58 protein-coding genes and 1 pseudogene (1 of these 59 running past the window's edge) are annotated in these 57,671 nt (G+C 31.6%); 4 read left to right on the forward strand and 55 right to left on the reverse strand.

The annotated features are described in order from the left end of the window. The 30 genes from pgsA to dprA form a co-directional block, all read right to left on the reverse strand. Positions 1 to 544 (reverse strand): CDP-diacylglycerol--glycerol-3-phosphate 3-phosphatidyltransferase (gene pgsA, locus N3C_RS02400; protein ID WP_074364480.1); only part of this gene is annotated, 544 nt, incomplete at its 3' end. Next, positions 528 to 1,862, reverse strand: coding sequence for a 30S ribosomal protein S12 methylthiotransferase RimO (gene rimO / locus N3C_RS02405; protein ID WP_074364481.1), 1,335 nt, complete (start codon positions 1,860 to 1,862; stop codon positions 528 to 530). The genes pgsA and rimO, both read right to left, overlap by 17 nt. A gap of 87 nt (positions 1,863 to 1,949) precedes the next feature. Further along, on the reverse strand, positions 1,950 to 4,196 hold the full coding sequence (locus tag N3C_RS02410) for a DNA translocase FtsK (protein WP_373432793.1): 2,247 nt from the start codon (positions 4,194 to 4,196) through the stop codon (positions 1,950 to 1,952). 80 nt (positions 4,197 to 4,276) lie between these two features. Further along, the gene (locus tag N3C_RS02415; RefSeq protein ID WP_074364482.1) at positions 4,277 to 4,969 is read right to left on the reverse strand and encodes a ClpP family protease; all 693 of its coding nucleotides are present in this window, start codon (positions 4,967 to 4,969) and stop codon (positions 4,277 to 4,279) included. 71 nt (positions 4,970 to 5,040) lie between these two features. Next, positions 5,041 to 6,240: an aspartate kinase gene (gene dapG, locus N3C_RS02420; RefSeq protein ID WP_074364483.1), complete on the reverse strand. Its 1,200-nt coding sequence runs from the start codon at positions 6,238 to 6,240 to the stop codon at positions 5,041 to 5,043. A gap of 15 nt (positions 6,241 to 6,255) precedes the next feature. Further along, positions 6,256 to 6,531, reverse strand: coding sequence for a YlmC/YmxH family sporulation protein (locus tag N3C_RS02425; protein WP_074364484.1), 276 nt, complete (start codon positions 6,529 to 6,531; stop codon positions 6,256 to 6,258). A gap of 65 nt (positions 6,532 to 6,596) precedes the next feature. Continuing rightward, the gene (locus tag N3C_RS02430) at positions 6,597 to 7,898 is read right to left on the reverse strand and encodes a M16 family metallopeptidase (protein ID WP_074364485.1); all 1,302 of its coding nucleotides are present in this window, start codon (positions 7,896 to 7,898) and stop codon (positions 6,597 to 6,599) included. Between the two features lie 54 nt (positions 7,899 to 7,952). Then, positions 7,953 to 10,061, reverse strand: a complete 2,109-nt coding sequence (locus N3C_RS02435; protein ID WP_074364486.1) for a polyribonucleotide nucleotidyltransferase — start codon at positions 10,059 to 10,061, stop codon at positions 7,953 to 7,955. 94 nt (positions 10,062 to 10,155) lie between these two features. Continuing rightward, entirely contained in the window at positions 10,156 to 10,419 is a 264-nt protein-coding gene (gene rpsO, locus N3C_RS02440) for a 30S ribosomal protein S15 (RefSeq protein WP_074364487.1), read from the reverse strand. 121 nt (positions 10,420 to 10,540) lie between these two features. Continuing rightward, complete coding sequence (locus tag N3C_RS02445; RefSeq protein ID WP_074364488.1) at positions 10,541 to 11,470, reverse strand: bifunctional riboflavin kinase/FAD synthetase; 930 nt, start codon at positions 11,468 to 11,470, stop codon at positions 10,541 to 10,543. 10 nt (positions 11,471 to 11,480) lie between these two features. Continuing rightward, the gene (gene truB / locus N3C_RS02450; protein ID WP_074364489.1) at positions 11,481 to 12,347 is read right to left on the reverse strand and encodes a tRNA pseudouridine(55) synthase TruB; all 867 of its coding nucleotides are present in this window, start codon (positions 12,345 to 12,347) and stop codon (positions 11,481 to 11,483) included. 2 nt (positions 12,348 to 12,349) lie between these two features. Then, positions 12,350 to 13,306 (reverse strand): DHH family phosphoesterase, encoded by a 957-nt coding sequence (locus N3C_RS02455; RefSeq protein WP_074364490.1) that lies wholly within the window; start codon positions 13,304 to 13,306, stop codon positions 12,350 to 12,352. 1 nt (position 13,307) lies between these two features. Beyond that, positions 13,308 to 13,655, reverse strand: coding sequence for a 30S ribosome-binding factor RbfA (rbfA, locus tag N3C_RS02460; RefSeq protein ID WP_074364491.1), 348 nt, complete (start codon positions 13,653 to 13,655; stop codon positions 13,308 to 13,310). Positions 13,656 to 13,669: 14 nt separating this feature from the next. Next, the gene (gene infB, locus N3C_RS02465) at positions 13,670 to 15,787 is read right to left on the reverse strand and encodes a translation initiation factor IF-2 (RefSeq protein WP_074364492.1); all 2,118 of its coding nucleotides are present in this window, start codon (positions 15,785 to 15,787) and stop codon (positions 13,670 to 13,672) included. A gap of 4 nt (positions 15,788 to 15,791) precedes the next feature. After that, positions 15,792 to 16,112, reverse strand: a complete 321-nt coding sequence (locus N3C_RS02470) for a ribosomal L7Ae/L30e/S12e/Gadd45 family protein (RefSeq protein WP_074364493.1) — start codon at positions 16,110 to 16,112, stop codon at positions 15,792 to 15,794. Further along, on the reverse strand, positions 16,102 to 16,371 hold the full coding sequence (gene rnpM / locus N3C_RS02475; RefSeq protein ID WP_074364494.1) for an RNase P modulator RnpM: 270 nt from the start codon (positions 16,369 to 16,371) through the stop codon (positions 16,102 to 16,104). Before rnpM ends, N3C_RS02470 begins: the two co-directional genes overlap by 11 nt. Before the next feature lie 17 nt (positions 16,372 to 16,388). Beyond that, positions 16,389 to 17,444: a transcription termination factor NusA gene (nusA, locus tag N3C_RS02480; RefSeq protein ID WP_074364495.1), complete on the reverse strand. Its 1,056-nt coding sequence runs from the start codon at positions 17,442 to 17,444 to the stop codon at positions 16,389 to 16,391. Then, entirely contained in the window at positions 17,437 to 17,919 is a 483-nt protein-coding gene (rimP, locus tag N3C_RS02485) for a ribosome maturation factor RimP (RefSeq protein WP_074364496.1), read from the reverse strand. The genes nusA and rimP overlap by 8 nt, the downstream gene beginning before the upstream one ends. A gap of 220 nt (positions 17,920 to 18,139) precedes the next feature. Continuing rightward, positions 18,140 to 19,189 (reverse strand): flavodoxin-dependent (E)-4-hydroxy-3-methylbut-2-enyl-diphosphate synthase, encoded by a 1,050-nt coding sequence (gene ispG, locus N3C_RS02490; protein ID WP_074364497.1) that lies wholly within the window; start codon positions 19,187 to 19,189, stop codon positions 18,140 to 18,142. 13 nt (positions 19,190 to 19,202) lie between these two features. Further along, positions 19,203 to 20,198, reverse strand: coding sequence for a M50 family metallopeptidase (locus N3C_RS02495; protein WP_074364618.1), 996 nt, complete (start codon positions 20,196 to 20,198; stop codon positions 19,203 to 19,205). Between the two features lie 32 nt (positions 20,199 to 20,230). After that, positions 20,231 to 21,385, reverse strand: a complete 1,155-nt coding sequence (gene dxr / locus N3C_RS02500) for a 1-deoxy-D-xylulose-5-phosphate reductoisomerase (RefSeq protein WP_074364498.1) — start codon at positions 21,383 to 21,385, stop codon at positions 20,231 to 20,233. Between the two features lie 190 nt (positions 21,386 to 21,575). Next, the gene (locus N3C_RS02505) at positions 21,576 to 22,373 is read right to left on the reverse strand and encodes a phosphatidate cytidylyltransferase (RefSeq protein WP_074364499.1); all 798 of its coding nucleotides are present in this window, start codon (positions 22,371 to 22,373) and stop codon (positions 21,576 to 21,578) included. Between the two features lie 13 nt (positions 22,374 to 22,386). Beyond that, positions 22,387 to 23,136, reverse strand: coding sequence for an isoprenyl transferase (locus N3C_RS02510; protein ID WP_074364500.1), 750 nt, complete (start codon positions 23,134 to 23,136; stop codon positions 22,387 to 22,389). A 58-nt stretch (positions 23,137 to 23,194) separates the two neighbouring features. Then, positions 23,195 to 23,752: a ribosome recycling factor gene (gene frr, locus N3C_RS02515; RefSeq protein WP_074364501.1), complete on the reverse strand. Its 558-nt coding sequence runs from the start codon at positions 23,750 to 23,752 to the stop codon at positions 23,195 to 23,197. Positions 23,753 to 23,763: 11 nt separating this feature from the next. After that, positions 23,764 to 24,474, reverse strand: a complete 711-nt coding sequence (gene pyrH, locus N3C_RS02520; protein WP_074364502.1) for a UMP kinase — start codon at positions 24,472 to 24,474, stop codon at positions 23,764 to 23,766. A gap of 62 nt (positions 24,475 to 24,536) precedes the next feature. Further along, positions 24,537 to 25,460 (reverse strand): translation elongation factor Ts, encoded by a 924-nt coding sequence (gene tsf, locus N3C_RS02525; protein ID WP_074364503.1) that lies wholly within the window; start codon positions 25,458 to 25,460, stop codon positions 24,537 to 24,539. A 70-nt stretch (positions 25,461 to 25,530) separates the two neighbouring features. Beyond that, on the reverse strand, positions 25,531 to 26,232 hold the full coding sequence (rpsB, locus tag N3C_RS02530; RefSeq protein WP_074364504.1) for a 30S ribosomal protein S2: 702 nt from the start codon (positions 26,230 to 26,232) through the stop codon (positions 25,531 to 25,533). A 151-nt stretch (positions 26,233 to 26,383) separates the two neighbouring features. Beyond that, positions 26,384 to 27,160 (reverse strand): GTP-sensing pleiotropic transcriptional regulator CodY, encoded by a 777-nt coding sequence (gene codY / locus N3C_RS02535; protein WP_074364505.1) that lies wholly within the window; start codon positions 27,158 to 27,160, stop codon positions 26,384 to 26,386. A gap of 272 nt (positions 27,161 to 27,432) precedes the next feature. Then, positions 27,433 to 29,523: a type I DNA topoisomerase gene (gene topA / locus N3C_RS02540; RefSeq protein WP_074364506.1), complete on the reverse strand. Its 2,091-nt coding sequence runs from the start codon at positions 29,521 to 29,523 to the stop codon at positions 27,433 to 27,435. Positions 29,524 to 29,575: 52 nt separating this feature from the next. After that, positions 29,576 to 30,652, reverse strand: coding sequence for a DNA-processing protein DprA (gene dprA / locus N3C_RS02545; RefSeq protein WP_074364507.1), 1,077 nt, complete (start codon positions 30,650 to 30,652; stop codon positions 29,576 to 29,578). 106 nt (positions 30,653 to 30,758) lie between these two features. Between dprA and N3C_RS02550 the strand changes: the two genes are divergently transcribed. Both N3C_RS02550 and N3C_RS02555 read left to right on the forward strand, forming a co-directional pair. Further along, positions 30,759 to 32,279, forward strand: a complete 1,521-nt coding sequence (locus N3C_RS02550; RefSeq protein WP_074364508.1) for a YifB family Mg chelatase-like AAA ATPase — start codon at positions 30,759 to 30,761, stop codon at positions 32,277 to 32,279. 14 nt (positions 32,280 to 32,293) lie between these two features. Beyond that, positions 32,294 to 32,653 (forward strand): YraN family protein, encoded by a 360-nt coding sequence (locus tag N3C_RS02555; protein ID WP_083604393.1) that lies wholly within the window; start codon positions 32,294 to 32,296, stop codon positions 32,651 to 32,653. Here the strand turns inward: N3C_RS02555 and N3C_RS02560 are convergent. The 20 genes from N3C_RS02560 to pta all read right to left on the reverse strand — a co-directional run bounded on the left by N3C_RS02560 (position 32,650) and on the right by pta (position 49,882). After that, positions 32,650 to 33,462: a ribonuclease HII gene (locus N3C_RS02560; RefSeq protein WP_074364510.1), complete on the reverse strand. Its 813-nt coding sequence runs from the start codon at positions 33,460 to 33,462 to the stop codon at positions 32,650 to 32,652. The genes N3C_RS02555 and N3C_RS02560 overlap by 4 nt on opposite strands. An 18-nt stretch (positions 33,463 to 33,480) precedes the next feature. Further along, positions 33,481 to 34,323: a ribosome biogenesis GTPase YlqF gene (gene ylqF, locus N3C_RS02565; protein WP_074364511.1), complete on the reverse strand. Its 843-nt coding sequence runs from the start codon at positions 34,321 to 34,323 to the stop codon at positions 33,481 to 33,483. Positions 34,324 to 34,405: 82 nt separating this feature from the next. Beyond that, on the reverse strand, positions 34,406 to 34,750 hold the full coding sequence (gene rplS, locus N3C_RS02570) for a 50S ribosomal protein L19 (RefSeq protein WP_074364512.1): 345 nt from the start codon (positions 34,748 to 34,750) through the stop codon (positions 34,406 to 34,408). A 138-nt stretch (positions 34,751 to 34,888) separates the two neighbouring features. Further along, complete coding sequence (gene trmD, locus N3C_RS02575; RefSeq protein ID WP_074364513.1) at positions 34,889 to 35,608, reverse strand: tRNA (guanosine(37)-N1)-methyltransferase TrmD; 720 nt, start codon at positions 35,606 to 35,608, stop codon at positions 34,889 to 34,891. Beyond that, the gene (gene rimM, locus N3C_RS02580; RefSeq protein WP_074364514.1) at positions 35,598 to 36,095 is read right to left on the reverse strand and encodes a ribosome maturation factor RimM; all 498 of its coding nucleotides are present in this window, start codon (positions 36,093 to 36,095) and stop codon (positions 35,598 to 35,600) included. Before rimM ends, trmD begins: the two co-directional genes overlap by 11 nt. 69 nt (positions 36,096 to 36,164) lie before the next feature. Beyond that, complete coding sequence (locus N3C_RS02585) at positions 36,165 to 36,392, reverse strand: KH domain-containing protein (protein ID WP_074364515.1); 228 nt, start codon at positions 36,390 to 36,392, stop codon at positions 36,165 to 36,167. Between the two features lie 49 nt (positions 36,393 to 36,441). Then, a complete protein-coding gene (gene rpsP, locus N3C_RS02590) occupies positions 36,442 to 36,699 on the reverse strand; it encodes a 30S ribosomal protein S16 (protein ID WP_074364516.1) in 258 nt (85 codons plus the stop codon). A 31-nt stretch (positions 36,700 to 36,730) separates the two neighbouring features. Continuing rightward, positions 36,731 to 38,086: a signal recognition particle protein gene (ffh, locus tag N3C_RS02595; RefSeq protein WP_074364517.1), complete on the reverse strand. Its 1,356-nt coding sequence runs from the start codon at positions 38,084 to 38,086 to the stop codon at positions 36,731 to 36,733. Between the two features lie 9 nt (positions 38,087 to 38,095). After that, the gene (locus N3C_RS02600) at positions 38,096 to 38,440 is read right to left on the reverse strand and encodes a putative DNA-binding protein (RefSeq protein WP_074364518.1); all 345 of its coding nucleotides are present in this window, start codon (positions 38,438 to 38,440) and stop codon (positions 38,096 to 38,098) included. Between the two features lie 70 nt (positions 38,441 to 38,510). Next, positions 38,511 to 39,422 (reverse strand): signal recognition particle-docking protein FtsY, encoded by a 912-nt coding sequence (gene ftsY, locus N3C_RS02605; RefSeq protein WP_074364519.1) that lies wholly within the window; start codon positions 39,420 to 39,422, stop codon positions 38,511 to 38,513. Positions 39,423 to 39,434: 12 nt separating this feature from the next. Further along, positions 39,435 to 42,995, reverse strand: coding sequence for a chromosome segregation protein SMC (gene smc, locus N3C_RS02610; protein ID WP_074364520.1), 3,561 nt, complete (start codon positions 42,993 to 42,995; stop codon positions 39,435 to 39,437). 216 nt (positions 42,996 to 43,211) lie between these two features. Beyond that, complete coding sequence (locus N3C_RS02615; RefSeq protein ID WP_074364521.1) at positions 43,212 to 43,472, reverse strand: stage V sporulation protein S; 261 nt, start codon at positions 43,470 to 43,472, stop codon at positions 43,212 to 43,214. Between the two features lie 50 nt (positions 43,473 to 43,522). Continuing rightward, on the reverse strand, positions 43,523 to 44,608 hold the full coding sequence (locus N3C_RS02620; protein ID WP_074364522.1) for an elongator complex protein 3: 1,086 nt from the start codon (positions 44,606 to 44,608) through the stop codon (positions 43,523 to 43,525). Beyond that, positions 44,601 to 45,305 (reverse strand): ribonuclease III, encoded by a 705-nt coding sequence (gene rnc, locus N3C_RS02625; RefSeq protein WP_074364523.1) that lies wholly within the window; start codon positions 45,303 to 45,305, stop codon positions 44,601 to 44,603. Before rnc ends, N3C_RS02620 begins: the two co-directional genes overlap by 8 nt. Before the next feature lie 71 nt (positions 45,306 to 45,376). After that, positions 45,377 to 45,613: an acyl carrier protein gene (gene acpP, locus N3C_RS02630; protein ID WP_074364524.1), complete on the reverse strand. Its 237-nt coding sequence runs from the start codon at positions 45,611 to 45,613 to the stop codon at positions 45,377 to 45,379. A gap of 74 nt (positions 45,614 to 45,687) precedes the next feature. After that, positions 45,688 to 46,692, reverse strand: a complete 1,005-nt coding sequence (plsX, locus tag N3C_RS02635; protein WP_074364525.1) for a phosphate acyltransferase PlsX — start codon at positions 46,690 to 46,692, stop codon at positions 45,688 to 45,690. A 58-nt stretch (positions 46,693 to 46,750) separates the two neighbouring features. Beyond that, entirely contained in the window at positions 46,751 to 46,933 is a 183-nt protein-coding gene (gene rpmF, locus N3C_RS02640) for a 50S ribosomal protein L32 (RefSeq protein ID WP_074364526.1), read from the reverse strand. 12 nt (positions 46,934 to 46,945) lie between these two features. Next, positions 46,946 to 47,446, reverse strand: a complete 501-nt coding sequence (locus N3C_RS02645; RefSeq protein ID WP_074364619.1) for a YceD family protein — start codon at positions 47,444 to 47,446, stop codon at positions 46,946 to 46,948. Positions 47,447 to 47,613: 167 nt separating this feature from the next. Further along, positions 47,614 to 48,807 (reverse strand): acetate kinase, encoded by a 1,194-nt coding sequence (locus N3C_RS02650; protein WP_074364527.1) that lies wholly within the window; start codon positions 48,805 to 48,807, stop codon positions 47,614 to 47,616. 73 nt (positions 48,808 to 48,880) lie between these two features. Next, entirely contained in the window at positions 48,881 to 49,882 is a 1,002-nt protein-coding gene (gene pta / locus N3C_RS02655; protein WP_074364528.1) for a phosphate acetyltransferase, read from the reverse strand. A gap of 218 nt (positions 49,883 to 50,100) precedes the next feature. On the opposite strand from pta, the gene N3C_RS02660 reads away from it, so the two are divergent. Both N3C_RS02660 and ylbJ read left to right on the forward strand, forming a co-directional pair. Beyond that, complete coding sequence (locus tag N3C_RS02660) at positions 50,101 to 51,333, forward strand: nucleotidyltransferase (protein WP_074364529.1); 1,233 nt, start codon at positions 50,101 to 50,103, stop codon at positions 51,331 to 51,333. Between the two features lie 97 nt (positions 51,334 to 51,430). Continuing rightward, positions 51,431 to 52,600 carry a sporulation integral membrane protein YlbJ gene (gene ylbJ / locus N3C_RS02665; RefSeq protein WP_242944029.1) on the forward strand — a complete coding sequence of 390 codons (1,170 nt, stop codon included), beginning with the start codon at positions 51,431 to 51,433 and terminating at the stop codon, positions 52,598 to 52,600. Here the strand turns inward: ylbJ and N3C_RS02670 are convergent. The 5 genes and pseudogenes from N3C_RS02670 to N3C_RS02690 all read right to left on the reverse strand — a co-directional run. Further along, positions 52,583 to 53,107 (reverse strand): ATPase, encoded by a 525-nt coding sequence (locus N3C_RS02670; RefSeq protein WP_074364530.1) that lies wholly within the window; start codon positions 53,105 to 53,107, stop codon positions 52,583 to 52,585. The genes ylbJ and N3C_RS02670 overlap by 18 nt on opposite strands. A gap of 11 nt (positions 53,108 to 53,118) precedes the next feature. Continuing rightward, a complete protein-coding gene (gene coaD / locus N3C_RS02675; RefSeq protein ID WP_074364531.1) occupies positions 53,119 to 53,601 on the reverse strand; it encodes a pantetheine-phosphate adenylyltransferase in 483 nt (160 codons plus the stop codon). Between the two features lie 30 nt (positions 53,602 to 53,631). Beyond that, positions 53,632 to 54,195, reverse strand: a pseudogene (rsmD, locus tag N3C_RS02680) (16S rRNA (guanine(966)-N(2))-methyltransferase RsmD); the annotation flags it as partial. Positions 54,196 to 54,283: 88 nt separating this feature from the next. Further along, the gene (gene recG, locus N3C_RS02685) at positions 54,284 to 56,311 is read right to left on the reverse strand and encodes an ATP-dependent DNA helicase RecG (protein WP_074364533.1); all 2,028 of its coding nucleotides are present in this window, start codon (positions 56,309 to 56,311) and stop codon (positions 54,284 to 54,286) included. Between the two features lie 54 nt (positions 56,312 to 56,365). Further along, positions 56,366 to 57,671, reverse strand: partial view of a DAK2 domain-containing protein gene (locus tag N3C_RS02690; protein ID WP_074364534.1) — the 3' portion only. 320 nt of this gene lie beyond the right edge of the window; 1,306 of the gene's 1,626 nt are visible here — the last part of the coding sequence; its start codon lies beyond the right edge, outside the window — the gene reads right to left on this strand; its stop codon occupies positions 56,366 to 56,368.

The raw sequence follows: 57,671 nt of genomic DNA on the forward strand, positions 1-57,671 counted from the left end.
AATAATCTATTCCTGATATTACAGTTATTATAACTGCTGCAACTAGTAGAATATCTGTTAAGGCAGATAATATATTGCTTATATTATTAATATTGAATAAGAACTCAGGATAAATAGTAAAATTTAATTCAAGCAATGCGCTTATAATGGCTACTATCTGTATAACGGTTTTAATTTTACCCCAGTTGCTAGCTGAAATTACAAGTCCTTCTGCTGCGGAGATAGTTCTTAATCCTGATACTGCAAACTCTCTTGCTATAATTATTACTACCATCCAAGCAGGTATTATTCCATATTCAACTAATGAAACAAGAGCAGCAGTTACTAGCATTTTATCTGCTAAAGGATCCATTAGTTTTCCAAAACGAGTTACTTGATTTCTAGTTCTTGCAATATATCCATCTAATTTGTCTGTTAAAGATGCAAGGATGAATATAAAAGTAGCTATAACTGCACCGTAAGGTATATCTTTAACTGCAATAAATATTAAAAAAATGGGAACAAGAAATATTCTAATAATCGTTAGTTTATTTGCCAGATTCATAATATACCTCTCCTTTTAAATCATATTCATCAGCTTCATAAACTTTAACTGGTACAAAGCTACCAACTTTAACATTTTCTTTTATGTCAACATATATTAATCCATCAATTTCTGGCGCCATATGTTCAGTACGTCCTATAAAGTAGTTGTCCTCAATTTTTTCAATTAAAGTGTTATATATTTTTCCTATTTTACTAATGTTGTTATCTAGAGAAACCTTTTGCTGTAAAAGCATAATTTCTTCTTCTCGTTTTGCCATAATCTCTTTGCTAATTTGCTCTTTCATCTTTGCAGCAGCGGTTCCCTCTTCCTGTGAATACTGAAATACCCCCATATGGGTAAAATTGTTATTTCTCGCAAAAGTTAATAACTCTTGAAAATCTTCATCAGTTTCTCCAGGAAATCCGACAATAAAGGTAGTTCTTAACGCTATATCTTTTACCTTTGTTTGCAACTTTTTAATTATTGATTCAATTTCTTCTTTAGTACCTCTTCTGCCCATACGCTTTAAAATCCTATTGCTAATATGTTGTATAGGCATATCAATATATTTACATACCTTTGGATTATTGGCTATTACCTCAATTAATTCATCTGTTATTTCTTCTGGATAAGCATATAATAATCGAATCCACTTAATACCTTCAACTTTTGAAATTTCATTAATTAATTTAGGTAGACATTTTTCTCCGTAAAGATCTATACCATACATAGTTGTATCTTGAGCAATCAATATTAACTCTTCTATTCCTTGATCTGCGAGACTCTCTACTTCTTTAATAATATTTTCCATCTTTCTACTTCTATAGGGACCTCTGATTTTAGGAATAGCACAATATGTACAATTATTATTGCATCCTTCACTAATTCTTACATAAGCATAGTTTTTACCGGTAGTAATTACTCTTTCTCCCTCATTAATAACCTTATTATCAGAACATAAAAAAATCTTTTCTCTATCATTGTAAAATTTTTCAATTGCCAGAGCTATTTTATCGTAATCATTAACACCTAGAATTATATCAATTTCAGGCATTAACTCCTGCAATTCTTTTTTGTATCTTTGAGTAAGACACCCTGTTGCAATCAGTACTTTACAATTATATCTTTTCTTGTATTCAGCCATTTCCAATATAGTATTTATAGATTCTTGTTTTGAACTTTCAATAAAACCACAAGTATTTACTATAATTATATCTGCTTCTTTGGCATTATTTGTGATTGCAAATTGATCTTTAAGATTTCCTAAAATAATTTCTGTATCAACTCTATTTTTATCACATCCGAGACTTATAATACCTAGTTTGTATGCTGCCAATTTACTTCCTCCTAATGTTTCAACTTAATTTATATTCTACAAGTACATTTTAAAACTCTTTTTATCTTTTAACAAGAGTTATTATACTTAATCTATTGATGAACTATTATCTAAGAACTCTTGTCTATCAATCAAAATTTGTCTTGGTTTATTGCCATCTCTGGCAGAAATGACTCCCTTATTTTCTAATTGCTCTATTAATCTAGCAGCCCTATTATACCCTACTCTAAGTCTTCTTTGCAATAAAGAAGTGGATGCCTGTCCAGATTCTACTACTACCCTTATAGCCTCTTCCAACAAATCATCATAATCTTCATCTGCTGTATTTTCAGAATTAATATGATTTATAATTTCTTCCTTATATTCACTTTCCGCTCCTTGGCTTTTTATAAAGTTTACTACCCTCTCAACTTCTTCTTCAGAAATAAAGGCTCCTTGAATTCTAATAGGTTTAGATTCTCCTACGGGATAAAAGAGCATATCTCCCTTACCTAAAAGTTTTTCTGCACCAGTGCAATCAAGTATGGTCCTAGAATCTATTTGGCTAGATACTGCAAAAGAAATTCTAGAGGGTATATTGGCCTTTATTACACCAGTAATAACATCTACAGAAGGTCTTTGTGTAGCTATAACTAGGTGCATACCTGCCGCTCTTGCCATCTGTGCTAATCTACCTATGTAATCTTCTACCTCTCCAGGACATACCATCATTAAATCTGCTAGCTCGTCTACGATTATAACTATAGCAGGCAATTTTTCCGAAACCTTACCTTTCTCTAACAATTCATTATACCCTTCCATATTTCTAACGCCATTATCCGCAAAGAGCTTGTATCTTCTTGTCATTTCATTTACAGCCCAATTTAAAGCTCCTGCTGCTTTTTTAGGGTCTGTAACTACAGGTATTAATAAATGTGGGATTCCATTGTATATATTTAATTCTACCACTTTGGGGTCCACCATTAATAATTTTACATTCTCAGGAGAGTATTTATATAATATGCTTATTATTAAAGTATTAATACATACACTTTTACCAGAGCCAGTAGCACCTGCAATTAGTAAGTGGGGCATTTTAGATAGATCAGAAACTACACAATTGCCGGATATATCTTTACCTAGAGCAAAAGCGATATTCTTTTTGCTATTAGTAAATTCATCACTGTCTAATACTTCCCTTAGATATACCGGTATAAGTTCTTTATTAGGTACTTCTATACCTACAGCGGACTTACCTGGTATAGGAGCCTCTATGCGAACCCCCTTAGCTGCAAGACTCAAAGCAATATCATCTGCCAAATTTACTATCTTACTAACCTTCACCCCAGAATGAGGTTGTAGTTCATATCTAGTAACAGAGGGACCTTTAGTTACCTGTATAACCTTGGCATCTACACCAAAACTATTTAAAGTATCCTCCAACTTGGCAGCACTATTTAATAAATCTTTTTTATCATCCTTATTCATATTTGATATATTATTAATATTTAATAAGTCTAAAGATGGAAAATTGTATTCTTTTTTATCACTTTCCGTTGAATGTATTACAATCTCCTCAGAAATTTCTTTGGATAATTTATCATGGGTATCTCCTTTAGCCTTCTTTTCTAAATTACTATCTAAGGTGGAGTAAGAAGAATTTTCTACATTAACATTTTTCATAAAATCTATGATTTTTATTTTCTTATTTATGTCACCAATATATTTTCCTCGATCATCATCCTCTATATTAGTAACTTTACTATTACTTTCTATGTTATCTTTTATAATAGGAGCGGCATTTCTCTTTTTATAACTACTTGATTCTTCTCTTTTAAATTTAAACTTATTTACAACATCCATAATGGTAATATCAAAGATTATTATTAAACTAATAGCATATATTGTGAAGTAAGTTATATAACAGCCTAAACTACCTAAAAGTTTGTAGAGAGGAACTGTAATAGTATAACCAACAATACCACCATGCAAACTAGAGCGATTATTAATAATAGCTTTTATACCAGAAAAAAAATCACCCTGATAAAAACTATTTATATTAATTAACTGAATAAAAAGAAGGGTGTTAACTATAAATAAAACTATTCCGTAAAACTTTTTATGAAATGTTAGTTTACCATTAGTTTTTATAATTGCTGCACCTATAAGAATTAAAATAGCAGGTAAAAGATATGCTCCAATACCTATTATTATTATAAATAACATTTTGATAACTTCACCAAATATTCCAGCTCTAGAAGTAACAACACTTATTGCCGTTAATAGTCCTAAAGCTATTAAAATTATACCAATAATATCACTATGTAAATCAGATTTAACTTTCTTTTTAGCCAAAGTCATCACCTCTTCTGTAAGTATTTCTACATGCAAGTATAATATCCTTTTTTTAATAAAATTTAACCATAGGGTAATTCCTATGGTTGACTCTTCTTTTCCTCTATTAATTTATAGAGTTTTGCCAATGCTTCTTTAATTCCTCCAACCTCATCTATTATACCATGTTCTACAGCCTGTTTTCCTATTAAAATGGTGCCCATATCATTTAATAATTCATCGGATTGAAGCATAAGCTCACGGAAATGCTCTTCTGTTATTTTAGAAGTTCTTGTAACAAACTCAATTATACGCTTTTGCATCTTATTAAAGTATTCAAAGGTCTGCGGAACACCAATAACTAGTCCAGTCATCCTTATGGGATGAACAATCATTGTAGCTGTTGGCGATATAAAGGAATAATTAGCTGCTGTAGCAAGAGGTACACCTATAGAATGACCTCCACCGATAACCAAAGATACTGTAGGTTTACTTACGCTATTAATCATCTCAGCAATAGCTAATCCTGCTTCCACATCTCCTCCTACAGTATTTAAAACAATTAAAATTCCTTCAACGTTTTCGTCTCTTTCTATAGAGATTAACTGCGGGATTATATGTTCGTATTTAGTAGATTTAGTCTGAGGTGATGCTAAGTTATGTCCTTCAATTTGGCCAATTATAGGTATAACTTGCACCTTGTCATCTGGCTTAGGTAAATCAGAGGCACCAAGCTCTTTTATATTTTCTAATTTGTCTTCTTTTTCTTGTTCTTTAACTTTTTCATCGCTCAAATTAATCCCTCCATATGCATTTGTATATTTATTCTGCACATAAAGGGCTTATAATATACTAAAATTTATTATTATAAATTAAATTCATTATGAAGAGCAATAATTGCCTTTTCTGTATTACATGAATTTACAAGACACCAAATGGTCATGTGAGAGTCTGCCGTTTGTAAAACCTGAATTTTTTCTCTTTTTAATGTACTTAAAATCCTTGCCATAACACCAGGTACACCTTTCATACCTGAACCTACTACAGCTATTTTACTACATTGCTCCTCTTTACTATATTTTATATTTAATTTATTTAACAAATCATATACAAAGTTCTTATCTTTGTCATCAATAGTAAAGACTTTTTCCTTTGGAAATACATTTATTAAGTCAATACTAATATTATTTTGTCCTAATATATCTAATATGTTATCATATTCAGCATTTTCAGAGTTGCTTTCATATGGAATCCTAATTTGAACTCTATCATTCATATAGGTTATACCAGTTATTATCTTTTTTTCTCCTTTATAGTCTACAGATTTAGTAATACTTGTTCCTTCACAGTTATTCAAAGTGTTTTTTATAGATAATTTCACATTATATTTCATAGCAGCTTCAATAGCTTTAGGATGAATAACCTTTGCTCCTTGATCTGCTAATTGAAACACTTCGTTATAAGATATTTCAGATATTAATGAGGCATTGTTTACTATTTTAGGATCAGCAGTCATTATTCCATTAACATCCGTATATATTTCTACTTCTTCAGCTCCTAATGCACCACCAATAATAACTGCTGAAAGGTCGCTTCCGCCTCTTCCGAGAGTTGTTATATCACCATCTTCTGTTATTCCTTGAAAGCCTGTTATAATTGGTATAACTGAGGATTTAAGTAGGCCTAAAATTCCATCTGTATTAACTTTTATAACTTCTGCCTGGCTATAATCATTATTTGTAATTATTCCAGCTTGTCCTCCTGTCATTGGAATGGCTTCAAGACCTGCCTCGTACAAATCTGAAGCCAATACTACTGAACTTATAATCTCACCACAACTAATTAAAAGATCACTGGCTCTTTTATTATTATTTTGAAAATCTTTGTCTATTAAAGATAAAAGAGTATCGGTGGCATATGTATCGCCTTTTCTGCCCATAGCTGATACAACAACCACAGGTAATTTACCATTTTTCTTACATTCAATTATTTTATTAATAACTAATTGTCTTCTTTCCTTAGTAGATAGGGATGTTCCCCCAAACTTTTGAACTACAATATTCATAGTTTTCCTCCAAGGTTATAATCTTGTTTTTTTCATTAAATCTTCATCAGCATCAATTATTATAGTTCTTGAACCAATTTTTTTTACACAATCCCAAGAAACTTCAATAATTTCATTATTGCTAAAGAAGCTAAATCTAGATTGTGTTTTATTTAAAATAATCAATTTTAAGTAACCATTCTCGTCTATTATAACATCATTATTTGCTAAATAACTGTATTTTTCTCCATCATTTACATTAATAATTTCATATTTTTCTATATCACTATAAAGCTTCATATTATCACCCATAATATATACCTCCTTAATTCTATTATTATGAAATTTCCAGGTGCTATATTACAGGTGATTATTATTTATACCAGTTTACTTTTATTTTCTTGCTTGAAGGCAACCTTATCAAGGTTAAGTATTTCATTACATTTTTCAATACTAATTTTATTACCAACAAAGGCCGCATTTAAAATTTTATTGGAGAAAGTAGATTCCATAACTTCTTGTAGCTTTTCTGTAGTTATATTATCTATTTTTTTAATAATCTCCACTGGTTCATTTATCTTATTCAAAAATAGAGCAGACTTACCATTACTAAACATACGGCTGCTAGTACTCTCTAATCCTAAAATGTAATTGCCCTTTATCTGTTCCTTTGCTTTAATTAACTTTTCTCCAGCAATGGAGCTGTTGATAAATTTATCTAACTCCTCTGTTATTAATTGAAGAGCATCTGTAGCATAATTTGGATTTAAGCCAGTATATATATTAATTACGCCTGCATTATTAAATGAGCTAATATAAGAATATATAGTATAGCATAAACCATATTCTTCCCTAACTTTTTGAAATAATAAGGAAGATACTCCACCACCTAAAATGTTATTTAAGAGCAAAAGAGGATATAAATCGTCATCTCCAGTAGGAAGTCCCTTCATACCTAGACTAATATGAAGCTGCTCTATATCCTTAAGTTTATATGAGCTTCCCCTTTGTATCTCTGAATAGGGGTAATGGGTAATTATTTTATTTTTACTTACCCAATGTCCAAAGTAATTATTTACTAGCTCTTCTACTTTGCTAATATCTACATTACCACAGATAGAAATAACAGAGTTTTCTGGTATATAATAAGATTGAACATAATCTACAAGCTGTTGTCTAGTAAAACTCCTTACGGTTTCTTCAAGGCCTAAAATAGGTAATGACAATGAGTCTTCACCCCAAGTTACCTTACTATGAAGTTCACTAACTACATCTTCAGGACTATCTTCAGTCATATTTATTTCTTCTATTATCACGCCTTTTTCCCGTTCAATATCCTCTTCACTAAACTTGCTATTAAATAACATATCAGCCAGAACTTCTAAAGCTAGTTCCAAGTGAGAATCTAAGAGTTTTATATAAAAACAGGTGGCTTCTTTTCCTGTAAAGGCATTCATTTGACCGCCTACATCTTCAATTACCTCTGCTAATTCCTTAGCACTTCTATTTTTTGTGCCTTTAAAAAGCATGTGCTCTATAAAATGGGAGATTCCATTGTTATTCACATTTTCGTTCCTAGAACCATTTTCTATCCATAGACCAACACTAACGGATCTTACATAATCTATTTTTTCAATTACTACTCTAAGACCATTTGATAATCTTATCATATTATACATGCTATCAAGAACCTCCTATAAAAAATAAAAAGGCTTGCGCCCTTCTATTTTTTTTTATATTTCCTTTTCATCATTTTCAGCAGTTTTAATAGCGTCTTTTCTGGATAAATTCACTCTTCCTTGACTATCTATTTCTACTACTTTTACTAGGATTTCATCACCTATTGAAACTACATCCTCTACTTTGTTTACTCTAGAAACATCTAATTTTGAGATATGTACTAAACCTTCTTTGTTTGGAAGTATTTCTACAAAAGCTCCAAAATTAGTAATTTTAGTTACCTTTCCTAAGTACACTTCACCTACTTGAACATCTCTAGTTAAATCTTCTATCATTTTAATTGCCCTTTTAGCACCTACACTATCACTGGACATAACAAATATTTTTCCATCATCCTTGATGTCTATTTTTACACCAGTTTCAGCAATTATCTTATTGATAACTTTTCCACCAGTACCAATTACATCACGAATCTTTTCTGGATCAATATTTATAGAATAAGCTCTTGGTGCATATGGAGATAATTCATCTCTATACTTAGGTATGCAAGCATTGATTTTTTCTATAATAAATAGTCTAGCTTCTCTGGCCTTGTCGATAGCCTTTCTAATTACGGTATTTGATAGACCTTTTAACTTTGTGTCTACCTGTATAGCTGTTATACCTTCCACAGTACCTGCTACCTTAAAATCCATATCTCCAAAGAAGTCTTCTATACCCTGTATATCTGTTAATACTTCTTCTTGAGTTAAATCTTCGCTTGTTACCAATCCCATAGCAATACCAGCTGCCGGTCTCCTAATTGGAACTCCTGCATCTAATAGAGCTAAAGTACTAGCACATACACTGGCCTGTGAAGTAGAACCATTTGAACTTAATACTTCTGATACTAATCTAATGGTATATGGGAATTCTTCCTCTGATGGTATTAATGGAAGCAAAGCCTTTTCTGCTAAAGCACCATGACCGATTTCTCTTCTTCCTGGGCCTCTCATAGGTCTAACTTCTCCAACACTGTATGATGGGAAGTTGTAATGATGTATATATCTCTTGAATTCCTCTTCTCCAAGACCATCTAAAATCTGGACATCTCCTAAAGGTCCTAGTGTTGCTACAGTCATAACCTGTGTCAGACCTCTTGTAAATAAACCAGTTCCATGAGTTCTAGACAATATACCAACTTCACAACTTATAGGTCTAATTTCATCAAACTTTCTTTCATCAGGTCTTCTTTTATCAACTAAAATCATATTTCGTACAATACTCTTTTGTAGTCTATAAACTACATCATTAATATCTGCCAAGTTATCAGGATATTTTTCATCAAATTCTGCTGATATTTTCTCTTTAACAGCATCCATTGCAGCATTTCTTGCATCTCTATCAGCTATGTACATTGCTTCTTTGATCATATCGTAAGCAAATTCAGTAACTTCTTTTTCTATTACCTCATCTACTTTATAAACCTCATAGTCAGCCTTAGGCTTACCATAGTTTTTCATAAGCTCTTCTTGGAATATAGCCAATTTTTTACATTCCTCAAAACCAAACATGATGGCATCGTACATAACATCTTCTGGTATTTCCTGACCACCAGCTTCTATCATCATTACTTTTTCCTTGGTAGCAGAAACTGTTAAGTCTAAGGTACTATGTTCTCTTTCCTTTGAAGTTGGATTTAATACAAATTTACCATCCACTAATCCGACAGAAACAGTACCTACTGGATCAGTAAAAGGAATGCTAGATAAGCAAAGTGCTAAGGAAGCAGCATTCATTGCTAAAATTTCTGGTGGATTATCCGGTTCAACGGATAAAACAGTACAAACGATCTGAACATCGTTTCTGTAACCCTTTGGGAAAAGAGGCCTTAAAGGTCTATCAATTGCTCTACCACTTAGGATAGCGTTTTCAGTAGGTTTTCCTTCCCTCTTTATAAATCCTCCTGGTATTTTTCCTACAGCATATAATCTTTCTTCATATTCCACACTCAATGGAAAAAAGTCTATACCTTCACGTGGCTTATCTGAAGCGTTAACATTAACTAATACAACAGTATCTCCGTAACTAACTAAAAGAGCTGTATTTGATAACATTCCAACTTTACCATATTCAGCTTTTAACTTTCTGCCTGCTATTTCATATTCAAATATATGGCTCATGGTTTTAAAACCTCCTTTCAATACACTAATATTATTTACAAAATAATACTTATTATAATTTTTTTAAAATAATAGAGCGGATTAACCGCTCTAGCTATTTTCTTAATCCTAGTTTTTCAATTATATTACGATATCTTGTAATATCTTGAGCCATTAAATAATTTAATAGACCTCTTCTCTGTCCAACCATCATTAGAAGACCTCTTCTTGAATGGTGGTCCTTCTTATGAGTCTTTAAATGCTCATTTAAATGATTGATTCTCTCTGTTAATAATGCGATTTGTACTTCAGGTGAACCTGTATCACCTTCGTGTCTACCAAATTCCTTAATGATTTCAGTTTTTCTTGCCTTATCCATATTTACACCTCCGAAATATAATCCCCTTGCTCCAAGAATAAAGTTGGCAATTCTTAATTCATAGAGTAAGGTTCACAAAATGTATTATAACAAACTCAATATTACTTGTAAATTATTTTTTTCAAATTTCCTCTATTTTTTTACTTTTTACATAACTATAATCCTTATCCATTTGATCTATAAGAGACTCTAAAGAATCAAATTTCACTTCATCTCTTATTCTATCCATAAAATAAACATTTATATAATCATCGTAAATTTCTTTATCAAAATCTAATATATAAGTTTCAATATTTATTTCCTCAGTTAAAGCAACAGTTGGATTATATCCTACGTTGGTCATACCTTTATATAGCTTATCTTTATATCCTACTAATGTATAATAAACACCTGCTTTAGGTATCATGTATTTTTTATCAACATATATATTGGCAGTAGGGTATCCTAAAGTTCTACCTAACTGCTTTCCAGCAATGACCTTGCCGGATAACATAAAAGGTTTATATAACAGCTTATTAGCTTCAGTAATGTTTCCTTCTTGAATTAACTTTCTTATTCTAGAACTGCTAATTAGCTCTTCCTTAGATTGCAAAGGATCCATTATTTTAACTATAAAATTATACTTAATACTTAATTCTTTAAGTAAGTTAACATCGCCTTGATTTTTATGGCCAAATCTATAGTTAAAACCTACTACTACTCCACCTAGATTAAAGTCCTTAACTAACATCTTTATAAAATCTTCAGCAGAGGTCTCCATAAGTTTTTTATTAAAATCTACAAGAGCTAATATATCCACACCTATGCCACTTAAAACTGAAGCTTTATTATTATTATCCATTAATAGTTTTGGAGCTTTTTCAGGATTTATTGTAGTTAAAGGGTGATTCTTAAAGGTATACACCATACTAAGTCCATTATTTTTCTTAGCTAAGTTAATACATTCTTTAATCAGTCTTATATGGCCTAAATGTAATCCATCAAAACTTCCTAATGCTATATATGTTTTTTTACTTAAACTAGAAACATAATTGTTTTCAAATATTTGCATAAGCATACTCCTAAATTAGTAAAATAGAAATCTCAAAATATTCTTCGCTTCTTTTTCCAATACCAATCAGTTGGTGATCTTTATTATACACCCTATAATTACCCAATTTAATATCTTTAATCAATTTAGTGTTTTTAACTTTTACACCATTACGTAATAATTTTTCAAAGGACACATCTACTATAAGTTCAGCATATTGGCTGAGAGCTTTATCCATAGGGATTATATATTCATGAATATTATCAGCATTTAACTTATCTAATGGTACTGAATTTTCTACAGAAAAACTGCCAGAAAACCTTCTTTCTAAACCACTCATCATTGCACCACAGCCTAACTTTTCACCGATGTCATAGCAAAGACTTCTTATATATGTTCCTTTAGAACATTCTACATCAAATTTTACAATATTATTTTTCATAGAAATAAAATCAATATGATGAATGGTTATCTTTCTAGGTTCTCTGTAAACTTCTTTTCCTTCCCTAGCTAATTCGTATAGTCTTTTGCCCTTTATCTTTAGAGCAGAATACATGGGAGGAGTTTGCATTGAATCCCCTATAAAACTTAATATAGCATTTTTAACTTGACTCTCTTGTAGGTCTACATTAGTAGATCGAATTATATTACCTTCTTGATCATAAGTATCTGTTACTACTCCCAAGGTCATTTCTACTCTATATCCTTTAGTGCCTTCCATAATATAATTAACTAACTTTGTTGCTTTACCGATACAAATAGGTAGTACACCACAGGCCGCTGGATCTAAAGTGCCGGTATGTCCTACCTTTGTACCTTTAACTAATCTTTTTATTTTATTTACTGCGTCAAAAGATGTAATGCCCGTAGGCTTATAGCAATTAATGATACCATCCATTTCTACAAAGATACTCCTATCTTGTAAATTAAATCTGACTTTAGCTCATCTAAATTTCCCCTATAGGTAAAACCTGCTGCCTTAGAATGACCTCCACCGCCAAATTCTTCTGCCAATTTTCTAACATCAAATTTCTTCTTAGATCTTAAACTTACTTTATAACCATCTGTATTCTCCTTAATGAAAACAACCACTTCTACACCTTTGATAGTAGTACCTATATCTACTAAGCTAGAAGCATCGGAGGAATCTACAGAAAATTCCTCCAACAGTTTTTGACTTACTTCCATAAAACACACTTTATTCTCACAACATAAGAACATATTATCTATTACTTTACCTGATAGCTTCACTAAAGAATAGTTCTTATTTTCATAAATTAAACTATGTATTGCAGGAAAATCGATGCCTATAGATATTAAATCTCCTGCAATCTTGTGAGTAAGATTTGTAGTATTGGAAAATCTAAAACTTCCACAATCTGTTATTATTGATGTATATAAACATTTAGCAATCTCTGCATCTATATCTATACCTAGTTCCTTGAGAAGTAGATATACTATTTCACCTACAGCACTATGAGAAGCATCTACGTAGTTAATATCTCCGTAATAATCATTAGACAAGTGATGGTCAATGTTTAATAAAATACATTTTCTGGCCTTTAAGTCAGAAATATCAAAGTTTATTCTTTCAACATTGCCACAATCTAATACAATTACACAGTCTACATCATAATCTAACTTCCCTGTACTTTGATTTATTTCATCAACCCCTGATAAATAGTTAAATACTTCAGGCACAGTTTCTTTGCATATTATATTTACATTCTTATTTAATTTTCTTAATCCATGCATTAAAGCCAAAGCACTACCAATAGAATCTCCATCTGGTGACACATGGAAAGATATATTTAAATTTTTTGACTTTTTAATTACTTCAGCTATGTCTTTTAGCATACTATTCACCTTTTATCTTATGAAGTAATTCTTCGATATGCATACTGTGTTCTAAAGACTCATCTAATTCTATTATTATCTGAGGGGTTAATCTTAAATTCATTCTATTACCTAATTCTTTTCTTAAAAATCCACTAGAACTTTTTAGGGCAGCTAAAGTACTTTCTTTTTCTTCTGGTTTTCCAAAAATGCTAACATAAACTTTAGCGTAACTTAAATCCTTTGTAACATTTACGTTAGTAATGCTTATCATAGCATTTATTCTAGGGTCCTTTAGTTCATTTCTTATTATATCGCTAAGTTCTTTTTTTACTTCTTCATTGATTCTGCTACTTCTATATTTAGCCATGCTTTATCACCCCTTTATAGATGACTTCTTTTTACTTCCTCCATTGTATAGGCTTCGATGATATCACCCTCTTTAATATCATTGAACTTCTCTATACTTAAACCACATTCATAACCGGCAGCAACTTCTTTAACATCATCTTTAAATCTCTTTAAGGAAGCTAGTTTTCCTTCTAATATAACAATACCATTTCTAATAAGTCTAATATCGGAATTTCTTACTATTTTACCACTTTGAACATAACATCCTGCAACTGTTCCTACATTTGAGATTTTATAAGTTTGCCTTATTTCTGCAGTACCAAGAATAACTTCTTTATAATCAGGCTCTAACATACCAATCATAGCAGATTTAATATCTTCTATAGCATCATAAATTACACGATAGGTTTTAATATCAACCTTTTCTCTTTCTGCTAAGGCTGAAGCATTAGAGTCAGGTCTAACATTGAAACCTATAATAATTGCATTTGAAGCTGATGCTAAAGTAACATCTGTTTCTGTTATAGCTCCAGCAGCACCATGTAATACTCTTACTTTAACATTATCTGTAGACAATTTTTCAAATGACTGCTTCATTGCTTCAACAGAGCCCTGTACATCGGCTTTAACAATTAGGCTTAATTCCTTAACCTTGCCTTCCTGAATTTGGCTATACAAGTCTTCTAAAGATACTCTATGTGCAAAACTTTGTTGCTCTTTTATTTTTAATTTTCTTGCTTCAGCCATTTGTCTTGCAGTTTTCTCATCTTTAACTACTGTAAATCTATCTCCTGCAGACGGTACTTCAGATAAGCCTAATATTTCTACAGGTATAGAAGGACCTGCAGCTTTAGTTTTCTTTCCTTTATCATCAAACATAGCCCTTATTTTTCCATATGTGGTACCTACTAAAATTGCATCTCCAACATGCAAAGTACCATTTTGTACTAATAAAGTTGCTACGGCACCTCTACCCTTATCTAACTTAGCTTCTACTACAGTTCCTCTAGCTTTTCTAGCAGGATTAGCTTTTAATTCAAGCATTTCTGCTGTTAAAAGAACCATTTCTAATAATTCATCTAAACCTTGTTTTGTCTTAGCAGATACAGGAACAGTGATGGTGTCTCCACCCCAATCTTCAGAGATTAATCCATACTCTGTTAGCTCTTGTTTAACCCTATCTGCATTGGCATCAGGTTTATCCATTTTATTAATAGCTACTATAATAGGAACATTTGCTGCTTTACAATGGTTTATAGCTTCTTGAGTTTGAGGCATAATTCCATCATCTGCAGCTACTACTAAGATTACAATATCTGTAACCTGAGCTCCTCTAGCTCTCATAGCAGTAAAAGCTTCATGACCAGGTGTATCTAAAAAAGTAATTTTTTCATCGTTAATTTTAACCGTATATGCACCTATGTGCTGAGTAATACCTCCAGCTTCTGTTGCAGTAACTTTTGACTTTCTTATGGCATCTAATAATGAAGTTTTACCATGGTCAACATGACCCATAACTGTTACTATAGGAGGTCTTTTCTCAGTATTTGAATCCTCTTCAAAATCTAATTCCTCATCTATGTTATTTCCTTCTTCTGATGTCTGTGTAATATTAATATTAAACTTAGCAGCAACTTTTTCCGCAGTTGCAAAATCAATCTCTTGGTTAATAGCTGCCATTACTCCACAAAATATTAATTGTTTAATTACTTCAGTGGAAGGTTTATTTATTTTCTCTGCAAATTCTTTTACAGTAATAGTTGCAGGTATTTCAATAATAGCATTTTCGTTATTGCTATCATTATTTTCTTCATTAGCTTCTAAATCATTAGAAGCTACCTTGTTTTGCTTATTTTTCTTTTTAGTTTTTACAAAAGACTTCTGATTTGAATACATTTCCTCATATTTAGCTATAACATCCATTTCATCTTGTTCATCTACTTGGTCTTTTTTATCATCATAAGAAGCTTGCTCTTTATTTTCTTCTTCTTTCTCGCTTAACAGCTCCTTGATAAGTTCAGCATCTTCATCGTCTATAACACTCATATGATTTTTAACTTCAACATTAAATTCTTCCTGTAACATTAAAATTAAATTCTTACTAGAAATATTTAATTCTTTAGCCAATTCATAAACTCTTACTTTCGACATATATTCACCCCCGGTTATTTTGGTTGGCATTATAAATTTCCATCAACCTTGTACTCATATTGCTATCAATAACGCCGAGCACATTAATTTCTTTTCTTCCTAATATACTGCCTAATTCTTCCTTATCGTAGTCATAAATATACTTTATATTCTTTTTCTCACAAAGATTTTTAAATTTTTTATATGAATTTTCAGAAAGGCTTTTAGACAGAATACAAAGAAATACTTTACCATGTTTTATCTTTTCTTCACATTTGTTATAGCCTTCAATTAACTTTCCTGCACCCTTTGTTAAAGCTAAAAACTGAAGAAAATTATCCTTCATCAACAACTTCTCCCTTTAAATTTTCATACAGCTCTTCAGATATTTTAGTTTCTAAGTTCTTTTCTAATCTTCTGGATTTAAAGGCCTTTTCCAGACACTCAATACTTCTACAAATGTAAGCTCCCCTGCCTGGCTTTTTGCCTGTTAAGTCCATGGAAACTTCCCCTTCTTTGTTTTTTACTACTCTTACCAGTTCTTTTTTAGGTTTCATTTCCATGCATCCAGTGCACATTCTTAAAGGTATCTTCCTTACTTTCAACCAAGAAACCTCCTATCTTATTCCATATTCTCCACTTGAGATTTACTCTTAATATCTATCTTCCATCCAGTAAGTTTAGCTGCTAATCTAACATTCTGTCCTTCTTTTCCTATGGCTAAAGATAACTGTGAATCATCTACAATAATTTGTGCAGATTTAAGTTCTTCATTAATTGAAACATCTAAAACCTTAGCTGGACTTAAGGCATTAGCTATATAGACTTCTGGTAACTTATCCCACTTTATAATATCGATTTTTTCATTCTTCAATTCATTAACAATATTTTGTACTCTTGTCCCTCGTGGTCCAACACAGGCTCCCATAGGATCCACATTTTCATCATTAGAACTTACTGCAATTTTTGTTCTTGAACCAGCTTCTCTAGCAATGCTCTTTATTTCTACTATTCCTTCGTAAATCTCTGGAACCTCTAATTCAAAAAGACGTTTTACTAGACCTGGATGAGTTCTTGATACAATTACTTGTGCACCCTTTGTTGTATTTTTAACTTCAACAATATACAATTTTAATCTTTCATTAAAATTGTATTCTTCTCCTGGCATTTGTTCATTTGGTCCTAAAACAGCTTCAATTTTGCCTAAGTCTACAAAAACATTGCCTTTATCTTTTCTAATTACTATACCAGTAATAATATCAAATTCTTTCTCAACAAATTCATTATAGATTATGTTTCTCTCAGCTTCTTTGATTCTCTGAACCACTACCTGTTTTGCTGATTGGGCTGCTACCCTTCCAAAGGTTCGTGGAGTAACTTCCAATTCAACAACATCACCTATTTGGTATCTAGGGTTTATCTTTCTTGCTTCCTCCAAGGATATTTCATTTAATTCATCCTGCACATCCTCAGATACTTTTTTCTGAGAATAAACATGAATTTCTCCTGTTTCTCTATTCATACTTACTCTTACATTTTGAGCAGCACTTCCAGCAGTTGCATAATTTTTCTTATAAGCAGCCACTAATGCGTCCTCTATTGTTGTAAACAAAAGATCCTCACTAATTCCTTTTTCCTTTACTATCTCCCTTAAAGCCCCAATAAATTCCTCATTCATTGGTATTACCCTCCTTTAAACTCCCCTCAAGACTTATTGATTTAATCTTTTCTCTTGGTACTATTACTTCATTTTCTTCTATACTTATATAAATATTATCATTATCAAAGGATTTTAAATTACCTATTAAAGATTTTGCCCCATTGAATACACCGTTAAACACAATTTTTACAGTGTCACCAATATGCTTTTCCAAATGTTTATCATTAAATAACTCCCTAAAGATACCTGGTGAAGATACTTCTAAGTAATAACTATCTGAAATGGGATCTTCAACATCTAGCATGTCACTTATAGGCCTACTAACTTTTTCGCAGTCAGATAAGCTAATACCACCTTCCTTATCTATATAAACTCTTAAATAATATTCTCCATCTTCTTTTTTATACTCAATATGATACAATTCATATCCTAAACCAACAACAATAGGTTCTATTAGTTTATTTAACTTTTCTAGCAACACTTGTTTTTTCAAAATATCCCTCCTCTTAATGATCCTATTTATATTCTACTCTATATAGCAGTTTCTATTAGGACCTAATGAAAAACGCAACATTAGTTGCGTGTTAAAACAAATAGAAAGAGCGGGTTTTGTTTAACATCCCACTCCTTAAGCCGAAAATATAGTAATTCATCATTGTTATTGTAACATAGACAGTAAATTATTACAAGGATAAATTAAAGTTAACAAGCTTCTACATCTTTTCTATCTCTTCCATTAATGCCTCAACTAATTGATCTTCTTTAACCTTTCTTATTATTTCACCTTTTCTAAAAATGAGACCTTCTCCATTTCCTCCAGCAATACCTATATCTGCTTCTCGTGCTTCCCCAGGTCCGTTAACTACACAGCCCATTATAGCTACCTTTATATCTTTATCTAAATCCTTTAGCTTTTCTTCAATAGTATGAGCTAATTCTATAAGATTAATTTGAGTTCTTCCACAGGTAGGGCAAGAAACAAAGGTAATTCCTTGCTTAATTATACCTAAAGATTTTAGAATTTCTTTTCCTACCCTAACTTCCTCTAATGGATCATCCGTTAAAGATACTCGTATTGTATCTCCAATTCCCTCTGCAAGAAGAGTTCCAATTCCTACGCTAGACTTTATGGTACCTCTCCAAGTTGTGCCCGCTTCTGTTACTCCAATATGTAGAGGATATTCTACCTGCTTAGAAATTAATCTATAACTTTCAATCATTTGTAGCACATCTGAGGACTTTATTGATATAACTATATCATGAAAATTCACCTTTTCTAATATATCCACATGTCTCAAAGCACTTTCTACTAAAGCTTCAGGACATACCTTACCATACTTGGATAATAGCTCCTTTTCTAAAGAACCGCTATTTACACCTATTCTTATAGGAATTCCTTTATCTAAAGCATGTTCTGCTACCAACTTTACTCTTTCCATGTTACCTATGTTTCCAGGATTAATCCTAAGAGCAGATACCCCATTGTTGATAGCATTTATAGCTAATCTATAATCAAAATGAATATCTGCTACCAAAGGTATATTAATCTGCTTTGTTATTTTCTTTAAAGCTTCACTGGCCTCCTCATCAGGAACTGCGCATCTAATAATATCACAACCAGCTATTTGCAATCTCTTTATTTGATCTACAGTAGTTTCTATGTTCCGTGTATCGGTGTTAGTCATTGACTGAACAGTTATAGGTGCATCTCCACCTATAAAAATATTACCAACTTTTATCTTTCTTGTTTTTCGTCTTTCCATCTAATCACATCCTCTAAAATTGAACTGGGAAGAAGATATCTTTTAAGAGCACCGCTACCATTAATAACATTAAAATTGAAATACCTACAAAATTAGCTACGCTCACTACCTTCTCGTTAATTTTCTTTCTTGTTATTATTTCTAAAAGAAAAATTAAAATCCAACCACCATCTAAAGCAGGGAAAGGAATAATATTAAAAATAGCCAGTTGTACGCTAATAATAGCTATCAAATATAATAATGGTAATATTCCTAATTCTGCAGCCTTTGTAGACAACCTAAATATAGTAATAGGGCCACCAAAGTCATCCATTTTTGCTTTACCTTTAAATATAGTAGCGTAAGCTGAAAAAGTTAACTTTGTGAGGCTTATAGTTTGTTTAAATCCATAGGATATACTTTGACCAATGGATGGAGTAACAACCTTAGAAGCTACTCCTATCTTATAGCTTTTACTTTCTTCATCATATACTGGTTTTACTGTCTTAGTAATTAAATTAGAATCTCTTTCAATAACAATATTTAGTTCTTTATCTCCATTAGTATTTATAATATTTGAAAGATCCTCCCAGGTAGATATTTTTTCACCATTGATTTCTTTAATAGTGTCATCAACCATAATTCCTGCTATTTTAGCCGGTGAATCATCTAATACCGTACTTATCTGTGTAGTACTTACTCCTGATTTATATCCAATTATAGCAAGGAACAAAATAGCTAATAAAATATTCATAATTGGACCTGCAGAAACTATACTTAATCGCCTCAATGGGGACTTGTTAGAAAAGGCTCTAGGATCATCGGTCTTTTCTTCTTCTCCAAGCATCTTTACATAGCCACCTATTGGTAAAGCCTTAATTAAATATTCTGTTTCCTTTCCTTTAATTCCTATAATTTTAGGCCCCATACCTAAAGAAAATTCTTCTACCTTTACATCGTTTAATTTAGCTACGATAAAATGCCCAAATTCATGAGCTATAATCAATAAACTAAAAGCTAATAAACCCATTAGGATATATACAATATTCACTTTTATACCTCCTATAAGTATTTGGTAGTAATATAATCTGAAACCAGCCTCTGTGTTAATAATATATTTTCTACAGTGCACTCTTTTGTATAATCAAACTTATTCATACATTCATTAATTATACTATAAATTTGGCCAAAATTTATTCTATCCTTTAAATATAAATCCACAGCAGATTCATTAGAACTATTTAATATAGTTGGCATTAGTCCTCCACATTTTCCTGCCTCAATAGCAAGCTTAAGACAAGGGAAGTTATCATAATCTGGTTTCTCAAAAGTAAGTTTAGCTATCTTTGTTAAATCTAAAGATTCTACAATCATGTCACCTCTGTTAGGATAATTAAGAGCGTACTGTATAGGAAGTCTCATGTCTGCATTTCCTAATTGAGCTATTATGCTGCCATCTGTATATTCTATTGCAGAATGAATAATGCTTTCAGGGTGAACTATAGGTTCAATTTTTTCATAAGGCTGATTAAATAACCAATGGGCTTCAATTATTTCAAGACCCTTATTCATAAGTGTTGCTGAATCTATAGATATCTTCTTCCCCATACTCCAATTTGGATGTTTTAAAGCCGCTTCCTTCTTTACATATTGCAAATCTTCGAATTTCTTACCTCTAAATGGACCTCCTGAGGCAGTTAATATTATTTTGTTTATCCTTTCAAGGGAATTACCTTGTAAACATTGGAATATGGCGCTATGTTCCGAATCTACAGGAAAAATATTCACATTATGAGTCCTTGCCTTTTCCATTACAATTTGTCCTGCTGCCACTAAAGTCTCCTTATTAGCTAAAGCAATATCTTTTCCATTTTCAATAGCTTTTAATGTAGGTTGGATACCTACCATACCTACTAATGCAGTGACAACTATATCAACTTCAGGAATTGCTGCTATCTCTATTAATCCATCCATGCCGAAAAGTACCTGTGTACTTCTTTTGTTATTTTCACAATAATCTTTAAGTTTATTATAAGCGTCTTCCTCCATTAAAACTGCGTATTTGGGCTCAAATTCATTAATAATTGAAACCATTTTATCTAAACTTCTATAAGCTGAAATTGCAATTAGCTTAAATTTATCCTTTTCTTGTCTTATAACGTCTAAAGTTTGAGTACCTATTGAACCGGTTGCTCCTAATAAAGTTATGTTTTTCAATATATCACCTCAAATATATGTACTAATAAACTATTTATTGATACATTAATAATAATATATTTTTCTAATTAATTAAGCAATATAATTATTAAAGATCTAATTAATTCTATACTATTACTATTTATATAAATATAAAAAAAGAAAGTAGTATAGGGAATAAAACTATTATACTACTTTCCTTTTCCAAACATCAAATATTAACTATTATGGTTAAATAATAATATATCACAACAGATGAAAAGATTATACTATCAAATCTATCTAAAATACCACCATGACCTGGTATTAAATGACTATAATCCTTAATACCTACATACCTTTTAATTGAAGAGGCTACTAAATCACCAAATTGAGATACAACTCCACAAAGTAAACCAATTATTGCATAATGTGCTAGACCCATTATATGAAATTTGCCTTCCATAAAAATCCCAAATAATAAAGTTATTATAGCTGCACCTAAAGCTCCACCTATAGAACCTTCAATAGTTTTTTTTGGACTAACTTTCGGACAAAGTTTTCGTTTGCCAAAAGCCCTTCCACAATAATAGGCCACAACATCACAGCCCCATGAAGTAATAAAGACTAACCAAACTAGTACATTGCCTCCAACTTTAAAATTTATCAAGGGTATAAAACTAAAGAAAATGCAAACATATAAAACCGCAAGTAAACTTAATGCGGAGTCAACAAAGGTAAACTTAATATTAATTACAGGTATACATAATAAAACTAATGTTAAGATTACAAGAAAACTACCGATATGTTCTCCATTTCGGTTAAACAATAATAAAACATAATAAATTACTGTCGCAACGTAACTTATAAGGAATAATGGTTTAAAACCTTTTGCTTTTATAGCATTAAAATACTCATGGATACCAATTAAAGAAATAAGCATAATAAAAACAGCTAAGTAATTACCACCTAAAAAGATAAATATGAAAAAAGGTGAAATTAAAAGCGCACCTATATATCTATTATTCACCGCATATCCCCCCTTACTTAACGCCGCCGAATCGTCTATCTCTGTTTTGATAATCTTTTATAGCCTGGTGTAAATCCTCCTCAGTGAAATCTGGCCAATAAATACTTGAATACCAAAATTCAGAATAAGCACTCTGCCATAATAGGAAATTACTTATTCTTTTTTCACCACTTGGTCTTATGACTAAATCAGGATCAGGAATACCTGTTGTATATAGATAATTACTGAAAGATTCCTCACTAATATCATTTATATCAATTTTACCTTCTTTATATTGACCTATCATATTTTTTACGGCATGAATTATTTCATCACGTCCACCGTAATTTAGTGCAAGACTAAGTACAACACCGGTATTGTTTTTTGTCTTTTCGTAGGCTTTTATTAACTCTTCTTGACAGGCTTCCGGTAATTTAGAAATATCACCAATATGATTCACTACTACGTTATTTTTATGTAACTCTTCTACTTCCTGTTTTAAATATTCTAACAGTAATTTCATCAATGCATTAACTTCATCTTTTGGTCTTTTCCAATTTTCTGTAGAAAAAGCATACAAAGTCAAATATTTAACACCAATCCTATTACATTCTTTAACAATTCGACGGATAGTTTCTACACCGGCTCTGTGTCCCATAGTTCTAGGGAGATTTCTAGCCTTCGCCCATCTTCCATTTCCATCCATAATTATTGCAATGTGTTTTGGTATATTGTCATTTAGAAGATTATCCTTCTCTTTTTTATTTTTACGAAATAAAAACATACACAGCACATCCTCACAACACTAATGATATTAGAAATAAAACCTGCAAAGTGCAGGTTTATATTGTCATTATTTCTTTTTCCTTTACCTCAATAATTTTATCTACTTCTTTTATGAAATTGTCTGTTATTTTTTGAATATCATCTTCAGCTTTCTTTATCTCATCTTCTGAAAATTCGCCATCTTTCTTTAAAGCTTTTACCTTATCATTAGCATCTCTTCTGATAGCTCTGATTGCAATTTTAGCATCTTCTCCTGTCTTCTTCACTTGCTTTACTAAATTTCTTCTTGTTTCTTCAGTTAATTCAGGTATTAATATTCTAATAACAGAGCCATCATTAGTTGGATTAAGTCCTAAATCAGACTTTAATATTGCTTTTTCGATAGCTTTTAAAGAACTTTTTTCCCAAGGTTGTATAAGAAGCATTCTAGGTTCAGGAGCTGAAATATTACCAACTTGATTAATAGGTACCATACTGCCGTAGTATTCAACTTCAATTTTATCTAGCATGGTTGGATTAGCTCTACCAGCTTTCATAGTAGCTAAATCAGATTTTAGAACTTGAATAGTTTTTGACATCTTTTCTTCAGCTTTACTTATTATTTCCTTTATCATAATAACCTCCTTTATACTTTTGATACTATAGTACCAATTTTTTCTCCCATGGCAGCCTTCTTTATATTACCGGGTTCATCTAAAGAAAATACAATTATAGGAATGTTATTGTCCATACATAAGGAAGTAGCAGTGGAATCCATAACCTGAAGACCCTTTTCTAAAACCTGAATATATGTTAATTCGTCAAACTTTTTTGCATCATAATACTTATGAGGATCCTTATCGTATACTCCATCTACCTTTTTAGCTAAAAGAATTACATCTGCTTCTATTTCAGCAGCTCTCAATGCAGCAGTAGTGTCTGTTGAAAAATATGGGTTACCAGTACCTGCCGCAAATATTACCACTCGACCCTTCTCTAGATGTCTCATAGCTCTTCTTCTTATATAAGGTTCTGCAACTTCTTTCATCTCAATAGCTGTCTGAACCCTTGTCATAACTCCAATAGACTCTAAAGAATCTTGAAGAGCCATAGCGTTAATGCAAGTAGCAAGCATTCCCATATAATCTGCAGTGGTTCTATCCATACCATTACCGTTTCTACCTCTCCATATATTACCGCCGCCTACTACAGCTCCTACTTCTATTCCCATATCAACTAATTCTTTTATTTCTTTTGCTATTCTAGATGCTACTTCAAAATCAATACCGTATCCTTGTGGGCCTGCTAGAGCTTCACCAGATAATTTAAGCATGATTCTTTTATATTTTGAGCTCATCTTAATCCCTCCAAATGAAAGTTAAATACTTGAAAAAAAGGAACACTGCAGTGTCCCTTTTTTTACTTAACCTGCTGCATTTGTTTTTGTACTTCTTCAGCAAAGTTTTCTTCCTTTTTCTCTATACCTTCTCCTCTTTCAAATCTAACGAATCTAGTTACAGTTATTGGTGCGCCAACTTCCTTTGATTTTTCTTCAATATACTTAGTAATTGTGTAGTCAGGATTCTTTACCCAAACTTGTTCTAACAAGCAAACTTCTTTAAAGTACTTCTTAACTCTTCCTTCTACCATCTTTTCTACTATATTTGCCGGCTTACCTTCATTAGCTGCCTGTACTCTATAAATTTCTTTTTCTTTTTCTAAAGTTTCAGCATCAACGCTATCCTTATCTAAGAATAATGGGTTAGCAGCGGCTATTTGCATAGCTACATCTTTTGCTACTGTCTTAACAACATCGTTTTGAACTTTGCAAGCAACTTCAACTAACACACCGATTCTTCCGCCACCATGAATATAGCTCTGAATTAAGCCTTCTTCGATAGAAAACTTTTCAAATCTTCTAACATTCATATTTTCTCCAATTTTTGCTATAAGTACAGTTGTTGTGTCTTTAATTGTAGTGCTTTCATCAGCTATGTATTTTTCATTTACAAATTCATCTATAGTATTTGCATTTGTGCTAGCAGCTTGCTTTGCTAAGTTTTTAGCAAAATTGATAAATTCTTCGTTAGCAGCTACGAAATCTGTTTCACAGTTAAGTTCTACAATACCTGCAGATTTCAAATCTTCTGATACAAATGTTTCTACTAAACCTTCAGCTGCAATTCTTCCAGCCTTTTTAGCAGCTGCGGCTAATCCCTTTTCTCTTAAAACTTCTATAGCTTTTTCCAAATCGCCATTAGTTTCAGTTAATGCCTTTTTGCAGTCCATCATTCCTGCTCCGGTTCTCTCTCTCAATTCCTTAACAATTTGCGCAGTTATCATGTAATATTCCTCCCTATTAACGTTAATTTAAAAGGTAAATGAAGCATAGCTCCACCTACCTCTAGCAAGATTACTCAGCTAATTGTTCTCCTTGACGACCTTCTATTACAGCATCAGCTATTTTTGATGTGATAAGTTTAACTGCTCTAATAGCATCATCATTACCTGGTATTACATAGTCTACTTCTTCTGGATCACAATTAGTATCCACAATTGCAACTACTGGTATACCTAAAATTTTAGCTTCAGAAACAGCATTTCTTTCTTTTCTAGGATCTACAACAAATATTGCACCTATGTTGTTATCTGCCATGTTTCTAATTCCGCCTAAATTCTTTTCTAATTCTTTTTCTTCATGCTTTAACTTAATTACTTCTTTCTTTGGTAGAAGTTCGAAAGTTCCATCTTCTTCCATCTTCTTTAATTCTTCAAGCTTCTTAATTCTTGTCTTAATAGTTCTGAAGTTAGTTAGCATTCCACCTAACCATCTATTCTTTACATAATGCATTCCACATCTGATTGCTTCTTCTTCTATAGCTTCCTGAGCCTGCTTTTTAGTTCCTACAAAAAGGATATCCTTTCCTTCTGCGGAAATAGACTTAACAAATTCATAAGCCTCTTCAATCTTCTTTACAGTTTTCTGTAAATCAATGATATAAATACCATTTCTTTCTGTAAATATGTATGGAGCCATTTTAGGGTTCCATCTTCTTGTTTGATGTCCGAAATGAACACCTGCTTCTAATAATTGTTTCATTGAAATAACTGACATGTTTTTACCTCCTTGGTTTTTCCTCCATCATCTTCATTCTCACAAAAGACTTTTCAGCACCATTTTGTGAATTGGATGATGTGTGTATTTTCTCACTCCAGTAGTATATCATAAGGAATGATTATCTTCAATAACTTTTTTAATGTTGTTCTTATTTTATTTTAGCTAATTCTTCAACTAGTTTTTCATTCAATATTTTTATATGAGTTCCTTTCATACCAAGAGATCTTGACTCAATAACCCCAGCACTTTCAAACTTTCTAAGAGCATTTACAATTACTGAACGGGTTATGCCTACCTTATCTGCAATTTTAGAAGCTACTAATAATCCTTCATTACCATCTAGCTCATTGAATATATGTTCAACAGCTTCTAATTCAGAATAAGAAAGAGTTCCAATCGCTAGCTGTACTATTGCCTTTTTTCTAGCCTCTTCTTCAATTTCATCGGTTTTAGCTCTTAGAATCTCTAGGCCTACAATGGTTGCACTATATTCTGCTAAGACTAAATCGTTATCTGTGAATTCTTCTCCAAATCTAGCTAATAATAAAGTACCAAGTCTTTCTCTATTTCCCACTATAGGTACTATGGTAGATACCTTATTATCTAAATTACATTCCCCTTCTTCCATAAAGGCACAAATACCTTCATTATATAAATTTGATAAGGTTTCATTAATATTTAACAACTTTTTGTTATAACTCTCCGGAAATCTCATTTCACTAATAATTGTTTTCTTTACGATATCACATTCAAAGTCACCTGCAAAATTGTAACCGAGAATCTTACCTTTCCTACTAATTACGTAAACATTGCAAGATAAGACCTCACTTAGCAATTTACATATATCATCGAATACTACTGGTTCAGCACCAGATTTCTGTAATATTTTATTTAGTTTTCTTGTTTTATCTAATAGCGAAGACATTATTTTACCTCCTAGTTCATCGCAACTTTTATCTATTATTGTTTTAATTGTTGCAAAATTTTAAAGTTTCAGAATTGTTTTTGATTGCCGCATTTATAATATCACACCCTTTAAAGTTTTTCAACTTTATTTCTTACAGAATAACTAGTTAATAGCAATTTAAAAGGCTTTTTTTATCAAAAAATAAAAATAGGGATTAGATTCAATAGTTATCTCCGCCTAAATCCCTATTTTAAAAAAATTTTTTAATCAATATAAAATTTATAATTTAACTATTTACTGTTTTGCTTCTCTATTGCTTGGTGTTTACAATCCGCATTAGAGCATTCATAATAATTTCCTTTAGCTTTACTATATCTTAATACCATCATACTATTGCACTTTTCACATCGCCTATTTGTAGGTTCATACCAACTTACAAAATTACATTCAGGATAATTTTCACAACCGTAAAACTTTCTGCCCTTCTTACTTCTTTTAACTACTATTTTACCTTTACAATTAGGGCAAGCCACATCTAATTCTTCAACTATAGCTTTAGTATTCTTACATTCAGGATAACCAGGACAAGCTAAAAATTCTCCAAAACGTCCCTGCTTTATAACCATCATTCTACCACATTTATCACAGGGAACATCACTTATCTTATCCTCAATTGTGATTTTATTAATTTCTTTTTCTGCTATGTCTATAGATTCTTTTAAAGGTTTAAAAAAAAGGTCAACGGTGTTTTGCCATTTTTCTTTACCTTCTTCTATATAATCTAATCTATTCTCTAGTTCTGCAGTGAAATCTACATCTACTATTTCTTTAAAATATTCACACATTATTTTATTGACTATTACTCCTAATTCCGTTGGCAGAAGATTTCGCTTTTCTCTTTGAACATATTTTCTTTCTAATAGGGTAGTGATGATAGGGGCGTATGTACTTGGTCGTCCAATACCATATTCTTCTAAGACTTTTACTAAGGAAGCTTCAGTAAATCTTGCTGGTGGTTGAGTAAAATGTTGCTTATCTATTATTTTTTTTCTTTCTAAAATCTCGTTATTTTCTAACTCTGGTATACTTATACCTTCCGCTTCTTCTTCGTTTGTATACTCGTAAATTTTCATAAATCCATCAAATTGAACTTTAGAACCACTAGCCTTAAATAAATAATCGCCATTTGCTATATCTACAGAAATAACATCCATTATACAAGAAGCCATTTGACTAGCTATAAATCTATTCCAAATCAAAGTATATAACTTTAGCATATCTGGTGTTAAGCTATCTTTTAAAGCATCTGGGGTTAACTCCACATAAGTTGGTCTTATAGCTTCATGAGCATCCTGGGAATTTTTCTTTCCCTTGTAAATTCTCTTTTCCTTTGGCACATAAGAGCTACCGAAATTAGTGCTTATAAAGTTTAAGGCACTACTTTGAGCTTCTTCAGATATTCTCACCGAATCTGTACGCATATAAGTTATCAAACCTATAGATCCTTTATCTTTTACTTCAACACCTTCGTATAAATGTTGAGCTAAAGACATGGTTTTTTTGGTGGAAAAATTAAGCTTTCTGTTAGCATCCTGCTGTAAAGTACTAGTAGTAAAAGGCGGTAGTGGATTTTTTATCTTACTCCCTTTCTTTACTTGCTTTACTACAAAGTCGTTATTACTAAGTTCATCTATGATTTTCTTACATTGCTCTTCATTTTCAATTTCTATCTTTTTACCCTTATGTGTTGTAAGTTTTACTTGAAAAGTACTTTTTTCTTTAGCCTTTTTTAAATCTACAGCAATTGTCCAATACTCCTTAGGAACAAAATTTAAAATTTCCTCTTCTCTATCGCAAATTATTTTTAATGCTACAGATTGAACTCTACCAGCACTTAGTCCCCATTTAACCTTTCGCCATAATATAGGGCTTATTTGATAACCAACTAATCTATCTAATATTCTTCGCGCTTGTTGTGCGTCCACTAAATTTTCATTGATAGCTCTAGGATTTTTTATTGCATTTTTTACTGCAGTTTTAGTAATTTCATTAAATTCTATTCTGCATGTTGAAGTTGTATCTAGATTTAATGCCTTAGCTAAATGCCAAGATATAGCTTCTCCTTCCCTATCAGGGTCCGTTGCAAGGAATACTTTATCACTTTTCTTTGCCATTTTTCTTAATTTATCTAAAAGATCACCTTTACCTCTAATTGTTATATATTTAGGATTGTAGTTATTTTCTAAATCAACGCCTAATTGGCTTTTAGGAAGATCTCTAACGTGTCCCATGGAAGCCTCTACAACATAAGTAGAACCTAAGTATTTCTTAATAGTTTTCGCTTTTGCCGGTGATTCTACAATTACAAGTTTTTGTCCCATATAAGCCCTTCAGCAAATAAGCCGAAGACTTCACCCCCTTAACAATAAAATTCTATTGAAAATCATCATTTATTTTAACATAATAATTTCCTGCGATACATTTAATGCTATCTTCAAGTTGCATTTCCAATAATAACTCATATAATAGCTTAATGTCAATATTAGTTATTCTCATTATATCATCTAAATGCATAGGTGTATCTGTTAAAATATTATAGATTTTTTCCATTTCCTTACTACGTCTTTTTACTTTTTTCTTCTGTTTACCAACAAAATTTATTTTTAGTAAACTCAAAATAGATTCTATCCCTGTAAATATATGAGCACCATCACTTATTAAGTCGTGAGTACCTTTACTTTTGCTGGAAAAAATTGAGCCGGGCACTGCCATAACATGCTTACTTTGATCCAAGGCCCTATTTGCCGTTATCAAAGAACCACTTCTTTTTTCCGCTTCTACTACAATAATAAGTTCGCTCATTCCACTAATTATTCTGTTCCTTATTGGAAAATTATATGCAAAGGGAGGGGTAGAAGTAGGGAACTGAGAAATGATACATCCAATTTCTTTAATTTTATTATATAAACTTCTATTTTCTGCTGGATAAATCCTGTCAATTCCACAGCCAAGTACAGCAGTACTAAAAGCTCCATTATTGACTGCTCCCCAATGAGCAACTGAATCAATCCCCTTAGCCATACCACTTACTATATTTACATTATAAAAGGATAATTGGGATGTTATAATATTTGTTACTTCCTTTCCATAATTACTGCAAAGTCTTGATCCCACTATAGAAATATTCCTTAGCTCATTTATTTTTTTAATATTGCCAAAATAATACAAAACATAAGGAGAATCATCGTAATTCTTTAAAAGTCTTGGATAATCATCATCTTTCTTAGTAACTATTTTTATCCCCTGTTTTATAGTAATTTCTAATAATTTTTCAACATATTCCATATTCATGCTAGCTAATAAAGGCTTTGTAGAAAAGGAATAGTTATAATCCTTATGCTCGTTTAAAAACACCCATAATTCTTCTGTGTCTCTAAAGGATCTCATTATTTGATTTTTAATTTCATCAGGAAGTTTTATTGTGCTAAACCATATATCGTATAGATTCATACCATTCACCACCTTTTTTATTTCTTCATTATTTCCATATAAAAATCCAATATACCTATGAATGAATTTTAAAAATGTAGTCAAGGATTATAGAAGAGGTGATAAAATGGCTATTAAGATTTTAAGCTCTACCTATAGCGGTATTGAAGGAATGATTATTTCTGTTGAAGTAGAAATATCTAGAGGATTGCCTACTTTTAATATTGTAGGTTTAGCTGATACCGCTGTTAGAGAATCAAAAGAACGGGTTCGTTCTGCTATAAAAAACTCTGGCTTTGATTTTCCACTAGGAAAAATTACCGTAAATTTAGCTCCAGCAGATATAAAAAAAGTTGGTTCTTTGCTTGATTTACCTATAGCTATAGGTATATTAGCTGCTACAGATCAAATCAACTATGCTAATATAGATGAATATATATTTGCTGGTGAACTATCTTTAAGTGGTGGTATTACAAAAATAAAGGGAGCCCTTCCTATTATAATCGAAGGGTTAAATAATAAAATTTATAAATTTATTGTACCGAAGGATAATGCAGATGAATGCAGTTTGATACAAAAAGCAGAAATATTTCCTTTTGACTCCTTGAATCAAGTAGCCTCCTATTTAAAAAATCGTGATATGCTACCCTACAAAAGTAATACTACTGTAAAAAGTATAAATTATGATTATGATTTTTCCGAAGTTATAGGACAACAATCCGTAAAAAGAGCTTTAGAAATTGCCTGTGCTGGAGGTCATAATATTATAATATTAGGTCCACCGGGTTGTGGTAAAACTATGCTAGCATCCAGAATTCCCAGCATATTACCAGATTTAACTTATGAAGAATCTCTTGAAATTACAAAAATATATAGTATTGCTGGAAAACTATCTATAGACCAAGGTTTAATTTCTACAAGACCTTTTAGAAGTCCACATCATACTAGTTCTAAAACAGCTTTAATAGGTGGTGGTATTCAATTATCACCTGGTGAAATCACTTTAAGTCATAATGGCGTCCTTTTTATGGATGAATTGTTAGAGTTTGATAAGTGTGTACTGGAAGTTCTTAGAGAGCCTCTTGAAAATAAAAAGATTATTATAAGCCGAAGTTCAGGAACTGTAGTATATCCTGCAAACTTTATGCTTGTAGGTTCTTTAAATCCCTGCCCTTGCGGTTACTATTTAAGTAAAGTAAAAGAATGTTCTTGTAGTGATAATGAAAGAAAAAAATATTTGAATAAACTTTCAGGTCCCTTTCTAGACAGAATAGATATTATGACCTTTGCTTATCAGCATCAGTATAAAGAAATAGTTTCAACTAACAAAGAAGAATCTTCTAAAACTATTAAATTAAGGGTTGAAGCAGCTCGAGCTATACAAAATATAAGATTTAACAATCAATCTGTTAAATGTAATGCAGATATGACTAATTCGCATATTAAGGAATATTGCAAATTGAATTCAGAATGTGAAAAAATACTACAACGATTCTTTTTTAAGTTTCCTTTTAGTTTAAGGGCCTACAATAAAATATTAAAAATAAGTCGCACTATAGCAGATTTAGATTCCAGTATGGAAATACGCTCTTCTCATATTATGGAGGCGCTTAGCTACAGACAATTAGGAGAAAATAAAGTTATATAAAGGGAAGTGGTAAATTGATTAATACAAAAGAAATTGGTTCTTATGGTGAAAATATTGCTCTTGAATACCTACTGAATAGAGGATATAAATTAATTTCCAAAAATTTTAAAAGTCACTTTGGAGAAATTGATATCATTGTTAAAGATAAAGATCTTATATGTTTTGTAGAGGTTAAAACACGGTATAATAATAATTTTGGTTTGCCGTCACAATCTATAGATAAAAACAAACAGAAGAGAATAAAAAAAGCCTCTCTTTTGTTTGTTAACAAAGAGAAGCTTTTTAATTTTAATTTAAGATACGATGTTGTGGAAATCTTCTTAAACTACAAGGATGATTCCTACACTATAAATCATTTAGAGAACGCTTTTTAATCTAAAAGCGTTCTCAAGAAACTCTTTCTGTGTATTGGTGTAATACCATACTTACGAATTGCTTCTATATGCTCTTTTGTACCATAACCTACATTTTTATCAAATCCATACTGTGGATATACTTTACTGTAGCCCTGCATCAATCTATCACGATACACTTTAGCTACTATGGAAGCTGCTGCAATGCAAGCACTCTTAGCATCACCTTTAACTATATAATCAGTGGTACCATTATATCCCTTTATAGCATATCCATCTGTAAGAACTAATTCAGGTTTTACGTTTAAATTACTACAGGCTTCTAAGAAAACTTTATTATTACAAAAACTTATGCCTTTTTCATCTATCTCATTATTATCTAACTCAGATATATAATAGGCTTCTGCCCTGTTTATTATTATATCGTATAACTCTTCTCTTTTCTTAAAACTTAACTTTTTTGAGTCATTAAGACCAAGTATTAAACTAGATGAAGTTAAATCATCGTATTTTAGTATAACTGCTGCCGCTACAATAGGCCCAGCCAAAGGTCCTCTTCCTACTTCATCAACTCCTGCAATTAACTTATAGCTTCCATAACTTCTGTCTAACTCATACATTTTCTTTACTCTACTTATTTCTTCTAAATATCTTTTATATTTATTTTCTAATGATATACCTAGTTTAATTACATTCTTTCTTTCATCTTTCTTTAATTTGTCAACAATGAAAGGAAAGTTTTCTTTAGAAAATAATTCTTCTTCTGAAAAGCTACTTATATATATGTTTATATCTTTGTATGATAAATTACTTATTTCTATAAACTCCATTCTAAACCCCACATTAATTTATAATGTTTCCAAGCATATCTTACCTATTTTTCCGCCTCTAAATTCATCTAAAATAATATTTGATATTCTATTGTAATCTATTTCTCCGCCAGAGATTATAGCGCCTCTCTTTCTTGCTATGCTATTTAGTGTCTCTAGAGGATCTGAAGAAAGTTCAGTTAACTTATATCTCTCCTTCAATTTTTCTGGAGCAATTACCTGTAAACGCTCTACCAATTTTAATGCTAATTCTTCTATATCAACCACTTCATCTTTTACTGCACCGGTAAAAGCCAAATTCAAACCCACTTCCATATCTTCAAAACGTGGCCAAAGTACTCCTGGAGTGTCCATTAACTCTAAGCCTATTTTGGTTTTTATCCATTGCTTATTTTTCGTAACTCCTGGCCTATCTCCTGTTTTAGCAATGTTATTTTGAGCCATTTTATTTATAAAGGAAGATTTTCCCACATTAGGTATTCCTACTACCATTGCTCTTGTAACGATATTAACAACACCTTTAGCTCTTAATCTATCATGTTTTTCTTTAAGTAACTGATCTATTAATGGTTTAATTTCCTTTAATCCCTTTCCTGTAACACAATTAACCGCTAAGGCTTTGATATCTCCTGTAGATAATTTATTACACCATTTCTTTACAACACTATCTTCACACAAATCACTTTTATTTAAAAGAATAATTCTTGGTTTACCACTACATATTTCATCTATATCTGGATTAGCACTAGATTTCACAATTCTTGCATCACGAATTTCAATAACTAAGTCTACAAGCTTTAAATTTTCTTTTATTTCTTTCTTAGTTTTCAGCATATGTCCAGGAAACCAATTTATTTTCATATTCATCAATCCCTCGGTTTTCTATTTTTTATTTTACGAAAAATGGGACTTTTGCAAGTCCCATTTTGAAATTAAATTATGTTTAAACTAATTCTTTAACTTTTGAAGCCTTTCCTACTCTATTTCTTAAGTAGAATAACTTAGCTCTTCTTACTTTACCACGTCTTACTACTTCAATTTTTTCAATTGATGGAGCATGAAGTGGGAAGGTCTTTTCTACACCAACACCGTAAGCAACTCTTCTTACTGTGAAGGTTTCTCTTAAACCACCGTTTTGTCTCTTTAAAACAGTTCCCTCAAAAACCTGAATTCTTTCTCTGTTACCTTCCTTAATTTTTACATGAACCTTTACTGTATCTCCTACATTGAAGTTTGGTAGGTCTGTACGAAGTTGTTCAGCTTCAATTGATCTTATTAATTCATTCATTGTGCATTCCCTCCTTAGTTTCATTAACGTTCGTACCTTATAAAATAGGCAGAGGACCGTCCGTACTAGCACAAAGCATATTTTATCATAGTATTAGCAAGGTTTCAATAGAATTTTTATAATAAATCAATTTTTTTGCTATTTTTTAGAATACTTTTTATATAACTTTTTTTCTTCATCACTAAGATTATATTTTTTAAATAAATCAGGTCTACGCTCCTCAGTAATTTTCAAAGATTGGTATTTTCTCCATTGTCTTATATTTTCATGATGTCCAGAAATCAAAATTTCCGGTACCTTTTCTCCTTCAAAATCATAAGGTCGAGTATACTGAGGATATTCTAATAAGCCATTATAAAAGGATTCATCCTTATAACTTTCATCATTAGATAAAACACCTGGTAACAGACGACATATACTATCTACTATTGGTATACAGGCACTCTCTCCGCCAGTAAGTACAAAATCCCCTAAGGATATTTCCATATCTATGTATTTATAAGCTCTTTCGTCAATCCCTTCATAATGGCCACATAAAAAGATTAAGTGCTCTTCTTTAGAAAGCTCCTTAGCCATTTCTTGATTAAAGGTTTTTCCACGGGGACCAAGAAAAATTACTTTCCCCTTTGAATTTTCTTTAGCTTTTTTAATAGTATCTGCAATTGGTTGTACTGCCATTACCATTCCAGCACCACCACCATAAGGATAATCATCTACCTTCCGATGTTTATCCTTTGTATAGTCCCTTATGTTAAAAATATTAATATCAATAATACCTTTCTCCTTAGCTCTTCCCATAATACTATAATTAAAGACATCAAACATTTCAGGGAAAAGAGTCAAAATACTAATCTTCATAATTCCATACCTCTACAGGTTCAATAATTATTTTTGAATTTTCAACATCAATATCTTTTACTACAGAATCTATTACAGGTACCAAAACATCCTTTTTACCCCTTACCCAGTAAACGTCATTGCTTCCTGTAAAAATAACTTCTTTTACTTCTCCAACTTCTTCTCCCTTTGTATCTATTACCTTACAACCTACTATATCCACTACAAAATATCTACCTTCTGGTAACTTTACTGCATCTTCACGTCTAACCTGCAAATACTTAGTCTTTAGTTTTTCTGCTGCTTCAATAGTATCTATACCTTCAAGTTTTAAAATTGCCTTATCCTGTTGAAGTTTACACCAAATAACCTTTATTTCTTCACCATCAAGCAATACATATTTTAATTTTTTAAATCTTCTTATATCATCCGTTAATGGATATACCTTTAACTCACCTTTTATTCCATGGGTATTAATGATTTGGCCAATGGTTATTTTATCCTTCATCCTATCACCCGCTTTAAGTAAAAAAATTTGCAATTATGGAAAAAGAGCTAGGGAAATCCTAACTCTAAATTAAATTATTTCTACAGAAACTCTTTTATTTTCTTTTACGGCAGCTGCTTTTACAACAGTTCTTATAGCTTTTGCTATTCTGCCTTGTTTTCCTATAACCTTGCCCATATCTTCTGGAGCAACCTTTAGTTCTAGGATAACAGATTGTTCTCCTGCTATTTCATTTACTTGAACCATATCAGGATTATCAACCAAAGATTTAGCTATTATCTCTATTAATTCCTTCATAAACTGGTCTGCGCCAATTGAAAACTGCGCAGAATTCACCTCCTAATAACTACTTTGAAAGCTTATCAGTAATTCCAGTTTTATCAAATAGCCTCTTTACTACATCTGATGGTTGAGCTCCATTCTTAATCCACTTTGTAGCCTTTTCTTCATCAATTTTGATTACAGCTGGCTCAGCAATTGGATTATAGTAACCAATTTCTTCGATGAATCTTCCATCTCTTGGAGCTCTTGAATCAGCAACTACTATTCTATAAAATGGAGCTTTGTGTGCACCCATTCTTCTTAATCTGATTCTTACTGCCATTGATTTCACCTCCTTTAAATAGTAACATTATTTATTTCATAAAAGGGAACTTTCCAAATATACCTTTTTTCATATTCTTTTGTAACCCTTTCATTTGCTTAGTCATTTTCTTCATATTATCAAACATTTTCAAAAGTTTATTTACATCCTGCAATGTGGTTCCAGAACCATTAGCAATTCTTTTCTTACGGGATGTAGAATTTTTAATTAATGAAGGCTGCATCCTTTCCTTTTTAGTCATGGAATGAATCATTGCTTCAACCTTTGCAAGTTCTTTTTCGCCCTTATCAAAATCAACACCTTGTAGTTCTTTTGTATTTACTCCTGGCATCATTTCAAGAATCTTGCTTATTGGACCGAGTTTTTTCATTTGATTCATTCCTTCAAGGAAATCATTAAAATTGAACTCTTGGCTCATCATTCTGTCAGTGAGCTCTTTTGCTGCCTTCTCATCTATGTCAGATTGTACTTTTTCAATTAAAGAAAGTACATCTCCCATACCTAATATTCTAGAAGCCATTCTATCAGGATAGAATACCTCTAAATCACTCATTTTCTCACCGACGCCTACGAACTTAATGGGCTTTTGAGTCACTTGCCTTATAGATAAGGCCGCTCCTCCTCTTGTATCGCCATCTAGTTTAGTTAAAATTACTCCTGTAATATCTAAGCGATTATTAAATGTTTCTGCCACATTCACGGCGTCTTGACCAGCCATTGAGTCTACTACCAATAAAATTTCTTGCGGTTTTACAGCTGCCTTAACATTTTCTAATTCAGCCATTAAAGAATCATCTATATGAAGTCTACCGGCAGTATCTATGATAACAACATTATTTCCATTGCTTTCTGCATATTCTATTCCTGCTTTTGCTATATCAACAGGAGAAACCTTATCCCCCATAGAAAATACAGGAATATCAATTTGCTTTCCTACAACTTGTAATTGCTTTATAGCGGCTGGTCTATATATATCACAGGCTACCAGTAAAGGCTTTTTATTATTCTTTCTCATTTGAAGAGCCAATTTACCGGCCATTGTTGTTTTTCCTGCACCTTGAAGACCTACAAGCATTACCACTGTTATGCCATTATCTAAATAATTTATTTTACTGTTGCTTCCTCCCATAAGTTCCGTTAACTCATCGTTAACTATTTTGATGACCTGTTGACCAGGAGTTAAGCTTTCCATAACGTCATTACCTAGACACTTTTCACTAACACTATTGATAAAGCTTTTCACTACCTTAAAGTTAACATCCGCTTCTAATAATGCTAATTTAACTTCTCTCATGGCTTCTTTTATATCTTTTTCACTTAACTTACCTTTACCTTTAAGCTTTTTTATGGTTTCTTGTAGTCTGGATGCTAATCCTTCAAAAGCCATGTTACCCTCCTATAAATCTTTAAAGATTTCTTCTAGTCTATCTATCTTTTCTATTATTACAGGTTCTGTTGAATCTTTTTTAATATCTTCTAAATACTTAATAGCAGTTTTCTTCTTTTCTATCTTTTTTAATACATTTTCCTTTAACTTTAGCTTAACTTCATACTCTAGCAAAAGTTTATGACATCTTTTAATAATATCATGCACAGCCTGCCTACTAGTATTAGTCAATTCTGAAATCTCTGCCAACGATAGATTTTCATTATAGTACAGGTTCATAATTTCCTGCTGCTTATCTGTTAAAAGAGTGCCATAAAAATCCATTAACATTGACATTTCGATATGATCTTCCATACAATCACCACAACATTTAATATAATATCAGACACTATTACGGCTGTCAAGTGTTTTTACTTAACACCTATTAAAATAATGCTTCCACAAACATTTTTTCGTCAAATTCCTGTAGATCTTCAATACCTTCTCCTACACCAATAAAGTATACAGGTATATTTAACTCTTTCTGAATAGCTATTACTACGCCACCTTTAGCAGTTCCATCTAATTTAGTTAATATAATACCATCAAGATCGCAAACTTCCTTAAATTGCTTTGCTTGAATTATTGCGTTTTGCCCTGTAGTTGCATCTAATACCAATAGAGTATTTTTATTAGCTTCACCATACTCCCTTTGAATTACTCTATTAATCTTAGAAAGCTCATCCATTAAGTTCTTCTTATTATGCAATCTACCGGCAGTGTCGCATATGAGTAAATCTGCCTTTCTAGCCTTTGCTGCTTGAATAGCATCGTAAACTACGGCAGCTGGGTCTGCCCCTTCCTGTTGTTTTATAAGATCCACTCCAGATCGATTACTCCATACTTCCAATTGTTCAATGGCTCCAGCCCTAAAAGTATCCGCAGCTGCTAACAACACTTTTTTGCCATTATTTTTATATAGATTTGCAATCTTACCAATGGAAGTTGTTTTACCAACTCCATTAACTCCTACTATTAACAGCACATTTTGATCTCCGGCTATAATATCTTTTTTACTGCTAGATTGAAGCTGCTCAGCAATCACTTCTTTTAAAAGGTCTTTAACACCAGCTGGATCCTTAAGCTTTTTTTCCTTGATTTTTAACTTTAAATTATCAATTATTTCCATAGTTGTATTCATACCAATATCCGCTGTTATAAGTAACTCTTCTAGCTCCTCATACATTTCCTCATCTATGGTTACTGTGAATTTTAATACTTCAGTAATTTTGTCTGTAAAAGATGATTTAGTCTTAGATAGACCATTCTTAAGTTTATCAAAAAAATTTCCAAACATAATAACATCCTCCTAAGCTTTTGATAAATCTACTGATACAACTTTTGATACACCCATTTCTTCCATGGTAACTCCATATAAAACATCACTAGCCTCCATTGTACCTTTTCGGTGGGTGATTACGATGAACTGTATGTTTTTCGAGAAGGTTTTTAAGAACTCTGCATATCTAGCTACATTAGCATCATCTAGAGCTGCTTCTATTTCATCAAGTATGCAGAAAGGAGTTGGTTTCATTTTCAGTATGGCAAAGAGTAGTGCTATTGCGGAAAGTCCCTTTTCTCCACCGGACATCAAGTTAATGTTTTGCAACTTTTTACCTGGAGGTTGAACATTTATGTCTATGTTAGCACTTAATTCATCACCTTCACCAAGAATAAGATCGGCACTGCCACCTTTAAACAACTGTCTAAAGGTTTCATTGAAATAAGCTCTTAATTTATTAAAGTTTTCATTGAAAACCTCCCTCATTTTAGTGGTCATCTCATTTATAACGTCATTGAGCTCATTAATTGCCTTAGTCAAATCGTCTCTTTGGCCAGACATAAAGTTATACTTTTCAGTAAGTTGCTCATATTCCTCTATAGCGCCTACATTTACAACTCCTAAAGCTGTTATATTAGATTTTAACTCTGCCACTTCTCTTTTTACTTCCTCGGAATTGCTTATTTCTCTTTTATATTTTTGTGCTTCCGCCAAGGTAATATTGTATTCATCATTGAGCTTTCCTAAATAATTAGTTTTTTCTGATTCATATTTAGTCATTGTTAATTCTAATCTATGTTTTTCTGAATCCTTTGCAGAGATAACTCCTACTAATTCTTCTTCTTCCGAATTCTTCTTCTTAATATTATCTTTTATTTCAATTTTTATTACTTCGTATTCCTTAAACTTTTCTTCTAAAGCCTTTACTTTTTCATTCAATTCTTCTAATTTAGCATTATTATTTCTTACTGCTTCATTACTTTCAATAATGGTTTCGTTAGCTTGATTAATTTCTTCTAATAACTGTGCTTTTCTTCCTATATAATTTTCAATATCTTTAGCTATTCTTTCTAACTCCCTAATTTTGCTGTTTAAAACTTCGTCCCTTTGAGCCTTATCAATTTTAAGTTTTACTAGCTCTTCCTTATTGCTTTCTATATCTTTTCGTTTTTGTTCCGTTACTATTTGTAAATTGTCCATGGATTTACGGATTTCTTTTTCTTTATTCTCACATTTACTTATTTCAAGTTCTATACTACTAATACTTTCATCGTATTTTTGCAACTTTTCTTCTATAGACTGAATCTCTTGGAAGATAACTTTTGTATTCTTCTTCAACTTTTCCGAATCTTCTAATATAGCTGAAATTCTGCCTTGAACCTTGGTAATGTCTATTTGATTAAAATGAATCTGATCTTTCTCATTAAGCACAGAATTATCCAATTCTTTCAACTGACTTTTAAGGGATTCTAGTTCTACACTAAGTGATTTGATTTTCTCTTTACCTTCCTCAATTTTTTTCTCCAAGTCTTTAATTTCTTTCTTTCTACCTAAAATATTTGTAGACTTCTTCTGTTGACTTCCTCCCGTTAAAGATCCCCCTGGATTTACAATATCACCAGACAAGGTTACAATTTTAAAGCTAAAAGAAGCTCTTTTAGCAATCTTTAAAGCATTGTCTAAATCATTACATATAATGGTTCTACCCAAAACATAGTTTACTGCAGATTCAAATTCTTCTTTATATCCAATTAAATCACTAGCTATTCCTATATAGCCTTCCATCTTAGTAAGATCTTCAGCTACTTTTATTTTCCTTCCCTCAATAATATTTAAAGGTAAAAAAGTAGCACGTCCTAAATTATTAACCTTTAAATGTTCAATTAAAGTCTTTGCTATATTATCATCTTCAGTTATTATGTCAGATACTGCCCCACCTAGAGCTACCTCTATAGCTTCTACTAAATGATCTGGAACCTTAATTATGTTACCGAGCAAGAAAGTTTTACCTTTTGCCATTGGAATCTTATTATCTTCGATATTTATCATTAAAGACTTTGCTGCTCGATTATAACCTTCAAAATGCTTTTCTAAATTCATTAATGCATTATGATTAGCTTCTAATCTATTGGTAATTAAAGATGTTTCCTTATAAATTTTCTCTAAATCAGTATATTTTTTAGATAAAGAAGCTATTTGCCTCTTATATTCTTTTATTCTGCTTTCTCCTTTAACAATTTCCTCTTGTAATTTTACTTGTTCATCTTCCAATGCTTTGACTGTTGTAGCGTTTATTGCTAAAGATGTGTTAAAACCTTCATATTGGGTTTTTAACTGATCTTGCCTTTTAAATAAATTGTCCTTATTAATTTTAGCTGAAGTAATCTCATTTTTATATTCAGAAATTCTTCTAAGCAATTCAATAAGCTCTTGATTGTATATATTAAGATTCTCTTCTCCAAGATTTACTTCTTTATTTAATTCTTCCAAAAGTAATTCTAAGCTCTTAATTCTCTCATCATTTTTATTCTTATCTAGCTGTTGCTCCTTTAATTGAATTTCCAAAGTATTTCTTTGATCGCTTAAGACCTTTAATTTTTCTATAATTTCTTCCTTTTCTTTTTCATATCTTTCAATGTAATCTCTTAAAGTTGATATTCTTTCTGTAAGAACTTGATTTTCTGATATTAAACTTTGCTTATTATTTAAGCAATTGTAATAATTATCTTTGTCATTTATACTTTGTTGCTCATGTTCCTCAAGTTCCTTTTGAAGCTTATCTAAAGAAGCTTTTATGGCATCCTTCTGTGAATATAATCCCTTAAGCTCCTCATTAATATTTTTAATCCTTGTGTTGTATTCATCTATTTTTACCTCATTTTTTTCAATGAGATGAATTAGTATAGATACTTCTTTCTCCTTTAACTGTTCTGAAAGTTCTAAAAACCTTTTAGCTTTCTCATACTCAATACGTAAAGGATCTAATCTTTCCTCATATGTGGACAGTATATCATTAATTCTTACTAAATTTTGTTCTGTATTAGCAAGTTTCTTCTCCGCTTCTTCTTTTCTGGTTTTAAACTTTACAATACCAGCAGCTTCTTCGATTAAATTACGTCTTTCTTCTGGTCTTCCGCTTAATATAGCTTCAATTTTACCTTGACCAATAATTGAATAACCTTCTTTTCCAATACCAGTATCCATAAACAATTCTTGAATATCTTTCAATCTGCAAAGAGTGTTATTTATATAGTACTCACTTTCACCAGATCGATATAATCTTCTTGACACTGTAACATCAGAATACTCTATAGGTAACTGATAATCACTATTGTCCAAAGTTATTGAAACTTGAGCAAGACTAAGACCTTTTCTATACATAGTACCAGCAAATATAACATCCTCCATCTTGCCCCCTCTTAAATTTTTAACGCTTTGTTCACCTAAAACCCATCTCACAGCATCAGAAATATTGCTTTTACCGCTGCCATTAGGTCCTACTACTGCGGTGACACCATTTTTAAATTTTAATTCTGTTTTATCTGCAAAAGATTTAAATCCTCTAATTTCAAGTGACTTCAAAAACATAAATACACTCCTAACCAAGAAATGCCAAAACTGATGTTAATACAAAAGCTATTAATACGAATATTACCAAAGCCCTTAATAATTTTTGCCTTTTTCTATAATTCATAGAAGTAACACTCCCTATTTTTATACTCAGTAATATACAATATTACTTTAATAGTTTATAGCAAATATTTAAAAAAAACAACTCCATGCAGAGCATGGAGCTTCTCTTTACTATCTAGGTTCTACAATAAATTTAATTGCTGTTCTTTCCTCGCCTTCAATAACTATTTCTGAGAAGGCAGGTACTACCACTAAATCTATCCCATTGGGAGCTACAAATCCTCTCGTTATTGCTATTGCTTTTACTGCTTGATTAACCGCTCCAGCACCTACTGCTTGCACTTCAGCTGCTGAATTTTCTCTTAACACAGCTGCCAATGCGCCGGCTACAGATTTTGGTTGTGAATGAGCTGATACTTTTAATACTTCCATAAATATATTCCCCCTATATCAATTATAAAAAATAGTACATTATAATTATTCTATAAAATATAGTTTTTTCCTTCTTTAACCTTATCTGAAATAAATTCAAATATCGACATTTTCCAACATTTATCTTTATACTTAAATGCTATCTCACCGATCTTTAAGCTGTTATCTACCAAAACATTAAGTTTATCTGTAATAATGTATCTTTTCATGTCGTTAAAAAAAAGTTTTTTATTTGCATATAACTTGGAAATATATTTATAATTTATATAAAGATTAACTTCACCTTCTAAGCTTTTAACTTGCTCCAATATCATATCACACAAAAGGCTACCCTCTACCAATTCTCTAAAGGCAGGATGATAGGGACCATCTATAATGTCCCTACCTTCAGCAATATTGTCTGTAGCCTGAAGTCCTACTCTTATAATTTTTACATTATGAAAGCTATAAATAGAATATATTTCTTTTCCTATTTTAATTGCTTCTTCCAAAGTATAGGGTTTATATTCACCTCTTTTATACATAACTTCCATAGGAGTATTCTTCAATACTAGGGCAGGATAAATTCTACACAAATCCGGTTTCAACTTTAAACTTTCATAACATGTTTCAAGATCTTTTTCAAAAGTGTCTCCTGGAAGTCCAAGCATTATTTGATGTCCTAGTATAAAACCATAATCTTTTATTTTAATGGAAGCATTAACAGTATCAGCTTTACTATGTCCCCTTCCAGCTAACCTAAGAACTTCATCATTCATAGATTGGACACCTAACTCAATAATATCTACGGAAAACTTCTTTAAATTTTCTAATATTAAATCATCAATATAGTCAGGTCTTGTAGATAGTCTAATAAAATCTACTATTCCTCTGTCCTTATAATATTTTGCAGCGGTTAAAAGTTCTATTTGCTTTTCTAAAGGAATTGCAGTAAAGGTACCTCCGAAGAATGATATTTCAACTATGCTATTTTCCCTATCAATTGTCTTTAAATATTCCTCTACAGTATCTTTTACAGTGATTGCGGTAACCTTTTCTGTAGATCCAGTTATTGAATTTTGATTACAAAATACACAATTATGTGGACATCCTTCATGAGGTACAAAAAGAGGTATTATATAATGATTTTTACTCAAGTTTTTCCCCCAACCTTTCTATTGCTTCTTTAGCCGCTGCTTGCTCCGCTTCTTTCTTACTGTAACCAACGCCCTGGCCTAAAAGACTATTGTTTGCAGTTACATTTACATAAAACTCTCTCCTATGGGGAGGTCCTTCAAATTTAATTAAATTATACTGTATCTGTACCTCACCATTTTTCTGCAATAGTTCTTGAAGTCTCGTTTTATAATCTAAAATTATTTCATTATTGATAGCTTTAGATATAATATTCTTAAAATTCTCTAATATATATTTTTTAACTGCTTCAAATCCCTTATCAAGATAAATTGCAGCTAACACTGCTTCTACACAGTCTGCTAAAATTGACACCCTTTCTCTGCCACCAGTAAGTTCTTCTCCTTTACTCATATAGATATACTTACCTAAATTCCATTGCTTTGCAAGTTCGTATAGAGAGTTTTCACAAACAATCAAAGATCTTAGCCTTGTGAGTTCACCTTCAGATTTTTCCTCATATGTTTGAAATAGATATTCTGTAATAGTTAATTGAAGCACAGAATCTCCTAAAAACTCTAATCTTTCATTGTACTTAACATTTTTTCTTTGGTTTGCATAGGAGCTATGAGTGATTGCAATATTTAACAATCTCTTATTGATAAAGGAAACACCTAGTTTTTCCTCTAGTTCTTCTAATAGAATATTATCTAAATGCATAAAAACGCTCCTTTTAACTAAAAAGTATTTGTTTTAATAATAAAGCCCGGATAAAACCGGGACTTTAAAAATTAATTCTCATCAGTGTGAGACTTTATGTATTCTACTACATCACCAACTGTTGTTACTTTTTCTACCTCTTCATCAGGAATTTCCATATCAAATTCATCTTCTAGTGCCATAACTAGCTCTACTAGATCCAATGAATCAGCCCCTAAATCATCTACAAAAGAAGATTCCATAGTTATTTCATCTTCATCTAAGCTTAATTTGTCAGCAATGATTTCTCTAACCTTTTCAAAAACCATCTATTTCACCTCCTGTTGAGTTATTGCTAATACAATAAATGACATAATACCGTCAATACAATAATTGTGCAATATTAATGTTCCTCTGTCAAGCTATTGGTTATACTTTCTTTTATTTTTTCTATAACTCTCTTTTCATACAATGTATGAGCTTGCTTTATAGCATTCTTAATAGCCCTGGCATCGGAACTACCATGAGCTTTTATACAAATACCGTTCACTCCTAAGAAAGGTGCTCCTCCTACTTCTTTATAATCAAACTTCTTTTTAAAGTTTTTAAACATAGGCTTTAAAATAAGTGCACCAATCTTGTTTCTTGTACTAGACATCATTTCACTTTTAAGAATATCAAAAATATTAAAAGCTACTCCTTCATACATTTTAAGTACTGTGTTACCAACAAAGCCATCACAAACCAATACATCTACATCCCCGGTAGGAATATCTCTTGGTTCTACATTACCAACAAAATTCAAACTAGAATCCTTAAGGATTTTGTAGGCAGCCTTGGTTAATTCATTACCCTTTTCCTCCTCAGCTCCTATATTAACAAGGCCAACAGAAGGATTATCAACATTCATAACATCTTTCATATATATTTGGCCCATGATTCCAAATTGCAATAAGTTAGAGGGCTTACATTCTGCATTAGCTCCGGAATCAATTACCATAAAGGAATTGTTTTTACCTGGCATAATAGGTGCTAAAGCAGGTCTTTCTACTCCTTTTATTCTACCGATTATAAAAAGTGCTCCAGCTAAAAGGGCTCCAGTACTGCCAGCAGATATTACAGCGTCACACTCCTTAGACTTTACTAAATTTAAAGCCTCACATATGCTTGAATTCTTCTTTTTTCTTATAGCCATTACTGGATGTTCATTAGGACTAATTACCTCAGAGCAATGAAATATGTCAATTTTACTATTATCGTATTCATACTTCTTTAGTTCCTTTTCTAATATTTCTTTCGGTCCTGTCATAGTTATATGTACATCTAAGTCTTTTAATGCCTCTACACATCCTTGAACAACAGCGGATGGAGCATGATCGCCGCCCATAGCATCTACTGAAATCCTCATATTACACCATTCCCTCTTCTATATTTTTCTAAAATAAAAGAAAGTCAAAAGACTTTCTTTACTTTTCTGGATTAATAATTTCTTTTCCCTTATAATAACCACAATTCTTACAAACTCTATGAGCTAATTTCATTTCATGGCATTGTGGACATTCAACTATTCCTGGTAAACCTAGTTTAAATGTCTGAGCTCTTCTTGAATCTCTTCTTGCTTTTGAAAATCTTCTTGCTGGATTTCCCATCGTTACACCTCCTTAATCTGTTAAAAACAACTCTTTTAGTTTTTCTAGCCTCGGATCCACATTACCGATGCTACAATTACATGTCTTTTTATTCAGATTACAACCACATTGTTGGCACAAACCTTTGCAATCCTCATTACACAATTTTTTAATTGGTAAAGACATTAAAATGTTGTTTTCTAATAGGTCAATTAAATTGATTTTATCTCTATCAAGGAAGGTGATATACTCATCCTCCTCGCTAGGAACCTGCGTAAATTTTTCTTTTATTTCAATATTTAATAAATACTGAAATCTTTCTAAACATCTAGAACAAAGCAAAGATAGTTTTCCGGTTACAACGCCTTCTAGATAGATTATATTTTCCAGTTTCCTTATACTTCCTGAAAAACAAATTTTGTCTATTGTTTTGACTTCTGAATTACCAATAAATATATCCTCAGAATCTATGTTGGCATCTATAGCTCTGTTAGTATTTTTATTGTTATTTAATTCTTTTACATCAATATACATATTTTTATGCTCTGGAATTAACATCCCTCATCTATGATAAGAATATGTAGCAAAAACCACATAGCTTGAGTCAGAGCTATTTCTCACTCCTTATAGCAAAATAGTTTTCAGAGTAACCACAATTATTATATAAACTCCCCTAAAAAAAGTCAAGTTAAGTCTTATAATTATTTTATAAGATTTAAAGTGTCTCTTGCGATCATTAGCTCTTCATCGGTAGGTACAACTAAAACCTTAACTTTAGAATCTTCAGCACTAACATCTACCTTTTTACCTCTTACTGCATTTTTCGCCTTATCTATTTTAATTCCTAAGAAGCTTAGGCCATCACATACAGCTTCTCTTGTTTCTGGTGAATTTTCACCAAGACCTGCAGTAAACACTATGCAATCTACTCCATTCATTGCAGCAATATAAGCACCTATGTACTTTCTTACTCTGTAATGGAAAATATCTAAAGCTAATTGTGCTCTTTCATTACCTTCAGCAGCAGCATTTTCAATATCTCTAAAGTCGCTACTTACTCCTGAAATTCCCAGAACGCCACTTTCCTTATTTAATAAGTTATCTACTTCTTTAGAGGACATACCTAACTCTTCCATAAGATAAGTTAATACAGCAGGGTCCACATCTCCACTTCTAGTTCCCATAACTAATCCTTCAAGAGGTGTAAAGCCCATACTTGTATCAAAGGATTTTCCGTTTTTTATTGCAGTTACACTTGCACCGTTTCCTAGATGGCAAGTTATGATTTTTAAATCCTTTATATCCTTACCCAATAACTTAGCAGCCTCATTAGAAACATATTTATGGGAAGTTCCATGGAATCCGTATCTTCTTATTCTATTTTTTTCGTACAACTCATAAGGCAAAGCATAAATATAAGATTCCTTTGGCATAGTTTGATGAAAAGCTGTATCAAACACTGCAACCATTGGAACATTAGGCAATATTGCTTTGCAAGCTTCTATACCTACTATATTTGGAGGATTGTGCAATGGAGCTAACTTAACGCAATCATTTAAAGATTTCATAACTTCATCATCGATTATAACAGAATCAGCGTATGCCTCTCCACCATGAACAACTCTATGCCCAACAGCACCTATTTCAGACATATTACTAATAACGCCATTCTCTGAATCTATTAATGCATTAATGACTATTTGAATAGCTTCTTTATGATTGCTCATCTTTTGCTCAATTACATAATTTTCTCTGCCTTCTACCTTTTGAGTTAGTTTAGAACCTTCAATACCAATTCTCTCAACTAAACCTTTAGCTAATACCTTTTCGTTTGTCATGTCAATTAATTGATATTTTAAAGATGAACTTCCGCAGTTAATTACTAAAATTTTCATTTTGATACACCTCGTTTTTAAATTAGTTATGTAAAGTAAATAATATAATTATAAAATACTTTACTCACAAGCTTTATATACCTTTTTGTGCCTGAACTGCAGTTACAGCCACCACATTAACTATATCATCAGAATTACAACCTCTAGATAAATCATTAATTGGTTTTGCAAAACCTTGACAGATAGGTCCTATAGCTTCCGCTTTTGCAAATCTTTGAACTAATTTATATCCTATATTTCCTGCCTGTAAATCAGGGAATACTAATACATTAGCTTTACCTGCTACCTTACTACCAGATGCCTTTTGATCTGCAACTTTTTGCACTATAGCTGCATCTAATTGCAATTCACCATCTATTAGAAGATCTGGTCTCTTTTGCTTTGCTATTTCTGTAGCCTTTCTTACTTTCTCTACCAATTCATGGTCAGCGCTACCCATGGTTGAGAAGGATAACATAGCTACCTTAGGTTCAAGGCCACATAATTTTTTTGCTGTCTCTGCTGTTGCTATAGCTATAGATGCTAATTGATCAGCATTAGGATTTGGATTTACAGCACAGTCAGAGAAAACTAACATACCTTCTTCACCAAATTTACAATCTGGCACCATCATTATAAAGAAACTTGATACAACAGAAACTCCTGGTGCTGTTTTTACTATCTGTAAACCTGGTCTTAGCAAATCACCGGTGGTATGTACTGCTCCAGATACCATTCCGTCCACATATCCTAATTTAACCATCATTGTACCATAATATAAGGGGTCTCTAACTATTTTTTCTGCCTTTTCCATAGTCATACCCTTATTTTTTCTCAATTCATAAAACTCTTTTGCAAATAGTGCAGTTTTATCACTGGTTTCTGGATCTTCTATAACAACTGAATCTATATTAGCGCCAAGTTCTTTAGCCTTTGCCTTTATATTATCAACATTACCAACCAATACTAATTCTGCTAGCCCATTTTTTATTATCTTTTCACAGGCTAATAGAGTTCTCTCTTCATCACCCTCTGGTAGCACTATTTTCTTTTTATCTTCCTGTGCCAACTTCCAGATTTCCTTCATTAACTCCATAATCATTTCTCCTTTCAATAATATGCAACTATATTTAATATACTCCTGCAAACATATATATTTCAACAAAAAAATATAAAAACTTAAGATATTCTTTAATTAGCAATGTTAACAATTTTCTCAACTTTCTCATTATGTTAATTATTTGTTAAATAAGCTATAATAATACTGTAACTTTTCTATTTAGAATCCAAATAATACTAATGAGGTGAAATGAAATGAATATATCCGCTATAATTTGTGAATATAATCCCCTACATCAGGGCCATAAATATCAAATTGAAAAAACAAAAGAAATTACAAAGTGTGACGGGCTTGTGGCATTAATGAGTGGTAATTTTGTTCAACGTGGAGAACCAGCCATAGTTGATAAATGGAAAAGAACACAAATGGCTTTAAATAATGGAGTAGATTTAGTTATAGAACTTCCTAGCCTTTATGCCCTCTCCTCTGCAGAGTTTTTTGCTCACGGAGCAATAAGTATTTTACATAATATGTCTGTTATTACCTCTCTATGTTTTGGTAGTGAATGTGGCAATATCAGCCCTTTAATGAATATTGCTAATATATTGGTTAAGGAACCGGAAACTTATAAGAAAATCTTAAAGGAATATCTTCAGTTAGGTCTTCCTTTTCCTAAAGCACGAAGTATAGCCCTTACAGAATTTATTAAAAATTCTAATATGGATATAAATGATTTTAATTATGAAGATATACTTGCTACCTCTAACAATATATTAGGTATAGAATATTGTAAAAGTTTAATTAGAAATAAATCCTCAGTAATTCCTTATACAATAACTCGTTTAGGCTCCCATTACAATGAGGAGAAAATTTGCGAAAACTACTCCAGTGCTACTGCTATCAGAAAACATTTAAAAGAAGAAAAATCTCTTGATATTATAAAAAATCAATTGCCACAAAGTTCTTTTGATGTTATTATGCAGCTAATAAAGGAAAATTATGAATTCTGCTTTTCATCGAAAATGTTTAAGTATATAAAATATAAATGCCTAACGGAAGGTCCCGAATCCTTCTTAAATCTAAAGGATGTTAAAGAAGGTATTCATCACAGAATATATAAATTTATAAACACCGCTCAATCCTTAGAAGAGTTAATACAAAATATAAAAACTAAACGTTACACTTATTCTCGCATAAGCAGATTATTAACTCAATATTTTATAGGTTTTGAAAAGTTTGACGTAGATAATTTATTAAAAAGAGACTGTTCTTATATCAGAGTTCTAGGTTTAAATAATAAGGGTGCAGAAATACTTAAACTAATAAAAAAGAAATCAAACTTAAACATTATAAGCAAATTAAATAAAAATATAAATGATCCTCTGCTAGAATTAGATATTTTATCAACAGCGGCCTACAGTATAATTAATGAAGCTATAAACTATAATCAAGATTTCATAAACAGCCCCATATATTTAAATTCTTAGTAATATTTAAAGCTCCCTTAAACTATAAATAAATATATGATTATGCCATAAAAGATTTCTTTAATTTTACTGTAGCAATTATTTAGGGGGCTTTAAATTGATACTATATATTATATCTTTAATTATTATTCTAAGTTTATTAACCTATATAGCAATTAAGCAAAAAAACTTTAATGTTATTATAGTATTTTTATGTACCTGCATAGTAATTTATTTTCTCAGTTTTCCTAAACAATGTATTAACTCTACCATTTTTGGAGCAAAAATATTTTTTACTGCAGTATTTCCATCGATTTTTCCTTTCCTAATTATTTGCAACCTATTAATAAATTATGATGGGGTAAATATTTATTCTAAACTCTTTGGCAAGCTCTTATGCAAGCCACTAAGATTATCCAAAGCCTGTAGCCTTACTATAATAATCAGCGCTCTTTGCGGATATCCACTAGGAGCTAAATATGCCTGCGACACCTATGAAAAATCCTTAATTACTAAGGAAGAGTGGAAAAGACTCTTAAACATCGCCTCCAATACCAGCCCTCTATTTATCGTAGGCTCCGTTGCAACTGCTATGATGGGTATGCCAAAACTAGGATACTTACTTTTGATTTCTAATTACATATCCTGTATTATGATGTCCCTTGTAGTAAAACCAGCACCATATTATAGAAGCTCCTACTTCAGAAATGAAGATGAAGCTGTTAAGGTAATTAATTTAGGGAGCAAATTAAAGAATAGTATTGAAAATGCCTTAAAAACCGTGCTTTCTATAGGTGCTTATATAATTTTTTTTGCAGTTCTATTAGATATAATTAGTTATAATAAATATTTTGACTTAATTTTATCAAGTTTAATTCCTAATACTTTGTTAAAAGATCTTGTTAAATACTTTATGTTGGGAATTATAGAACTAACTAAAGGTTGTCAATTAATATCTACATTAAATATATCTGTTACATTAAAAGCCATATTAATTAGCTTTTTATCAGCCTTTAGCGGTTTATCAATAACATCTCAAGTTTACTCCTTCACTTATAAATTTCCTGAGTTTTCAATAAAAACTTACATAAAAAGAAAAGCAGTACAAGGATTGTTTAGTTCCTTAACTACTGCAGTTCTAATGATTCCATTTAACAAGTTTTCACAAAATACCTTTAGCGGCAACTTAACAGGGGTATCTTCTAATGTAGTTTATCTTGTTTTAATTATTTTATTACTCCTACCACTATGTATTCATGGTATAAAAAAATTACTTCATGTTTCTTAATTCTTTAACATTTTCACGAATCTCTTTAGTAGTACTACTAATATCACCAACTACATTCTGAATAAATTTATCCATTTCTTCTTTAATGGCCTGTACCATTTGTTGAGTTTTAGCCTCTAACTCCTTATCTAATTGACAAAGTATTTCATCTGCATAATCTCTAGCGCCCAAGCGTATAGTCTTAGCATCCCTTTGAGCTAAGGTTATCATCTCTTGGGCTTTAGTTGTAGCTTCTTTGATTATATCGTGATTCTCCACCTGCTTCTTCATCAATTCCATGGTTTCTTTTTTTATAGCGTCATATTCCTTATTAGCCTCATTTAGTATTCTTTCCTTTTCGCCAAGCACCCACTGAGCTTTTTTAAATTCATCTGGCAAATAGTTAATAATTTGATCAACTATGTCTAGAACTTCGTTTTTGTCTATAAAAACTTTACCAGTTATCGGCATTTTTGGTGCGTTTTCAATTATCTCTTGTAGGTATTCCAACAATTGAATTACATCCATTTTTACTCCCCCTACTTCGCCCTTATTTTGCTTATTACATCATCAATAATTACATCTGGAACTAGGCCTTTAATACATCCTCCAAAGGAGGCAACCTGTTTTACAGAAGATGAACTTAAGTAAGAATATTGTGCACTTGTCATCATAAACAAAGTCTCTATAGATGAATCTAATTTATTGTTCATTAAAGCCATTTGAAACTCATATTCAAAATCTGATACAGCCCTTAATCCTTTTATAATGACCTTTGAATTTCTTTCTTTCATAAAGGTTGTAAGCAATCCACTAAAACTTTCAACGGTTACATTTTTATAAGGTGCAACAACCTTCTTTATCAATTCTACTCTCTCTTCAATAGTAAATAAGCCTTTTTTGTCTGGATTTATTAGCACTGCCACGATTAATTCATCAAATACGCTAGCAGCTCTTCTAATTACATCTTCATGTCCGTTAGTAATAGGATCAAAACTTCCCGGATATACTGCAACTCTCATTTTGTCCTCCTCATTCATCATCTATTAACCTTAACTGCTTGTATGTTCATATAGGCAAACGGTAGTATTACCATACTTTCTATGCTTTATTAATCGGATATCTCCATTTCCTTCATATATTGGTTCAGCACTATCAATCTTAGTTAATATTATACCGTGGCTATGTAATAACTTTCCTTCACTAATCATTTCGATAGCCTTTGGAATCATGTCTTTAAAATATGGAGGATCTATAAAAATTATATCAAAAACCTTATTTTTCTTTGCTAAATAACCTAAAGCTTCGTAAGAATCCATATTTAGACATTCACAATTATTAGCAAAGCCGACATTTTCAACATTTTTCTTTAACCTTTCAAAAGTTACTGGATTTCTATCTACTAAAAAGCAAAAATTGGCTCCTCTACTTACAGACTCCAAACCTAAGCTACCAGTTCCTGCAAATACATCTAGTACCTCAGCATCTGGTATTCTATTTTGAATCATGCTAAACATTGCCTCCTTAACTCTATCTAAGGTAGGCCTTGTTACATCATATCCTTCTGGAGGTAATAATTTTCGTCCTTTGGCTAGCCCTGCAATTATTCGCACCTTTTTTCCTCCTTTTTTCTATTTATTTATTATTTTAACATAATGCTACTTTCTGTACAATTCTTCATATAAATTTTGCATTATTAAACTTTTAATTAAAACATATATACTTTGAGGTTCTTTCTAAGGACTCTTTTAATTCCTCTAGTAGACCTTTATACTTTTCTTCATTATCCAGAACCTTTCTAGCTTCTCTATTAGCAACCCTAAACATATCTACATCTTGATATATATCTGCCAAAATAAGTCCCGCATCTCCACTTTGCTTTATACCAAACAAATCTCCACTGCCTCTTAGCTTCATATCTTCTTCTGCAATTTTAAAACCATCATTACTTCCTACTATAATATTCATTCTCCTTTTAATATTATCATTCTTAATATTAGCTACTAATATACAGTAGGATTTATAGCTTCCTCTTCCAACTCTTCCTCTCAGTTGATGAAGCTGAGCTAATCCAAATCTTTCAGCGTTTTCTATTATCATTACAGAGGCATTCGGTACATTTACACCAACTTCAATTACGGTAGTAGATATTAATGCTTTAATTTTCCCCTCTTTAAATTCACTCATTATTTCATCTTTCTCATTGGCTGTCATCTTACCATGAAGCAAGGCTGTAGATATATTTTGAAAATAACTACTTTTTAATTTTTCATATAATGATTTTACCGAATGTAATTCCAAAGTTTCACTTTCTTCAATCATAGGACAAACTATGTAAGCCTGCCTACCCTTTTGTATCTCCTCTACTACTTTTTTATAGGCTAATTCACTATTCTTTATATCAATTAAAATTGTATCAATTTTCTGCCTTCCTGGTGGCAATTCATCTATAATAGAAATGTCTAGATCCCCATATAAAAACAAAGACAAGGTTCTAGGTATAGGCGTAGCACTCATTACCAAAACATCAATGTCCTTTCCTTTGTTTAGGAGTTTACTTCTTTGATAAACTCCAAATCTATGTTGTTCATCTGTAACAATCATACCTAAGTTTGAAAATATCACATCATCTTCTAGAACAGCGTGAGTACCTATCACTAAATCCACACTACCATTCTTAATATCTTCTTTTAACTTAGCTTTATTCTTAGCAGTTACACTACCGGTTAGTAAGGCTATATTAACATTAAAAGCGCTAAATAATTTAACAGCTTCATTATAATGTTGATTAGCTAATATTTCTGTAGGAGCCATTAACACCGTTTGGTACCCATTCTTAATAACATTAAATAAAGCTATAAGAGCTACAATAGTTTTACCACTACCAACATCTCCCTGTAGCAATCTATTCATAGCATAGGGACTTTTTTGATCTAATAATATCTCTCTTATCGCCCGCCTTTGTCCTTCCGTTAATTGAAAGGGGAGAGAATCTTTCAACTCTGTAAGTTCTTTGCTCATTTTAAAAGCTATACCACCATTATTTATTCTATTATACTTTTTAAGCATAAGTATTTTTAATGAATATACAAACAACTCTTGAAATTTAAGTCTTTTTCTAGCAGCATCTAATGATTCCTTATTTTTAGGCATATGTATATTTCTTATAGCTTCATCTAAGGAAACTAAATTATAGGCTTGAAGGAGGCTGGATGGTAGATTTTCATTTACTCTAATAGAACTTAAAACTTGTTTTATAAGCTTTAAAAGAGTGGTAGAAGTAAGACTTTTTGTTAAAGCATATTTTGGCATGATACTTGTATTACTTTCTAAAGTCTTAATAATCTTCCCATTAGTTAAAGATTCTCTACCTTGAAACACTGTATATCTTCCTAATAATCTATAATTTTCACCTAGTTTAAAATTGTTTTTGATATAAGGTTGATTAAACCATTTACAAGTTAAAATTTTACCACCTATATCTAAGTGTATAGTAGTAATAATTTTTCCTGTCTTAGAAGTATTATCTCTATCAATTTTTACTACAGTGCCTTCAACTATACAATGTTCTCCCTTAAGAGTATTGCTACTATTTACATTACCTAAATAATCATAATCTCTAGGGAAATACAACAACAAATCTCTTACTGTAAAAATTCCTAAATTTTGTAGAAGCGTAGCTAATTTTGGGCCAACACCTTTTAATATAGAAATCTCTTGATTGATATCCAAAATCTCACCTCCCTGTAAATAGCCTATAATTTAAAAAAAGCCCTTAGGCTTTTTTTATTCAACAGAAATTATGAAATAATATAAAGGTTGATTACCATTATAGGCTTGAACATCCAAGTCTGAATATTTCTCTTCTATTTTTTCTATGAAATCATTCACCTTATTTTCATCACATTCTTTACCGTACAGAATAGTAATAAGTTCACTATCTTCATTCACTGTATTTTCTAATAGTTTTTCACAAACTTCATATACATCTGTACCAACTTCTGATATTTTGCCTTCAATTAAACCTAATATGTCTCCTTCTTTAATTTCCTTACCATCCATTTCTGTATCTCTAACGGCATAAGTAACAGAAGCAGTAGTTACATTAGCTAAAGACTCTATCATAGCCTCTTTATTCTCTTCAACTTCAGCTTCACTATTGAAAACTGTAAGTGCTGTTATACCTTGAGGTATAGTTTTAGATGGTATAACTATTACGTTTTTCTCTGAAATCTCTACAGCTTGACTAGCGGCCATTACAATATTTTTATTGTTTGGAAGCACAAATATATTCTCAGCATTAATTTTATTAATTGCATCAAGAATATCCTGAGTACTTGGATTCATTGTCTGTCCGCCCTCTATTACTATGTCTACACCCAAATCCTTAAAGATATTTATAATACCTTCTCCCATAGCTACAGAGACAAAACCATACTTCTTAGCTTCTTCCTGGGTAACTTCTTTATCTACTAACTCTTCTTCCACTACTAAATGTCTATGCTGTTCCTTCATGTTTTCAATTTTTATTTTTGTCAACTCACCTAACTTAACAGCTTTAGACAATACCGCTCCAGGATCATTTGTATGTATATGAACTTTAATTACATCTTCATAGGCTACAGCAATTATTGAATCTCCTAAAGGTTCAATTTCATTTTTGAAAGCATTACTGTCTCCATCCTTAGATAATATTATAAATTCGGTACAATAAGCAAATTTAATATCCTCTTCACTAATATATTGAGCTGCTTCATTTTTTGTAGGAATTACAGTTTTATCTTCTATTTCAACTTTAATATTGCCTAGTAAAGCATCTTTCATGCCTTGTAAAATAATTAAAAATCCCATACCGCCAGCATCTACAACCTTAGCAGCCTTTAAAACAGGCAACATTTCTGGTGTTTTGTTTAGAGTATTCTTACTATGCTCATATACTTCATTCATTAAAGACTCTGCATCCGTAGCAGAACTATTTACAGCACTTTCACCAGCAGCCCTAACAATAGTCAAAATAGTTCCTTCTGTAGGTCTCATAACAGCCTTATAGGCACTTTTTGCACCTTCCATTATGCTTTCAGCAAACTCTTTA

The sequence above is a fragment of the Clostridium sp. N3C genome (assembly GCF_900095445.1).
In the GTDB taxonomy this organism is placed as follows: domain Bacteria; phylum Bacillota; class Clostridia; order Clostridiales; family Clostridiaceae; genus Clostridium_AU.

Excerpts from the sequence above, each read along its gene's own strand:
- ylqF (WP_074364511.1), bottom strand. The coding sequence starts at position 34,323 with ATGAAAATAAATTGGTTTCCTGGACATATGCTGAAAACTAAGAAAGAA.
- topA (WP_074364506.1), bottom strand. The coding sequence starts at position 29,523 with ATGGGACAAAAACTTGTAATTGTAGAATCACCGGCAAAAGCGAAAACT.
- nusA (WP_074364495.1), bottom strand. The coding sequence starts at position 17,444 with ATGAATGAGGAATTTATTGGGGCTTTAAGGGAGATAGTAAAGGAAAAA.
- pyrH (WP_074364502.1), bottom strand. The coding sequence starts at position 24,474 with ATGAGCTCAAAATATAAAAGAATCATGCTTAAATTATCTGGTGAAGCT.
- N3C_RS02470 (WP_074364493.1), bottom strand. The coding sequence starts at position 16,112 with ATGAAGGATAATTTTCTTCAGTTTTTAGCTTTAACAAAGGGTGCAGGA.
- smc (WP_074364520.1), bottom strand. The coding sequence starts at position 42,995 with ATGTTTTTGAAGTCACTTGAAATTAGAGGATTTAAATCTTTTGCAGAT.
- N3C_RS02495 (WP_074364618.1), bottom strand. The coding sequence starts at position 20,198 with ATGGGTTTATTAGCTTTTAGTTTATTGATTATAGCTCATGAATTTGGG.
- N3C_RS02670 (WP_074364530.1), bottom strand. The coding sequence starts at position 53,107 with ATGGATGTAATTCAATTGTTGGAATACCTACAAGAGATAATTGAAAAC.
- rnc (WP_074364523.1), bottom strand. The coding sequence starts at position 45,305 with ATGCATTTAGATAATATTCTATTAGAAGAACTAGAGGAAAAACTAGGT.
- N3C_RS02430 (WP_074364485.1), bottom strand. The coding sequence starts at position 7,898 with ATGTATAATATGATAAGATTATCAAATGGTCTTAGAGTAGTAATTGAA.
- rimM (WP_074364514.1), bottom strand. The coding sequence starts at position 36,095 with ATGAAGGATAAAATAACCATTGGCCAAATCATTAATACCCATGGAATA.
- N3C_RS02645 (WP_074364619.1), bottom strand. The coding sequence starts at position 47,446 with ATGTATATTGATGTAAAAGAATTAAATAACAATAAAAATACTAACAGA.
- N3C_RS02560 (WP_074364510.1), bottom strand. The coding sequence starts at position 33,462 with ATGGAGTTTATAGAAATAAGTAATTTATCATACAAAGATATAAACATA.
- ispG (WP_074364497.1), bottom strand. The coding sequence starts at position 19,189 with ATGGAAAGACGAAAAACAAGAAAGATAAAAGTTGGTAATATTTTTATA.
- dapG (WP_074364483.1), bottom strand. The coding sequence starts at position 6,240 with ATGAATATTGTAGTTCAAAAGTTTGGGGGAACATCCCTATCTACTAAG.
- rpsB (WP_074364504.1), bottom strand. The coding sequence starts at position 26,232 with ATGTCAGTTATTTCAATGAAACAATTATTAGAAGCAGGTGTTCATTTC.
- rplS (WP_074364512.1), bottom strand. The coding sequence starts at position 34,750 with ATGAATGAATTAATAAGATCAATTGAAGCTGAACAACTTCGTACAGAC.
- infB (WP_074364492.1), bottom strand. The coding sequence starts at position 15,787 with ATGTCGAAAGTAAGAGTTTATGAATTGGCTAAAGAATTAAATATTTCT.
- acpP (WP_074364524.1), bottom strand. The coding sequence starts at position 45,613 with ATGGTTTTTGAAAAGGTTAGAGAAATCATTGCTGACAAATTAAGCTTA.
- N3C_RS02585 (WP_074364515.1), bottom strand. The coding sequence starts at position 36,392 with ATGAAGGAATTAATAGAGATAATAGCTAAATCTTTGGTTGATAATCCT.
- rpmF (WP_074364526.1), bottom strand. The coding sequence starts at position 46,933 with ATGGGAAATCCAGCAAGAAGATTTTCAAAAGCAAGAAGAGATTCAAGA.
- frr (WP_074364501.1), bottom strand. The coding sequence starts at position 23,752 with ATGATAAAGGAAATAATAAGTAAAGCTGAAGAAAAGATGTCAAAAACT.
- N3C_RS02510 (WP_074364500.1), bottom strand. The coding sequence starts at position 23,136 with ATGTTTTTATTTCGTAAAAATAAAAAAGAGAAGGATAATCTTCTAAAT.
- dprA (WP_074364507.1), bottom strand. The coding sequence starts at position 30,652 with ATGAATCTATACGATATATGGTTTAGCACAATAAAACTTCCTGATGAA.
- N3C_RS02650 (WP_074364527.1), bottom strand. The coding sequence starts at position 48,807 with ATGAAAATTTTAGTAATTAACTGCGGAAGTTCATCTTTAAAATATCAA.
- N3C_RS02550 (WP_074364508.1), top strand. The coding sequence starts at position 30,759 with ATGGCTATTAAGATTTTAAGCTCTACCTATAGCGGTATTGAAGGAATG.
- ftsY (WP_074364519.1), bottom strand. The coding sequence starts at position 39,422 with ATGTTTGGAAATTTTTTTGATAAACTTAAGAATGGTCTATCTAAGACT.
- N3C_RS02445 (WP_074364488.1), bottom strand. The coding sequence starts at position 11,470 with ATGCAAATATTTGAAAACAATTATGTTTCTAGTTTAAGTAAAAAAACA.
- trmD (WP_074364513.1), bottom strand. The coding sequence starts at position 35,608 with ATGAAGATTAGTATTTTGACTCTTTTCCCTGAAATGTTTGATGTCTTT.
- truB (WP_074364489.1), bottom strand. The coding sequence starts at position 12,347 with ATGGATGGTATCATTAATTGCTATAAGCCTACGGGCATTACATCTTTT.
- pta (WP_074364528.1), bottom strand. The coding sequence starts at position 49,882 with ATGGAGTTAATGAAGGAAATCTGGAAGTTGGCACAGGAAGATAAAAAG.
- N3C_RS02455 (WP_074364490.1), bottom strand. The coding sequence starts at position 13,306 with ATGCTAAAAGACATAGCTGAAGTAATTAAAAAGTCAAAAAATTTAAAT.
- N3C_RS02660 (WP_074364529.1), top strand. The coding sequence starts at position 50,101 with ATGAATATATCCGCTATAATTTGTGAATATAATCCCCTACATCAGGGC.
- coaD (WP_074364531.1), bottom strand. The coding sequence starts at position 53,601 with ATGAGAGTTGCAGTATATCCGGGAAGTTTTGATCCTATTACTAACGGA.
- plsX (WP_074364525.1), bottom strand. The coding sequence starts at position 46,692 with ATGAGGATTTCAGTAGATGCTATGGGCGGCGATCATGCTCCATCCGCT.
- rpsP (WP_074364516.1), bottom strand. The coding sequence starts at position 36,699 with ATGGCAGTAAGAATCAGATTAAGAAGAATGGGTGCACACAAAGCTCCA.
- N3C_RS02600 (WP_074364518.1), bottom strand. The coding sequence starts at position 38,440 with ATGGAAGATCATATCGAAATGTCAATGTTAATGGATTTTTATGGCACT.
- ffh (WP_074364517.1), bottom strand. The coding sequence starts at position 38,086 with ATGGCTTTTGAAGGATTAGCATCCAGACTACAAGAAACCATAAAAAAG.
- rpsO (WP_074364487.1), bottom strand. The coding sequence starts at position 10,419 with ATGGATAAGGCAAGAAAAACTGAAATCATTAAGGAATTTGGTAGACAC.
- N3C_RS02435 (WP_074364486.1), bottom strand. The coding sequence starts at position 10,061 with ATGAGCCATATATTTGAATATGAAATAGCAGGCAGAAAGTTAAAAGCT.
- tsf (WP_074364503.1), bottom strand. The coding sequence starts at position 25,460 with ATGATAACTGCGCAAATTGTTAAGGAATTGAGAGAGAGAACCGGAGCA.
- rbfA (WP_074364491.1), bottom strand. The coding sequence starts at position 13,655 with ATGGCTAAATATAGAAGTAGCAGAATCAATGAAGAAGTAAAAAAAGAA.
- N3C_RS02425 (WP_074364484.1), bottom strand. The coding sequence starts at position 6,531 with ATGGGTGATAATATGAAGCTTTATAGTGATATAGAAAAATATGAAATT.
- codY (WP_074364505.1), bottom strand. The coding sequence starts at position 27,160 with ATGTCTTCGCTATTAGATAAAACAAGAAAACTAAATAAAATATTACAG.
- N3C_RS02615 (WP_074364521.1), bottom strand. The coding sequence starts at position 43,472 with ATGGAAGTATTAAAAGTATCAGCTCATTCACAACCAAAATCTGTAGCC.